Source organism: Planobacterium oryzisoli (genome assembly GCF_015354315.1).
GTDB classification, from domain to species: Bacteria; Bacteroidota; Bacteroidia; order Flavobacteriales; family Weeksellaceae; genus Planobacterium_A; species Planobacterium_A oryzisoli.
The window spans coordinates 288,357-336,850 of record NZ_JADKYY010000001.1 but is presented as its reverse complement, the minus strand read 5'-3'; the positions used below and the strand labels follow the sequence as shown (position 1 = coordinate 336,850).

The following is a 48,494-nucleotide window of genomic DNA, read 5'->3' as shown; positions in this document are numbered from 1 at the left end:
TACATGCTCTAGCACATAATATCAAGAAAAGGACGGCATAAACCGTCCTTCTGCTTGGGCTAAAAACCCAAAATCTACTTTTTTAACCCCAATTGGCTAAAAACAAAAGACTGTCCTCATTTTAGTTATGGGGACAGCCTCTATATACAATTAATTAAAACATTTATCTAGGAATTGTTCCTGCTCCCAAAGAGTGTGAAGTACACTTTCCTTGGCGGCGTAGCCGTGGGACTCTTTAGGAAGCAAAACCATTCGAACGGGCGCTCCCAAATTTTTCAAGGCTTGGAAATACCGCTCCGTCTGCAAGGTAAATGTGCCCGGGTTATTGTCTGCATCCCCATGGATAAGTAGCATAGGCGTTTTCATTTTATGCGCGTTCATAAATGGAGACATAGTATTGTAAATTTCTGGTACATCCCAATAATTCCGTTGTTCACTCTGGAAACCGAACGGGGTAAGGGTGCGGTTATAGGCTCCACTTCTGGCAATGCCACACGCGTAGTCTTTGGTATGGGTAAGAAGGTTGGCCGTCATAAAAGCACCATAGGAGTGCCCTCCTACCGCTACTTTATTTCTATCAATATAACCTAAGGCGTCCAGTGCATCTATCGCCGCCCTACCGTTGGCTACAAGCTGAGGAATAAACGTATCGTTGGGTTCCGTCTTCCCTTCTCCGATTATAGGGAACGCTGCATCGTCCAGCACTGCATACCCCTTATTCACCCAATAGATAAAAGATCCGTAGCTTGGGAATGTAAAGTCGTTGGGATTCTGCGTATTCTGTCCTGCCGTATTTTTATCCTTATATTCTGTTGGATAGGCCCAGATAAGTAAAGGTAGTTTCTCTTTCTTGGCTTTTCTGTCGTAGCTTGCCGGAAGGTATAAAGTCCCCGTAAGTTCTACACCGTCGTTTCTTTTGTACTTTATCACTTCCTTGTGTACTCCGGAAAGACTGGAAAAAGGATTAGAGAATGAGGTTATAGGGGTCGCTTTTGCATTTTTAATATTGCGCTTATAGGTGTTTGGATAATCGGTAGCAGATTGCACACTTACCAGTATGTCCCCTTTCTTTATATCAAGTATGTCGATAATGCTTTCCTTCTGATTTTTCAGATTGGAACTGTAAATCCTTTTCTTACTTAAATCTTTCAGGCTAATTTCATCAATGAAAGGTTTCTGCCCTTCCTTGGAGTACCCCTCTCCGATTAAGTACGATTTTCCATTTTCCACATTTACCACATTTCTTCCAAATGCATTTCTCGTCTCTACAAAGGCACCCGGGTCACTATACACATCCTGATAGTTTCTATCGTCAATAACTCTACTTGCACCGGTTTTTAAATCGAGTAAATAGGACTTGGTGTTTCTAGTGTCGTACCAGCTATCAGATATTATGGCATAATCGGAATTGGTAAACTGGATTCCGGCATAACGTTGATTGGTTTTAAAGAGACTTTCTGGTTGTGAACTAAACGGTGCATCCCATGAAAAGATTTCGTCTCTCTTCTCTGCTTTAACGGACTGATCTCCTCCATCAAGTGCCTCTGCAAACACTAGTGATGCAGGTTTGTCGTCCCTCCATTGCATGCTTCTTTTTCCGGTTCTTGTCGAGGCAAATCCTTTCGGCATAATCTCCGTTAATGGAACCTCATTTACTTTTTTTACTAGGGTACCGCTTCTATCGTATATAGAGGTAGTCTGTGGAAACCGGCTCAATGGAACAATATACGAGTACGGACGCTTAATGGTAGTTAGCATTAAATAATTACCGTCTGGGGAGTAGCTCATCTGAGCATAGATATCCTGATCCATTAGTTTCTTGGAAGTTCCATCCAATCCCACCACATGGAGTTCAGAACGTGTAAGAGTTTCAAAATTGGCTTCGTCCTGAGGATTTTTAAGTAGATCTTGGTAGGTCCGATTTTGAGATACCTTGCCATCGGAAGTGGATACGATAGGCCCAGTGGGAAGGTCTAATGCTCCATCAATTAATTTCGGCCGGTTGGAGGGTATCATCCGTACAAGAAGGTGGGCTGAATCCTTTTGCCAAGTAAAAGGTGTTCCTAAGTTGGCATTAAGATGAGCACCGGTGATCTTTTTAGCGGTTGCAGTCTTAAGGTCTAAAACCCAAAGTTCCACTCCGCTAGTAGTAGTATTTGTAAAGGCCAGTTTTGTTTCATCAGGAGAAAAGGATGTATATCCTATTTTCGCGTTCTGGGGAAGACCATTTACCTGCACCTCATTCTTGTCCTGAAGTTTTCGTACTTTAAGGTTGTTGGTGTAGGTCATCGTACTGGAAATGTTGGTCAATGGATTTATTCTCAGCCCTGCCAAGCGCATCTCCTGCTGATTTAATTCGTCCAGTGTTTTGTACGTGTTCCTATACGAAAAAATCATCCAGTCCCGTTTGGAATCCATCCACACGGAAGGTGCTCGTTCATAGTCTGCCAGTTTTAAAATGGCCTCGGAGGGTTGTTGGTAGGTGATGTTTTCCTGAGCTTGGGCCACCCCCATAAAGGCCAGGATCACAGCCGTCAATTGAATTCTCATATTTATTTCATTTTTGACGAATTTAAGAATAATAAACAAAAAAAAGCAGCATGACTGCTGCTTAGAAATAATTTTGTTGATGTTACCTTACCATGCTGACATTTCCTTTCGCTTGGCAATCATGGCGTCGATGGAGAACTTTCCTGGTCCAAAGGCGAAAAGCATTAAATAATTAGCAAGATAGAGAAGACTCATTTCCTTATCTCCAAAGGGATCGGATCCATGAACCACCAATCCAGCTACAGCCATGGTTATTAGAAGGAAAAACACCGCCCAACGTGTGAAAAGTCCTAATATGATAAATATAGAGCATACGAACTCTGCAAATACGGCCAATCCCAAGGAAACTTCAGGACCAAGGCCAAGGAAATTATAAAAACTAATTGGCTCGTCTCCGGAGAGTTTCATAAGTTTAGGAAACCCGTGGGAAATCATTGCAAATCCTATAAAAATTCGTACTGCCAAAAGAACGAGCTCGTTTACGACCGGATAGGTCTTAATCGAGGTAAAATAACCCATAGAGTATAATTTTAATAACAAAGCTAATAAAAAAAACTTCCAAGTGGCGTTATGCCTAACTTCTTCTATCTATAGCCGAAGCTCTTTAGATCACGGTCGCTTTTTCTCCAGTCTTTCTTTACTTTCACAAAAAGATTAAGATGTATTTTCTTTCCAAAGAATTTCTCTAGGTCCATGCGGGCTTGCGTGCCCACTTTCTTGATCGCATCCCCTTTGTGCCCAATGATAATCCCTTTCTGTGTATCACGTTCCACATAGATGATAGAATCAATAAAAATTATACCTTCTTTTTCTTTGAACTGTTCTGTGACCACTTCCACCGCATAAGGAATCTCTTTTTCGTAGTTCAGAAGAATCTTCTCACGAATGGCTTCATTAACAAAGAAGCGTTCTGATTTATCGGTGAACTGGTCCTTATCGTAGTACGGTGGACTCTCAGGAAGTAAAGATTTAAGTTTAGGTAGAATCAGCTCCGTATTAATTCCCTCCAAAGCAGAAATGGGAAGTATCTCGGCTTTTGGAATTTTTTGATGCCACTGTTCTATGACCTCTTCCATGGCCTGCTGCGAGGATGCATCAATTTTGTTTATCAGTATTAGAACCGGCACAGGAATTTTATTGAGCTTCTCAATTAGAAATTCACTCTGTTCGGTTTTATCGGTGATGTCTACTATAAAAAGGAACACATCTGCATCCTGAAGCGAATCCTTCACAAAATCCATCATCCGCTCCTGGAGTTCGTATTTTGGATCTAGCACCCCAGGGGTGTCGGAGAAAACGATTTGTACATCTTCCTCATTATAGATACCAAAAATACGGTGCCTTGTCGTTTGTGCTTTTTGGGTCACAATAGCCAGTTTTTCCCCCATTAGATTATTAAGCAGGGTGGATTTGCCGGCATTTGGCTTGCCTACTATATTGACAAATCCAGCTTTATGTGCGTTCAAATTAGTAATATTAAATAGTTAGATATCCAAATTTAGCAATTTAAATTAGGATGGGTCCGCATTTACTTTGACAATGCGAATTTTAAAAAATAAAGAATCAGATAGCCTTAAATAGTATTAAAAATCCATTGTGAAAGGTTCTTCTTCACTGCTTGTAATACCCAGCGCCTCATAGATGTAGCGATAAGTAGAAAGAAGCACAGGTTTTCCCTGTATAATACATACATCGTGCTCGAAATGGGCCGATGGTGAGTTGTCTGCTGAAGTTACTGTCCAACCGTCCTTATGGAATACTACTTTTTCAGTACCCATGTTCACCATGGGTTCAATAGCCAGGGCAATACCGTCTTTAAGAACTTTTCCGCTCCCTTTCTTTCCGTAGTTTGGCACTTGGGGGTCCTCATGCATCTTTTTTCCAAGACCATGTCCTACAAGCTCTCTGACAACTCCATACCCGTGGGCTTCGCAGTGGCTTTGAATTGCGTGGGAAATATCTCCTACACGCTTTCCTCTCACGCACTGTTCTATTCCTTTGTATAAAGACTCTTTTGTTACTTCTAAAAGTTTTTTTACTTGTGGATCAACTTCCCCCACCTGAAAAGAATATGCATGATCACCATAGAACCCGTTCATGTACACCCCGCAGTCCACAGAAAGTATATCTCCTTCTTTAAGTGGTTTTTCATTAGGTATGCCATGCACTACTTCAGAATTCGGTGAAATACACAGGTGCTTAGGGAAACCGTACATTTGGTAAAACGCAGGTTCTCCACCATGGTCACGTATAAACTCTGCAGCAAGAGTATCCAAATGCAGGGTAGTGACTCCTGGTTGTATTTCCCGTGCAAGCATCCCTAACGTTTTAGAAACCAGCTGCGCGCTCTCACGCATCAGTCTTAGTTCCTCAATGGTTTTAAGCTGTATCATAGGTTTACCAGAAAAGGCCTTTCTTTTTTTCTTTTTTTAGCTTGGAGTATGCAAGCACTTCACCACCATTTACTCGGAATTCAATCTTTTCGTTGATGATGTTATAAATTTCTCCCCATCCTGGGAAACCTCCCAAATTCCTGTCGTCAATAAAAAGATCCGCATCGATCTTTCGGGATGCATGCTCGGAGTCAAATATTTCCCCCTCAAAACTGGAATTCACCGCATAGAATTCTACGCCGTTCTTCTTGCAAAAGTCCACTGCTTCCTGTAGGGACTGACCATGACGGTACGTCCAGAGGATAAGGCGGTATCCTTCACTCTGAAGCTGCTTAAGGGTTTCAAATGCAAATGTTTTCGCTTTTCCTATGCCTGGATAGGCATCCTCTACGATGGTGCCATCAAAATCGATAGCCAACTTCTTGTTACTCTTTATCATTACTGTCCGTAGCGTTGAATTTTTAAGATTGGCAAAGATACAAAAAACGAGCCGATTCTCTCTAGAAACGGCCCGATCGAAAAATATATTTACTTCTCTCTTAGCTCTTCACCCATTTAAATTGGTATTCATGGTCCGGAGTTGCAATTCGGTCGGTTATTCGTTGTAATCTTGCAGGTAATTTCATCAAATATTCCTGTGCTTTTTGGGCAGATTCATTCAGATTGGAAATATGTTCAATTTTCCAGCCTTCCAGTAGGTCTTTAAGTATGTCAATGTAGTCCTGAGCAGTATAAACCATACAGCGCTGCGCCGCATCAGAAAAATGCCCCCATAACTCTCCTGCCTTCTGACCGCTTTCGCGCATCATATGGGCAGGCATCACAATTTTTTTGCGCATCATGTCCTCGAAGGCAAGCATCATCTCTGAAGGGTCCAGTTCGAAAATACGCGCTACAAAATGTTTGTATGCTTTAGCGTGGCGCGCCTCGTCGGCAGCTATTACTGCGCACATTTTTGCCAGTTTCTTATTTCCACTTTGCTTGGCCAAGGAGCCTACCCTTCGGTGGGATACATTAGTGGCGGTTTCCTGAAAACTGGTATATACGAAATTCCTGTATGGATCCATTGAAGTTCCAATGTCGAATCCGTCCTGTATCAGATATTGGGTGGTGATTTCCACCTCCCTCATATTGACTCTACCACAGAGATAAAGGTATTTATTAAGTAAATCACCGTGGCGATTTTCCTCAGCGGTCCAACTCCGAACCCACTTGCTCCAATCGTTACCGTTTACTTGGTCCACCCCTTCAATCCCCATGATCCAACTTTCATAACTGGGTAAAGCTTCCTCGGTGATGCAGTCGCCAATGAGGGTAACAAACAAATCGTAAGGCATATCATGGGCAAAATGCTGGAGCTCTTGCAGCTCGGTATGAAAATCATCCGCAGTGGTGTCTGGTAGGAAGTCCGAAGGTTGCCAAATTTTCTCTACAGGAGTTAAATATTTTTCTATAAATGAACCGACCTCTTTGCCTAAGGTCTTCATCACTTCTAATTTTACTAATTGGTTATACATCTAAATTTATTATGGTTACGAAGATAAGTAAAATATTATACTTAGCATAAGACTTCTTTATACTAGTCATAACTGTACAATTCGTACTAAAATAAGGCAAAAATTATACATCGGATTAGCATAAAAAAACCGACCCAAAGGTCGGTTAATTATTAAATTAAAGTGGTCTATTTTATTAGCACTTCCCCTGTCATCTCTTCAGGTAGCGGTATTTCCATTGCCTTTAGGATGGAGGGTGCCACATCGCCTAGTTTTCCATCCTTCACACTCCAGATGCGCTCTTTATCCATAACAACTAGTGGTACCAGGTTGGTTGAATGCTGCGTGTTTGGCGATCCGTCCGGGTTAATCATGACATCGCTGTTACCGTGGTCTGCAAGGATAAAGACCGTGTAGCCGTGCTCATAGGCTGCTGTAGCAACCTTTTCGATACATTGATCCACCGTCTCGGCGGCCTTCACCGCGGCCTCAAAGACTCCAGTATGCCCCACCATATCGGCATTAGCAAAATTCAAACAGATGAAATCCGCAGATTCTGCAATAATTTCCGGAACGATGTTTTCGGTGATTTCAAAGGCAGACATTTCTGGTTTAAAATCGTATGTAGGTACATCCTTCGGACTAGGGCAGAGTATTCTTCTCTCATTAAGGAAGACATCCTCTCTTCCTCCCGAAAAGAAAAAAGTAACGTGTGGATATTTTTCGGTTTCTGCTACGCGTATTTGACTTTTTCCGTGGCGTTCTAATATTTCCCCCAAAGTTCCGGTGAGTACCTCCTCATCAAATACTACTTTGACGTTGTTGAAATCCTTATCATAGTTTGTAAGAGTAACATAATAGAGGTCCAACTTGTACATTGCATACTCCTCGAAGCTTCGTTGTGATAGGGCCTCGGTGATTTCTCTTCCTCTGTCGGTCCTGAAGTTAAAGCAGAATACCACATCTTCCTCTTCAATGCGGGCCATTGGAAGATTGTTGTCCTTGCAGTTGATGATTGGCTCTATAAATTCATCAGTTATACCGTTCTTATACGAGTCCTCAATGGTCTTTAAAACGTTGTGGGTTTTGTCACCTACCCCATGCACCATAGCATCGTAGGCCAGTTTTATACGTTCCCAGCGGCGATCTCTATCCATAGCATAGTAGCGGCCAATAACCGAGGCAAGATGTCCGCCTGTTAATTTCATATGGTACAAAAGATCCTCGATAAACCCTTTTCCCGAATGGGGATCACAATCCCTTCCATCGGTAAAGGCATGTACGTAGGTTCGGTCAGAGATTCCGTATTCGTGCGCTGCAGAAAGCAGTCCTTTCAGATGGTTTATGTGGGAATGCACTCCACCGTCCGAAACCAAACCAATAAAATGCACTTTTTTATGATTGAGTTTTGCGTACTCAAAAGCCTGTGTAATCACATTCTCTTTGCCAAGCGTAGCATTTTCTACCGCCATATTGAGTTTCACCAAATTTTGAAACACCACGCGCCCTGCTCCTAAATTCATATGTCCCACTTCAGAATTTCCCATCTGACCTACTGGCAAACCCACCGCAAGGCCACTGGCCTCGAGTTTGGAGTTAGGGAATTCCCGCATGACGCGGTCCATAAACGGTGTGTTAGCCTGCGCAATGGCCGACGCTTTAGGATCCTCTCCCAGCCCCCAACCGTCCAGAATAGCTAATAGTGCTTTTTTTGACATAGTTTTACTGATTTAGAAATACAAATTTACCCATTTTAAACGGAAATAGACTTTTTCCAATACTGATTTATGTTTCCATTCAGAGATAATTAGTACTTTTGAACCATGGATTTGCGCGACCAACTAAGTAAACTTTTTCCCGACCATATTGAGCAGGAATACGAAGTTCCTAAAGAGGAATTCAAGCAGGTGGGTCCTTTGGTTTGCAAGTTTGAGAAGAAAGGTCGCAATGGAAAACCCGTCACATTGATTGAAGGATTCGAAGGTACCGACCAACAACTTAAAACGCTTTCCAAGCAGATCAAAACCAAGCTGGCATTGGGAGGAAGTGAAAAAGACGGAGTAATACTAATACAGGGTGACAACCGTGATAAGGTAATGGAAATCTTAAAATCTATGGGATATTCCACCAAAAGGGTTGGTGGGTAGTATAGGGCTCCCTCTATCAAATGAATCCCTTCACTTTAGAAGGGTTTTTTAATTTATAATAGAATATTTATGAAAACGCATCTCGCTGCATCTGAGCTGGTACTTAACCCAGATGGAAGTGTATACCATTTAAATCTCCATCCCGAGGATATCGCCCATAAGATCATTTTAGTAGGTGATCCAGACCGTGTGGAAAAAGTATCGGCTTTCTTTGATAAGATAGAAGTCAGAAAAAACAAAAGGGAATTCTACACCCATACTGGTATACTACGTGGTGAGCGTATAACTGTAATGTCCTCTGGTATCGGCACCGAGAATATTGACATTGTTATGAATGAGCTGGATGCTCTGGTAAATATTGATTTAAGGAATAAAGTTATTAAAGACCAGCATACTTCTTTAGAGCTATTTAGAATCGGGACCTGTGGATCAGTGAATCCAGAGATTGAAGTAGATAATATGCTCGTGAGTGAAAATGTGGTAGGACTGGACGGTCTGATGCATTTTTACTCGGACTACCAGTTTGAGAATGCGTTCTCACGTTCTTTTTTGGAAGGATTTCCTTATGAGAAAATCCGCAGCATGCTCTATTTCGCGCAAGGCGATTCTTCGATGAAGGCCTATTACTCGGACGCTACGTATCATGGAAATACTGCGACCTTTCCGGGTTTTTATGCTCCTCAGGGAAGAGAGCTAAGACTTCGCTCGGTGGACGATCGTTTCCTAGAGACGCTAAATAGCCTCGGGGTATCCAATTTTGAAATGGAGACATCTGCTATCTATGCCCTCTCCCATCTTTTAGGGCATAAGGCAATCACTGTAAACAACGTTATTGCAAACCGCAGACGTGGTGAATTCTCCAGTGACCACCACGCTTCGGAGAAAAAGATGATTTCCTGGGTATTGGAGCGTATAATTAAATAGCCGACTAGTTATACTTCTATACTTGCTGAACAGTGGCAATCCACAAGGTGGTCCCAAACCATGCCTGTAGCTTGCATATGGGCATACACCACTGTGGAGCCCATAAACTTAAATCCCTTTTTCTTCAAATCGGCTGCTAGGAGATCGGAGAGCTCTGTAGTGGCTGGTATTTCACTTAAAGTTTTAGGAGCGTTTACAATGGGCTGCCCCCCTACAAAATTCCAAATATAATCGCAGAACGTCCCATACTGCTCTCGCACTTCTAAGAAGCGCTGCGCGTTGGTTACGGCGGCACGGATTTTTAGCTGGTTTCGAATTATACCTGCATTTAGCATTAATTTCTGGATCTTATCTTCTTGGTAATGAGCTATGCGTTCGTAACTGAAATCGTCAAAAGCTTCTCTAAAGTTCTCCCTTTTCTTTAGTATGGTATGCCAGCTCAATCCTGCTTGGAAGCTCTCCAAAATCAGAAACTCGAAAAGCACCATGTCGTCGTAGACTGGTCTACCCCATTCGTTGTCGTGGTAATCCCTGTACAACTGGTCCTTTTCACTCCAGGGACATCTTTTTATAGCATCTTGCATAATTAGGTTTTTATTCTTTCAATATTACCATCTTAACAACCCTTTAACGGGCATAGGGTACAGGCTTTGTACCTCTCATAGCACATCAAAAATATTAATTTTAAAAAATTTACATTATGGACAATCGTGATTACAACAGAGCAGAAAATGCAGTTAATGAAGCAAAATGGACTGTTAATGAATACGCCGATAGGGCGAAGGATTATATTCGTGAATCCCGTAGAAACAACCAGGAACCAACTATGGAAGGCTGGTACGAGCGTGCAAAAGCTAATGTTTCTGAAGCATGGGAAGATACAAAAGATGCAGTTTCCAATGCATGGGAAAATACTAAAGATTTTGCAGATGATGCTTGGGACAACACTAAGGATGCAGCACACGATGCTTCTAATGCAACCAGAGATGCAGCAGAAGATGTTAAAACAGAGTGGAAAAAATCAACAAACTAATTTCCATACATATTCTTCTCTAAAGACCGGTTTAACCGGTCTTTTTTTATCTGGTTACCTCGGGGATCACCGCAATACTGCTGTTACCATGCGAGTCTACACTTTGCACCGCAAAAAAATAATTATCTTTCGAATAGGGAAGAGTCAGTTGAAGCTCGCTTGTATAATAGCTTTTTTGCCAGTTGGATTGATCCGTCTCGCGCATTAGTACTCTATATCCTGCGGCTTTTCCCGATTGGGGCGCGGACCAACGAAGGGTGGTAGTGTTGGTTAGTTCACTTACCGGCATCTGCACATTCTCTGGACGTGCGGGGGCTTTGGCCATACTGGCTAAAGCCGCGATATTAAGTTGAGTGTTTTTTCTGTAGTAAAGAAAATCCATAAACTCAATTTTGTCTCCGTATTCAATGCCATTGGATGTGCGAAGGTCCTGGTGTTGGTGGTTATAATTTTCATTGAATTCCGTAATACGAACTCCTGGGTAACCAGCCATAACAAATGCGGTATGATCCCCTCCACGGAGAAAACGGTCGTTCCTATAATTTAGCTTTACTTCCAAATGGTCTACATAAACTTCAGCCTGCTTAATTCTTCGTGCTAGCTGCCTGGATATACCATCGTTTTCCAATCCCAAACTACGTATTCGTGAAGCTTTTTTGTCAAGTTCATAGTACGGTAATCCTTCACTAAAGATACGCACTTGATGGGCGTTGTACTCATTGGTTTCACTTGCCACGGCATTTCCAATCATATCGTTATTCAAGACGCCTTCAATATGCCAATTATTCTTTTTTGCATATTCCACGAGCGAATGTGCTCCTAAAAGTCCCTGTTCCTCACCAGAAAAAGCTACAAAGACGATGGTTGCTGGAAAACGCGCTGAGGAAAGTACTCTTGCGGCTTCCAAAACAGCTCCTACCCCACTTCCGTCGTCGTTGGCTCCTGGCGCATCGGAATGAGCATCCATAACATCGGACACTCGGGAGTCCAAATGCCCTCCAATGATAAACACTCGTTTGTCTAAAGGGTCTGTACCTTTAAGGACTGCTACTGCATTACCCAGATCGGTGGTTCGGTTTATACGTTTACCGTCTGAGACTAGCTGTTTGCTCTGCAAAAACACTTCCATACGTCCGCTAGAATTCTTTGCATAGTTATGGAACTTGGAAAGCACCCATTGCCTTGCAGCGCCAATTCCTCTTTGGGTGTCAGTAGTGGAACTAAGTGTGTGGCGGGTACCAAACGACACTAGTTTTTCAATATGTGCTTTTAAGGAATCCTGATGCACTTTGTCCACATAGGACTGAATTGCAGGGTCCTTGGGAAATGTGCTCTGCCCAGAGAGGACCGAGGCTAAAAACAATGCGCCCGGCAGTAAAAAATTCAGGTGTTTCATTTATAGAGTATGTATTTTTTCAATTAATTCGTCTACTACCAAGACCGGTGTTGCCCAAGAGGTAATGAGTCGTATGGCGTAGTGGTTTTCATCGATTTTTTGCCAGCGGTAGAAATCGTAATGCTTCTCCAGTAGCTCTATTTGGCTGCAGCTTAAAATAGGAAAGATCTGATTGGTACGTGTGACTACCAGCATACGAAAGCCTTTTTTCACGAACGCATCTCCAATACGCTGCGCCATTGCATTGGCATATTGCGCCAATTCAAAATAGAGGTTGTCACCGAGCAATTCCTCAAACTGTATTCCCAAAATACGTCCTTTGGCTAGGAGTCCTCCCCGTTGTTTCATGTAGAAGGCAAACCCTTCAGCAAGCTCAATAGAAGAAAAAACTACCGCTTCTCCCAGCAATGCACCGTTTTTTGTGCCTCCCAGGTAGAAGACGTCGGTATATTGGTATATATCCTTTAATGTAAGGGTGCCCGCGGTAGCCATTAAACCGTGGCCTAGGCGTGCACCGTCCATAAACAAGATAAGGCCCTTTGCTTTACAGAAAGTATAAAGATTGTAGAGTTCCTCTTTACTGTAATGGGTTCCCAACTCTGTAGAATTGGATATATACACTAGTTTGGGTTGGATTTGATGCGGTATGTTGGTGTGGGTATCTAGCACGGGTCCAATGTCTTCGGGGCGAAGTTTGCCCTCAGGAGTCTTTATGCCGTGAATTTTAAATCCAGTAGCTTCTATTGCTCCCGTCTCGTTAGTGCATATATGTCCCGTGTCCGCCGAAATCACACTTTGGTAGCCTTTCAACAGGGACGAAATTACGGTGAGGTTGACCTGCGTTCCACCCGATAGAAAATACACCTCTGCACTCTGGTCCCCGACCCGCTCTCGGATTAAATTCCTGGCATTGGTACTGTGCTTGTCCAATCCGTATCCCGGTTCTTGTAAGGTATTGGAACGAAGCAGCGCTTCTAATATCCGAGGGTGTGCGCCCTCACTGTAGTCGTTTTTAAAGGAGTATTTTGCTGATTGAGTAGTATGCATGGGATTCTAATTGCTATAGTAGCCAGGTAAATTTAGTAAATAGTTTAGACTCCAACGAAACATTATTGTTGCTATATTTGCCGTAAACGACCATCAAATATAGCTATGAGAGAACTTTCCCAAAAAATTCAAGAAATGAGTTTTTCGCAAACCTTTGTAATGTCAAACAAAGTACGTGAATTAAAAGCCCAAGGAATTGATGTGGTGAGTTTAACATTGGGAGAGCCGGATTTTGACGTCCCTGATCATATAAAGAAAGCTGCCCATGAGGCCATCGATAATAATTTCAGTCATTATTCGCCGGTACCTGGATTCATAGAACTTCGAAAAGCCATAGCACATAAATTAAAGCGGGACAATGGTCTTGAATATGCTCCGCAGCAAATCTGTGTTACTAATGGTGCCAAGCAAGCAATTTCCAATCTCCTTACTGCACTAATAAATCCCGGAGACGAGGTTATTTTACCGGCGCCTTATTGGGTGAGCTATAACGAAATGGTGAAAATGGCCGGAGGAACCTCTGTGGTGATACAAACCCGTCTGGAGGATGACTTTAAGATGACGGCAGAGCAGTTGCAACTTGCAATCACTCCTAGAACTAAGGTGCTTTTATACAGTTCTCCTTGCAATCCTTCCGGAAGTTACTATACCCGTGAAGAACTACGTGCTTTGGCAGAGGTCGTGGCTAAGTTTCCACATCTCACCGTTATATCCGATGAGATTTATGAATATATCAACTACGAAACTTCCCATAAGTCTATAGCGTCCTTCCCAGAGGTGTATGAGCAGGTAGCGGTTGTGAATGGAATGTCCAAGGGGTTTGCGATGACCGGATGGAGGATTGGATACAGCGCTGCACCTTTGTGGCTGGCTAATGCTTGCGAGAAAGTCCAGGGCCAGGTCACCAGCGGAGCCAATACCGTTGCACAGCAGGCTGCTATTGCTGCTCTTGAAAAGGATGCTTCGCACTACCGGTATATGGTAGAAGAGTTTAGAAAAAGACGCGACTTAGTATTCTCACTTATGAGCGAGTTACCTGGTTTTAAAGTGCTACTTCCAAAATCTGCATTTTATTTCTATCCCGATATTTCTTATTACTTAGGGAAAACTATTAACGGAAGAGCTATAAATACTTCGGACGATTTCGCTATGCTTCTGCTGGAGGAAGCGCACGTGGGCTGTGTGGGAGGATTGTCCTTTGGTTCACCAGAGTGTATCCGGTTTTCCTACGCCGCAAGTGAAACAGATCTGCGCACTGCCATGGGACGTATTTCTGCTTTCCTTTCTACGGCCTTAATCCAGTAATGTGATAGATAAGGGGGGATTAAAGCCGATCAGCTCCATAGATACTATAAATTGCTATAGGTTTTTTAATAGACAAAAAGTGTGTACTTTTGTACCTGAAAATATTAAACAACGTATAGCTATGTCATTAGTAGGAAAAAAATTCCCAAACATCACTGTAGACGCCATGTCAGAAATGGGTGATGATTTAAGAATCAATGTGTTAGAAGAGGCAACCTCCAATCATCAAAAAGTACTTTTGTTCTGGTATCCAAAGGATTTTACCTTTGTATGTCCTACCGAACTTCATGCCTTTCAGGAAGCACTTGGAGAATTTGAGAAAAGAAATACTAAAGTGATCGGGGCATCATGCGACACCAATGAAGTGCATTTCGCATGGCTGAATACACCGAAGGACAACGGAGGAATCGAAGGAGTTACCTACCCTATCCTTGCAGATACCCACCGTCAACTTGCCAACACACTTGGAATAGTAGATCAAGATTTTGAGTACGATGAAGAAGGAAATGAAACGTTCTCTGGATCGAATGTTACCTACCGTGCTACCTATCTTATTGATGAAACAGGAAAGATCTTCCATGAAGCAGTAAACGATATGCCACTAGGAAGAAATGTAGCCGAGTTCTTGAGACTTATTGATGCCTATACCCATGTGCAGAAGCACGGCGAGGTTTGCCCTGCAAACTGGGAAGAAGGTAAAGAGGCAATGAGCGCCGATAGAAAAGGTGTTGCCGATTATTTGTCCACTCACTAAGAATTATTTTTGGGGTGGGTATTTTCTCACCCCTTTTTTTTAATCAATAAATCAGAATGATATGTATACCGAACTAAATGAAGATACACTGGCGAATCTAGTCAAAGAATCCGATAAAGTAGTTGTGCAATACGGAGCAACATGGTGTGGAAACTGCCGTATTATGAAGCCTAAGTTTAAAAAGCTTGCGTCGGAAAATAGCGATGTGGAATTTTATTATGTAGATGCAGAGAAACTCCCGGAAAGCCGTAAACTAGCCAAGGTAGATAACCTACCCACGTTTGCTATATTCAAGAATGGCGAGCTGGTGGACCAGGTACAAACCAACAAGGCAGAGAGCCTTAATGAATTGTTTTCAAAATTAGCATAACTAAATAAATTACTCCATGAAACTACCCGTAATTAGACAATTTTATCAAAATCAGTCGGTGGAAAACCTAGAAAAGGCACTGGAAGTACTGGAAAGTTTTACCGAGTTCCGAGGCGCCTCGGAGACGGACCTGGACGTTGCAGGTGAGCTGATCACCAATATTTGCGGAGCTTTGGAAGTACACCAAAGCGTAGCTTCAGGGCAAAGTGAAAAAGATGCCCTTAATGGTTTTGCGCAAAAGGTAATGGGCTCGATAGACAAATAAGGTTAGGCACAAACTAAAAATAAAAATTCCGGATGTATCATCCGGAATTTTTCGTTATTAATCGTCCCAACGGTCGTCATTCTTTCTTTTGTCGTATCCTTTACCTTTTTTTCCTTTTTTTCCTTTGTACTGGTCTTGGTAGCGACGGTCCTTGCTATAGTATCCGTTCTGTCTTTTCTTTTGTTGACCATGCGCGTAGTCTCTGGCATGTCCGCCGTAAATCTTTTTAGCTTGTCCAGGAGGAATCTTTCCTGATTGACCGTAGGTTCCGCCACGTGAAAGGATGCCTGGTCGGTTTAAAACACCTGTTCTCTCAAGGATTCTTCCGTTTCGGTACACATCGCCTCTACGGTCCCTGTAGACATCGCCTTGGCGGTATACTTGTCCGTCTGGTGTTCTATACACAGTTCCTCCCGAAGGATATCCTGTATTAGGATAGCGGTTTCCATAGTATGGGTCGGCAGAGCCACAGGAAGCCATTGTAAGTGCTAATCCTCCAGCTAAGAATAATTTCAATACATTTTTCATTTTGATATAATTTAATTACTAATGAAATAGTATTTCCAATGTTTATGCCAAGTATGATAAAATCTTATAATATTTTACTAAAAGATTATATCACTTCTTTTTTCCAGCAGTACAATATCGCGCCATTTCCCCTCCATCTTACCTACCTTGGAGCGGGTGCCTACTACACGGAATCCACATTTTTCATGCAGAGCCAGGGATGCTTTATTTTCTGGAAATATTCCCGACTGTAGCGTCCAAATTCCGTTGGATTCACTTTCCAATATTAATTTCTTAAGGAGAATTTTCCCAATTCCCCTACCCAGATAATTAGTATCCAGATAAATACTCACTTCCGCCACACCGGAAAAACACGCTCTGTTACTGGTAGGTTTTATGGCGGCCCAGCCTAGCACAGTATCGCTAACGTTCAGAAGCACCACTCTGCCAAACCTATGGTGGGTTGTATCCCACTGCTCCCAGCTGGGAACCTCAGAATCAAAAGTTGCCTGTTTGGTCTTTATTCCTTGTGCAAAGATTTCCAGTATCCTCGGACCGTCTTCATCTCTCATAGGTCGTATTTCGTAAAATTCTTCAGTCATATAGCTAAATATTGTACAAAAATAAAGAAACCACGTCTTTTGGACGTGGTTTTAGATCGTAAGATTTTTCTACTTTACCTATTGGAAATCAAAAGTGTAATCGGCATGGAATAGACTGTTTCTTTCTGGTGGTTCTTTATGGAGGCCGGGTCCAGAGTAAAATTTACTTCTTTTAGTATAGAAAGTAGCTCCCTACGTACCTCTGGACATTCGCTCTTGCCTTCTACTAAGTCTAAAGCTCCGGAAGGAAGTACTTCAAAGGACAGTTCGCTCTGAATTTTACCTTCCCTGTATTCAGCGGCGGTAAAGTCAAATCGATCATACAGTGTTGTACGAAGAGACTGAAAACCGTCGTTAGGGCTGACTTCCACGGTTTGAATCTGATTGGATGGTGTTTGGGTCTGAGCTTTCACGAGAGTAGTCACACTAGCTAAGGCAATCCCAATGGTAGTAAATACTATTTTTAAGGTGGTGTTTTTCATATCAATGGTATTCTGTTAATATTCCGTTCACATTTGCGTAATACAAATGTAACAAATAATCAATAATTCCAATGTTAAATTTTCAGTATATGGTGTAGATAGATCCCATTTAAAATGCAAAAGTCCGGATATTCTGTCCGGACTTTTAAATGCATTATATATGAACATAATGTTACATCTCCTTTTTAAGAAACTTGGCCGTTAGGGATTTTCTACTCTTAATTAGCTGTTCCGGTGTTCCTGTGGCAATGATTTCACCACCGTGTTTTCCTCCCTCGGGTCCCACATCAATGATATGGTCCGCTAGTTTTATTACATCCATATTGTGCTCAATAATAATAAAGGAGTTGCCCAGATCCACCAGTTTTGCTATGGCGTCCATCAGAATTTTTACGTCCTCAAAATGAAGTCCAGTAGTGGGTTCGTCCAGAATGTAGAGGGTGTTGCCAGTTTGTCTTTTGGAGAGTTCGGTGGCTAATTTTATTCGCTGCGCTTCGCCTCCTGATAAAGTGGTGGACTGCTGGCCTAACGTGATGTATCCTAGTCCTACATCATACAGAGTCTTGACCTTCGAGAATATTTTTGGAATGGGCTGGAAAAAACCTACTGCCTCCTCAATGGTCATCTCGAGTATATCCGAAATGGACTTTCCTTTGTAACGAACTTCCAAAGTCTCCCTATTAAAGCGTTTCCCGTTGCAGGTCTCGCAGTGTACATACACGTCGGGAAGGAAATTCATCTCTATTACTTTCAGGCCCGCACCTTGGCAAGTCTCGCAGCGCCCTCCTTTAACATTAAAGGAAAAACGCCCAGGCTTATAACCCCTGATTTTACTTTCAGGGAGTTCGGCAAATAGATTTCGGATATCGGCGAACATCCCCGTGTAGGTTGCTGGGTTAGAGCGCGGCGTACGGCCAATAGGTGCCTGGTCGACATCTACTATCTTATCAATATGTTCAATTCCCTCGATACTCTTATAGGGTAAAGGTTCCTGTACACTGCGGTAGAAATGACGGTTAAGGATCGGGTATAACGTTCCGTTGATAAGGGAGGACTTTCCGCTCCCAGAAATACCACTAACCACCACTAATTTTCCCAGAGGTATCTCTATTGTCACATTTTTTAGGTTGTTACCTGTAGCTCCCTTCAAGACAATCTTCTTTCCATTGCCTTCTCTGCGCTCCTTAGGAATTTCTATTTTTTTAGTACCATTGAGATATGCTGCCGTGATGGTATCTGCGTTAAGTAGCTCTTTGGGCGTGCCCTGCCATAGAATTTCTCCGCCAAATTTTCCTGCTCGTGGTCCAATGTCGAGTACATGGTCGGCCTCAAGTATCATATCTTTATCGTGTTCCACTACCAAGACGGAATTCCCTAGGTCTCTTAGATGCTTTAGAGAGTTTATCAAACGTTCGTTATCCCGTTGGTGCAGACCAATACTTGGCTCATCCAGAATGTAGAGTACATTTACGAGTTGGGATCCAATTTGGGTCGCCAGACGGATACGCTGGCTTTCTCCACCGGATAGGGTTCGCGAGCTTCTGGAGAGACTTAAGTATTCCAGCCCAACATCTAGAAGAAACTCCAGGCGGGTTTGAATCTCTTTTAGAATCTCATGCGCAACTACTTTGTTTTTCTCACTAAATGTAGATTCTACCACGGCCAGCCAGGCTTTAAGATCGCCCAGAGAAAGAGCTGCGATTTCGGCTATGTTCTTGCCGTCTATCTTAAAACTAAGACTTTCGCTCTGCAGTCGGGTTCCCTGGCAGGAAGGACACGTTTCCTCTGTGGTAAAGTGTCTCTCGAGTAATGTAGCATCGTAGCTCTCCTTATCGTCTATAATGGTCTCGATATACGATACCAGTCCCTCAAAATTGACCTTGATCTTTTTGGTAATCCCTGCATATTTTAAATCTTTGCTAACTTCCTTGGTAAGACCGAAATAAATATGCTGGATAGCTTCCTTGGATAAATCCTTGAATGGAGTTGAAAGCTCATGGCCATGAAGTTCTAGAATATTTTTGATCTGGCTTACGATCCATTTATTGCTTTTAATGTCTTCCAAAGGTAGTAGTGCTCCGGCAGAGATAGAGAGTTTGGGATTTTCAACAAAATAATCCGTGTTAATCTTCTTGACGCTCCCCAGGCCCTTGCATGTAGGACATGATCCTTTCGGGGAATTGAATGAAAATGTGTTGGGTTCTGGAAGCTGCAGAGACGCGCCCGTATCGTCGTCCATTAGGTTCTTAGAAAAATAGTGCACCTGCGATTCACCCAGGATCTGTATTCCAATGATTCCCTCTCCCATCTCCATTGCAGTTCGCAAGGAACTCTCCATTCGAAGCTCTGTTGCCTTTTCTCCCACGATCCATCGGTCGATAACTATATCTATGTCGTGCGTTTTATAGCGGTCGAGTTTTAAATCGTATTCGATATCGCGTAGCTCTCCATCGATCCTGGCCTGTGCATATCCTTTCTTTGCCAGCTGCATAAAAAGTTCGTGGTAGTGTCCTTTTCGGCTTCGTACAACTGGAGCCAGAAGCATGAGTTTTTGCCCTTGGTAATTCTCTACGATCGTATCTAGTATCTGCTGCTCGGAGTAGCTTACCAATTTCTTTCCTGTGGAAAGCGAATACGCATCGGATACCCGAGCATACAGAAGCCGTAGGAAATCGTACAGCTCTGTAACGGTTCCCACGGTGGACCGAGGATTTTTGTTAGTGGTCTTCTGTTCAATGGCAATTACGGGGGACAGGCCTTCGATCTTATCGACATCGGGACGCTCCAAACCTCCAAGGAATTGCCTTGCGTAGGCAGAAAAGGTCTCAATGTAACGACGCTGACCTTCTGCAAATATGGTATCGAAAGCCAATGAACTTTTACCACTGCCTGACAAACCAGTAATTACTACCAGCTCATTACGTGGAATCTTCACGTCGATGTTTTTAAGGTTGTGCTCCCGGGCACCGTAAATCTCAATATATTCTTTAGAATCACTCATGGGCAACACTGGATGTGAAGGGTGTTTTTTCAAGTACGCAAAATTACGTAAAAATAACGGAGTAAGCTTCTTAAAGGCTGCTTGCCCGATAGCATTGATTTGTAGTAAAAATACTATGCGGTGGAATTTTAACACAAAAAGCAAAAAAGATGTAACCTTTTCGCAACTTCCAACGTATAATTAATTAGAGCCTGTGCATTTTTGCAGGCCGAGAGAAATAAAATGAGACAGCTAAAAATAACAAAACAGGTTACCAATAGAGAAACGGCCTCTTTGGATAAATACCTACAAGAGATTGGAAAAGTGGAACTTATCACCGCAGACGAAGAGGTGGAATTGGCCCAGAGGATTAGAGCCGGAGACCGGGCGGCATTGGAGAAGCTTATCAAAGCGAATCTACGGTTTGTGGTATCGGTTTCCAAGCAATATCAGAACCAGGGACTGTCCCTTCCCGATTTAATTAATGAGGGGAATTTAGGTCTTATGAAGGCGGCTAAAAGGTATGACGAGACCCGCGGATTCAAGTTTATATCCTACGCGGTGTGGTGGATTCGTCAAAGTATTCTCCAGGCACTGGCAGAACAGTCCCGTATCGTTCGTCTGCCTTTAAACAAGATTGGCTCCATCAATAAAATTAATAAGGCCTACGCCCACCTTGAACAGGAAAACGAAAGACCACCTTCTCCTGAAGAACTTGCAGAAGTGCTCGATATGAGTGAAGAAGACATCAAGGAATCTATGAAAAACAGTGGTAGACATCTCTCTATGGATGCTCCCCTTGTGGAAGGTGAAGACAGTAACCTTTACGATGTACTTCGTTCGGGAGAATCCCCAAGTCCCGATAAGGATCTAATGCTGGAGTCCCTACAGATAGAGATCGAGAGAGCACTGCAGACCCTTACTCCGCGGGAAGCCGATCTAGTTAGACTTTATTTTGGTCTGAACGGGAAACACCCTATGACATTGGAAGAAATAGGAGAAACTTTTGACCTTACACGCGAGCGTGTTCGCCAGATCAAGGAAAAAGCCATTAAAAGGCTCAAGCACAATACCAGAAGCAAAATTCTGAAATCCTATTTAGGAAAATAACACAAAGGCAGATTCCACTGAATCTGCCTTTTTTTATGACTTTTTGTTTACTATCTCCTTTCGAACTCTACTTAAACTCTCTGGGGTTATTCCCAAGTAGGAAGCCACCATCCACTGGGGTACGCGCTGCATTATGTTAGGATACATTTTAATAAAGTTCAAATACCGTTCCTGGGCTGTTTCTGCGAGAAGGGAATTAATCCGGTTCTGCAGTCCGCGTATATGCTTTTGAAGCAGCAGATCGTTGCTTGTAATCGTTCCCGGAAACTGGACCTTTAAGTTAGAGAAAAAATCGGGGCTGAGTGCCAGGACTTGAGAATCCTCTGTGGCATCAATATAATAATTGGATTTTTCATTGAAATACAAGGAACTTCGGTCCGAGATAAGCCAAGTTTCGGGAGCAAATTGAATGATATGCTCTTTTCCTGCCCGGTCTATCGAGTACATTCTAAGTAGGCCGGCCTCTACAAAATAGGTATGCTTACAAATTTCTCCCGCTTGAAGAAGCATTTCTCCCTTGGCCACGTGTTTTAAAGTATACATACTTCCGCACTGAGAAACTGCCTCAGAGGGTATTTCCAGCACTTTGGAAAGGTATTTTGCAATGTTTGTTTCCATGGAGTTAGTTCTCCACCAAAGATAAGGAAATGTCCTGATGTGACGCATGACGCGCAACCTTCCCTTGCTTTAGTACCAATAACTGCGGACTTTGATGGGTAACCGCAAATTTACTTGCAATAAGATTGGAAAGATCCCTGCATGCAAGCAAATCCAGATAGTAAAAGCGTGCATCACTCTGACTATTTTTTACCTGGTTTTCAAATTGACGCAGCACGGTTTTGCTAATAAAGCACCGGGTGGAATGTTTAAATATAACAACCGTTTGGCTATGAGAAGCCTCTACGGCCTCCTGTAGGTCCTGGGTCGAACACATTTTATTCCAAAACGTTCCTGAATCGTCATTTGGTTCCTGCTTCGAGGATGAAAAAATATTAGAAAAGAAACTCATACTCCGAATTGTTTTAGATGGTGATTTAGATGTTTATAGTGCATATAGCCCCAGCGTTTAGAACTCATCCTTCCAAACAGCGCATGCTCGTAGAGCAGTTGCTTGCAGCGTGCTTTCTCCACGCAACGGTCCAAGGCTTCTATCAATTCAACTTTGGACTTTTCAAAATTACACCGTTCAGTTACCACGACCTCCTTGAATGTCGGCATCGAACGGGGTATTCCATTTCCAAAGATATACATTTCGTACTTGGTTATAATTCCAATCACCTTTAGTAATGGATGGATTTTAGGTAGTATAATATCCCCACAGGAAATATCGATGATTTTTCTACAGTGCCTAAGCATCTGGCTACTGTTCATCTTTCCCCACTTTTTCGCACTTTCTGGCGTTAGAGTGTGGATCCGTTTTTTTAACTCCATTAAATCATTGTTACTGAGAATAGACTTTCTCTTCACCATCCTTTCTCAATACAAAGATTTTGGATATGGGCTAGATGGTGGTGGCAGTGCCAAGCACAATAGCTTAGACCGTGCCTAAGCGGTATATCCCGATTTTGCTCCACATCATGGAAGGTCATCTCCAGCTCCCTGTTAGTAAGTGATTTTAATTCGTACACCCACCGTTTGTGCAGCCCTTTGATAATCTGTAGGGCCGGTTTAATATCAATGGAGAAACTATCCTGAAGTTCTGCCCAAGAGCTTTGACAGAAACTACGGATTTGAGGATTTTCCTCCGTCAGGGCCATCTTGAAATTAAGGTATTTTGCCATGTGGCAATCGGCAAGGTGATTTACCAGCTGGCGCACCGTCCAACCCCCTTCTCTATAAGGAGTGTCCAATTGGAAGTCGTCGAGTTCACTCACCAGAGCTTTTAGCCGCGGATAAAATTCCTTGATGGTGTTGATATGGTGGTCGGTATCGATGTCACTTATTTCTTTCGGCTCCACGTAGGGGCCTATAGGATAGCGTTTGTCTGGTATAGGAGTCATATTTGTTTCTCGTTATAAAATTTTCTTGACATGTTGGCCTGAATTTGGCTACTGGCGCCTTATTTGTAAATTTACTTTATCCTAAGTAAGCCTCCTTACAGTTTGCACGGGATTAATTATATTTTAAAAATTTCATCAACCTTAATAGAGCATGCGCGCATGAAAAAAGCACTGATAATTGTCGACGTACAGAATGATTTCTGTCAAGGTGGATCCTTAGAGGTTCCTCAGGCCAATCAGATCATTCCTTATATCAATTTACTTATGCAGGAGAACAGCTACGATCAGATAATCCTCACGCAGGATTTCCATCCAGCGGGACATAAAAGCTTTGCTTCCTCAAATAGAGCCCAAATAGGTGATACGATTGACCTGGAGGGGAATGCTCAGTTCATGTGGCCAGACCATTGCGTACAAGGCAGCATTGGAGCAGAATTCCACGAAGATCTAAACCTAGAGAAAGTCCACCACATCGTTCAGAAAGGTACCCAAATGAATGTGGATAGCTACAGTGGATTTTGGGATAACAATAAAAGGCACAAAACCGATCTGGACGATTACCTTCGGTTTCATGAAATAGAACTTGTAGAGATTTGTGGTCTGGCTTTAGACTACTGCGTGAAGTTTACTGCTTTGGACGCTCAGGATCTTGGGTATATCACCTGCGTGCATTTTCAAGGTACCAGAGCGGTAAATGTGCAGCCCCACAATGGAAGGGATGCCATTTATCAGATGCTTGAAAAAGGCGTCACCTTTTTGGGTTAGTACGGACTCTGTATGCATAAAAAAACCGAACGCGTGGTTCGGTTTTTTTGCTGCCGTTAAAGCATCTTAAGATTGTTGACCTCCAATTCTGTGAGTATTCTCCAGTGGCCTCTTTTGACATTTTTCTTGGTAAGACCAGCAAACATTACTCTATCGAGAGTCTCCACCTCATAACCAAGCTTTTGAAATATCCTACGCACCACACGGTTCCATCCAATATGAAGTTCGATACCTATCTCGTTCTTTGGTTTCCCCTCAATGTAGGAAATACTATCTACCTCCGCGATACCTTCGTCCAGGCGAATGCCTTCAGAAATCGTTTTTAGATCATCCGGAGAAAGTTTACGGTCCAGAGTTACGTGGTATATTTTACGCACACCAAAGGAAGGATGCGTCAGCTTTTTTGTCAGGTGACCATCATTGGTAAGAAGTATTACTCCTGTGGTGGTGCGGTCGAGTCTTCCCACTGGAAACAAGCGGTACGGAGAGGCATTGGCTACAAGATCCATCACGGTCTTGCGTGCCTTCTCGTCTTTAGTGGTAGAGATATAGCCCTTAGGTTTGTTTAGGATTACATAGACCGGTTTTTCCGGCGTGATGTTCTGTCCATCAAAAATCACACGGTCGGTTTTTTGTACTTGGTACCCCATCTCGGTTACCACTTTACCATTAACCTGAACCAGGCCTTGTGTGATTAGCTCATCGGCTTCACGACGGCTGCAAATACCGGAATTAGCAATGTACTTGTTTAGTCGAATTGTATCTTTTTGAATATCTTTCTCGATCTTTTTCAGTCGACGCTGCTGCACGAAATTGCGGTTGCGGTCTTCTCTTTCAGAATCTCGACCGAACGGTTTTTTCTTGTATTTGAGATCTCCTTTTTCGTATTTCTCCCGGCTGTCAAAACTACTGTAGGTTTTTTTTGCCCCCGGTTTTTTAAACTTCTTCTCAAATGCCTTGGCTTCGCCAGGGGAAAGAAGACGAGGCTCTCTGACTTTTTCCGGCTTTGAGACGCGAGAAGCGGAGTCTTTTTTAGCTGGCGCTTTAAAAGCATCCTTACCAGGTTTACTGTATTTCTTTGGGTCTCGGCTCATTGTACTTTAATTTTTGCAAAGATAGTCAAATAAATTCCACAAATGCTTAGAGCTACAAATGCGCCATTATAAACCCATGCTTTAGTTACCTCGGTAGGTCGAATAACCGAACGGAGAAAGCGTTATTGGAACATGGTAATGGGTCTGGTCTGAAATTTCAAAAACTACTTCAATGAAAGGATAGAAGCTTTTTTGGTTTTTAGAGGCAAAGTACGGCGCTGTCCAATAAACAAGTTTGTAAATTCCGTCATTGTTTTTTTGCTTGGGCAGAAAATCCTTTATTCTTCCGTTGGAATCCGTCCTTTTTTTATCAAGGGTCTCCCAGGATTTTGATGCGCTGTGAAACTTTTCCAACTGGATTTCTACTCCCGCAGCCCCTGTACCGGTGCTTATGTCCAAAATGTGGCTAGAGAGTTGGTAGGTATTCTGCCCGTAATGCAGCGAGGTGGCAAAAGCCAATAGTAAGATAAAAAATACTTTTTTCATAAGTTTTGGTATTGATGATTTATAGATTTGTTAGAAATGTATTTGCCTGCTCTGCTAGTGCCTGGTCCAATTCCGGACCAGCGCCCGAGATTCCAATGGCGCCCACCAGTGCACCCTCATAGTACAATGGCTGACCTCCGGCAAGAAGTAGCAATGACTCGATGGTATTTAGATTCATCGTGTCACTATGCTGCTGTGCTCTTCTAAGAAGGGTAAGCGTCGCAGTTTTGGTTGATAAAGGGGTAAGGTTTTCTTCTCTGAGGCCTGCGTATTATGCGGTCCTACTCCATCGCCCTTAATTACCACAATTACAGTACCTGAGGCATCCACTACAACCACAGTGATAGTTTTACCTTGTAATGCAGCATTTTGTATGGTATGTTCTGCTACTTGCAAAGCACCCTTAGAGGTTAGATTAGATATTGTGCGCACAGAGGAATTCTCCGAACCCTTTTGAGCAAAGCTCCACGTACTGATAAGAAATAGAAAAGTTGGTAAGTATACTTTAATTATATTCATTACGATACTTTGTACAAAAGTACACCAAAAACCAGAAGCAGAAATTGATCTAAATCAATCCCAGTCTTTTTTTAATCGGCTAAGAGTGGAGGGAGAAATACCAAGATAGGAAGCGAGCATTTTTCCTGTAATTCGTTCTAGAAGTTCCGCTCGGTTTTTCTTTAACCATAGAAGTTTCTCCTTCGTGTCTTCGCCTTGGAAGCTGTAAATCCGGCGCTGTGGATTTGTGAAACCTTCTTCCAATTTCTCCCTGTACAGCTTTGGAAAGAACGGATCGTTCTTCACAAGGTCGTGAAAATCATTGCGCTTAATTTGTAGCAAACTGCTTTCTTCGATAGCTTCCAAATACTCCTCAGCTTACCGGTTTTCAATAAAGGCAGGCAAGGCGGTAATGAACATGTTCTCAAAGGCAAAATAACGGCATATTTCTTCTCCCGAATGGCTTAAGTTAAAAATGCGGAGGACGCCTTGCTCAATGAAATAATAATGCTGGCATTTTTCAAATGGAGTCACTAGTTGTGTACCCTTCTGAACGTTAAGGAGCGTGAATAATGGAGCAATACACTCGTTAAAATGCGGGACGGGCATTCCCCGCGAACAAAAAAACTGCTCTAGAGAGAAAAGGGCATCCATAGTTGTATCTCAATAAAAGAGTGGCTGGAATAAGATAAAAAAAATCCGGCAGAGATCATCTATGCCGGAAAATAATTATAGCGGGTAAATTCGATTAGCCTTTTAAAGCCTTTATCTTTTCCGTTAATTTTGGAACAATTTCCAAAGCATCTCCAACCACGCCGTAGTCTGCAGACTTGAAAAAAGGTGCTTCTGGATCATTGTTAATAACTACAATGGTTTTTGAAGAATTCACACCAGCTAAGTGCTGGATTGCTCCAGAAATTCCCACTGCAATATAAAGATTTGGAGCTATGGCTTTTCCGGTTTGCCCCACATGCTCACTATGTGGTCTCCATCCGATATCCGACACCGGTTTGGAACATGCAGTAGCAGCCCCTAATACTTCAGCAAGTTCTTCAATCATACCCCAGTTCTCCGGTCCTTTCATACCTCTACCAGCTGAGACAACAATTTCGGCTTCCTTCAAGTCGAGTTTGCCAGAAGACTGTTCGTGCGAGAGCACTTTAGTATCTTCATTCGCGATGCTCATAGCACGGGTTTCTTCGGATCCATCCACTCGATTCTCTTTGGTTCCAAAAGCATTTTGTGAGACGGTCAAGACTACTTTGTCACCTTCTGCCTGCGCATTCATAAAACCTTTTCCCGAGAAAGCTTTTCTTTTCACCGTAACGGGCGCTGTGGAAGATGGAGCTTCTAGTACATTTGTGATAAGAGCGTACCCATTTTCTACTGCAAACATTGGAGCAATTGAGGAGGCATCGGTAGTATGCGGGAATACTACAATATTTCCATCGGCAATTTCCCCTAGCGCCTTAGCGTAGGCTCGGGCACTGAAAGACTTGAGGTGTTCATCCTGGATGTTCACCACTTTAGTTGCACCATACCCGTAGAGCTTATCTGCTGGGTCGGTCGGATTCACCGCTAGTGCAGTCACTGTGTCTTGTAGTTGGTCTGCAATTTCCTTAGCGTAAGATACAGCCTCAAAAGCCGCTTTCTTATACGATCCGTTTATGTTTTCTGCGTATACAAATACTGCCATAACTTTTTCTGCTTAGTAATTAAAATTAAATGACTTTAGCCTCCTGGTTTAAAAGTCTAACTAACTCGTCTAGATTCTGTGCATCTACCATCTTCACCTGAGCACGTGGTGGCACACTCTCAAAAGATACGGCCGACACCTTTGCCTCAGCTTCTGAAGGTTCCACTACGTTTAGTGGCTTGGAGCGCGCGGTCATAATCCCACGGATATTAGGGATAATTACATCTTTTTCATCCACCAATCCTTTCTGCCCTGCTATTACGGCAGGAAGTTGCACGGAGATCGTTTCCTTTCCTCCCTCAATTTCTCTTACCGCTGTAGCCGATCCTTCGGTGATGTCAAGACCAACCGCGGCATTGACAAAAGGTACTCCTAGTAATTGAGCAACCATTCCCGGAACGGCTCCTCCATTATAATCTATGGATTCCTTACCACAAAGCACAAGGTCAAACCCATGCTCCTTTGCCACTGCAGCAATCTGCTTTGCAGTTGAGAAACTATCCTTTGGGTCCAAATTAACGCGTACGGCATCGTTGGCACCCGTCGCAAGAGCTTTTCTTATAACCGGCTCCGAGTCGGTTCCTACATTGATCACCGTAACAGTTGCTCCCTGCGAAGCCTGAAGTTGGATTGCTTTTGATAAAGCGAATTCGTCCAGTGGATTAATCACCCACTGAATCCCGCTTTTGTCCAACGCCGCTTTGTCCGATGTAAAGTTGATTTTAGAGGTAGTATCAGGAACACTACTTATACAAACTAATATTTTCATGTGTACGGTATGTTTTTACGTTCTGGCTAAAATAATAAAAAATATATTATGCATGCATAATATTATAAGCAATTATTATTCAATGCATTATGTTAGAAAAGTCCTATTTCTGATCCGGTCTGCTTGGACGTATTTCGATCTTACTTGGTAAAACGCGCACGTTCATTTTTAAAATATCTGCAATGAGCTCTCCCAGATCCTCCGGTTGCAGCTTCCACAAGTCCTTCTCAGAAGGATCGTTGCCATTGAAGTGGCTGGAAACCGAGCCTGGCATGATGGTCAGTGCCCGAATACCAAATTTTCGAAGGTCTAGCATAGCGGCTTGTGTAAAACCTACGACTCCAAACTTCGAAGCATTGTACCCTGTTCCATTCTCGAAGAAGTTCGTTCCCGCAAGGCTTGATATGGTTATATAGAGTCCCTGTGACTTCTTCAACAAATCCACCGAGGCTTTTAGTGTATGAAATACTCCGGTAAGATTGGTTTCAATCATACTGTTCCATTCCTCGAGCGAAAGTTCATCTACGGGTTTGAATACCCCCATGCCTGCATTGGCAATTACTACGTCGAGGCGACCGAAACGCTCCGAAATTTTATCAATGGCTTCTTTCTCGCTGTTGAAATTCCTAACATCGCTGGTAAAAGCCAGCACATCCGGGGAGAGACGTGAGAGTTCCACCTCGGCACGTTGCACGTCCTCTGCCTTACGGGAGCTAACAGCCACGCGGTATCCGTTCTTTAAAAGAGTTTCGGCGATACCAAGCCCTATACCCTTGGTACCTCCTGTGATATAAATTACTTTATTTTCCATTCCTTAAAAATACGAAAAAACGCCTCCTTAGGGGAGGCGCTGAATTAAAATTATGATTTTTTAACCTTTGGTATAATTCTCAAAGAAAAGAGGAATACTCTCTATGCCTTTATAGAAGTTATAGAGTCCAAAGTGTTCGTTGGGCGAGTGAATAGCATCGGAATCCAGTCCAAATCCCATAAGCACTGATTTGGCCTCAAGCACCTGCTCGAACATGGCGGTAATAGGGATACTTCCTCCGCTGCGGTACGGTAGCACTTCCTTTCCAAAAGCCGTTTCCATGGCCTTTTTTGCTGCCAGGAATTCCTTTGTATCGCTAGGAAGTACATAAGGCATTCCTCCATGGTGTGGTTTTACTTTCACTTTTACATTTTTCGGAGCAATCTTTTCAAAGAACCTGGTGAATTTCTCTGTGATTTCCTCTGGAGTCTGGTAGGGAACAAGACGCATGGATATTTTCGCAAAGGCTTTGGAAGGAATCACAGTCTTGGCGCCTTCACCGGTATAACCTCCCCAAATCCCATTGCAATCCAGGGTTGGTCGGATGGAGGTTCTCTCCAGGGTGGTATACCCTTCTTCGCCTTCTACGCCGCTAAGCCCGATGGAACTTTTAAATTCCTCAGGGTTGTCCTTGAGTCGGTTCATCTCTTTACGTTCCTCCATGGAGACTTCCAGTACGTTATCGTAGAATCCGTCGATCTGAATTCGGCCTTTGGAATCAATGAGCTCAGCTACCATGCGCGAGAGCACGTGGATAGGATTGGGCACCGCACCTCCGTAGAGACCCGAATGAAGATCCCGATTGGGTCCCTCCACTTCTACCTCTACATAGCTAAGACCTCTTAGACCCGTCGTTACGGTTGGTTGCTCAAGACTATAGATATGGGTGTCGGAAATCAGAATGCAGTCGCAGGAAAGCTTGTCCTTGTACTGCTTGACAAATCCTTCCAGGCTTTTGGAACCAACTTCCTCCTCTCCTTCAATCAAAAACTTTACATTACAAGGGAGGGTCTGGGTTTTCATCATGGCTTCGAACGCCTTAATATGCATGAAAAACTGACCCTTGTCGTCGGCAGAGCCTCGTGCAAAAATCGCTCCCTGTGGGTGCGCCGCGGTGGGTTCGATATATGGCTCAAAGGGTGGTTTTTTCCATAGATCAAGTGGATCCGGTGGCTGTACGTCGTAGTGCCCATACACCAGTACCGTTGGAAGGGATGCGTCCAAGATTTTTTCACCGTAGACAATAGGATAACCTTCCGTTTCACATACCTCCACTTGGTCTGCCCCGGCGTTTTTAAGGTGCTCTGCTACTTTGTCGGCGCAGTCCAGTACGTCCTGGTTGTAGGCTGGATCTGCACTTATGGAGGCAATTCGTAACAGTTCAAAGAGTTCCTGAACATACCTTTCCTTATTCTGCTCAATGTAGTTGAGGGTATTTTGCATTTCTGTTTGTTTTGTATTCTGGTAAAAATAAAAAAAATGCCCTGCGGGTACAAGACATTTGGTATTTATTTCTGCTAAGGCAGTGCGCTTTGCACCCAAATACAGAAAGAAAAAAAAGTACTACTCTGCAGTTAGAGTATCAGAAACAGCGGCCTGTGGTGCCTCTGTAGCGGTGCTGTCCATGGCGACTGCAGATGGGTAAGGCTGCGCTGCACGCACCTCATGGTCGTCGTAACGTTCCACACCTTCTTCCACCTTTATAACACCTTTGTTACCTCCTTGAGGAACATCTTTGCAAGCAGAAAGAATAAAGGCCATCGCTGCACATCCGATCAATACTTTTTTCATAGGGATTTTTCTAGTTTATTTTTGTTTGGTAATTAGGAATTCACAGGTCCTTGCCGCAAAATTAATAAAAGTTCCTACGCCAGCAAAACAATCAGAGGGATTTTAAAACGATTTTTCCTGAGACATCCTGCGTGAAAATAAGGTACGAGTGCCCTCCGTCCCCGACTTTGTATTTCTTCTTTATCTGCTCAGGACTTAACGGATGGTTCCTAGATATTATCTGATACCGTTCCCCTTTTTTTAATGTTTTTGCTGGCACTTGCTCCACCTGCAGTCTTCGGCCAGGGAAACCCTCAATGGGCTCATCGCTCGTGTAAAGATGGGTATTGGGATGAAGTTTATAAAGTCCAAATTTTAGTGCAATCCCATGAAATGCTCCGGTTTTCAATACCGCATTGTTAGGAATATAGAGATAGTTTCGCACCGGGGAATACACTGCGCTGCCCACTGAAAGATCCTTCAAGTCAAAGGTGAAATCAGGCTCCGTACTTTCCAGATTCACTGCAGTGACAGGTACGGTTTCCTTCTCTTCTTCCTTGGAAAGATGCACTAGAATTTCCTTTACCTCATTTCGGACAGCGACAACCTCTATGGACCGGACATAATGTAATGTTGCAACCAAATACTTAAGATCTATCATTGGAGAGAGCTTAACGAGTATCCGGTGCGCTTTATCTACAAGTTGCTGCTCCAGAAGAAGCAGATTGGGTGAGAGATCCTCCAGAAGAAACACTTTACGCTTATTCTGGTCCCTGCGTGCAGGATCCAGATAGATAAAATCTAAAGGTTTTTTTACGGTGGATAAGAACGAGTTAAGATCGCCCTTTACTACTTCTACCTCTCTTTCTAGCACCTTGAAGTTGTGTCTTAGAATTGCACAGAGCTCCGCATTTTGCTCCACTAAGAAGATGCGCTGGAAATTTAAGGAGAGGAAGTATGCGTCTATACCCATACCCGCAGTTAAATCTGCGAAGGTCTCTCCAAAGAGATTTCTTGCCTTGTATCGCGCAGTAGCCTCAGAAGAACTTTGTTCTAAGCTTAAGGAAGATGGAAAAAGATACTGGGGATAATCTCTAAGAAAGGGGTACTTGCGCGCACTGATTTTGCGTCCTTTTATTTGCTCTACGATAAAAGGCATTGAATAACCTTCCACCGGCGATTTCTGTAAAAGGAGTTTGTTTAAATCTGAATCGAGATGATCGGATATAAATTGTTGAATTTTAGTAGATAACAATTAATTACTTTAAGTACTTATTCGTATATTTCCGATAGTCGCACGGGACGTATTTCCTTTGGGTTGTACGGGGTATTGAGTTCCTTGGTCAGCTCTTTCGAAGGATAAAGATTTACACCAACAAGGGTTATCTTGCCCTCCTTCAGCCATTGCTGCTCCCGCAAAGCGTGCTCGTACACATCCCTTTGAAGCTGGCCTCCTATCATCTGCGCAGTGAATCCACCCTTCTCTTCTATCTCTAAAAAAGCACTCCAGGTCTTTTCTGCCACCTGTTGTGTCAATGGACCCATATAAAAGCTTCCTGCCATAGGATCGTCAAAAACATTTAGAAGACTCTCGTGGGAAAGCACTAGCTGCTGCTTGAAGGAGACTTCCAAAGAAAATTCGGTGCGCTCGGTGGGCTGGAAACTGCCAAGATAAATAGCATCGGCTCCGCCGAGCATTGCCGCTGCACATTCGTAGGTGGAGCGGATCAAATTGTTTTCACTCTCATCCACTGTTTTGTTACGCATGCTGGGCTCGGCAAAGATGAAGCAGTCGTGCGGCTCTGCACCATACTCACGGCAAAGTTCTGCAAAAACCAGTCGCAGGGCCCTAAGCTTGGCTAGCTCAAAAAAATAGTTTCTCCCTACTGCCACCTTGAAGATGATTTCCTTCAATACGTCGCTAGAGAATGCCTCTACAAGCTCCCTTGCTTTGGAAAGTGCTACGGCAAGCTGCTGCACAATGGATGCTCCAGCATTCTGAAAAGCAGAAATATCTACGCACAAACTTCGCGCAAAGCCCTTGGCTTGAAGTTCCAAGGCTAGCTGCTGGTCCAGTTTGCCTTCCTTAGTAAAGACATCTACCAAGGAAAAAACCCGGTTCTCCTCTGAGAGAATATGTTCTGCAAGAAGGCGGTTGTCGACAAAAAGGTTCTTCTCTGCTAACCCTTCGACATTGTGGGATAGTAGCAGCGATTCGTTTTCACTTTGTTCTTGGTACGGGCTAACAAGGTGAAGATACTCCTCTGCTCTTGCCACCATAGGGTATTCTTTAGAGGAGGTGAAATATACTGGATCGATCTCAAGTCCCTCTAAATTCTCTTCCTTAAGAATACTGTAGATGTCCGGAGATTTTAGTTGCCCCGAGACCAGTGCCTCCCATTGTCTACGTGACTCGTCTTCCATAGCTTTAGTCGTTTAGTGGTTTACCCGTCTCTTTTGCCTGTACCAAGGAGCTGTCCACAACCAATATGAAGATCTCTTCGTTGGGTTTTTTCATGAAATAATTCTCCCGCGCGTACTTTTCCTTTTCGTCCTTGTTTTTCATCAGCTTATTGTAAAATGCGGTACTTTTTTCGTATTCGCCCTTAAAATGCGCCAATTGCTGCTCGTATTTCTTTATTTCTTGATTGAGTTCATTGATGACTAAGAACGAGGTGCTGTCAAAGAACACCATCCATACCAAGAATGCCACTATAGTAGTGAAATACTTGTTAAGTACCCAGCGCTTCACTCTCCGTTTCAGGGGGCTGGCAGGTGTGATGTCTTTAATCAGGTGCTCAGGCATCGGAATGTTTTTTTAATGAATTGTTTATCACTGTGGTCAAAAAATCAATGGCCACATTATTATGACGCATATTGGGAACAATCAGGTCCGCCTCGTTTTTGGAAGGCTCAATAAATTCCATATGCATTGGTTTTAAAGTAGTCTGGTAGCGGTGCAGTACTTCACTTAAATCCCTACCCCTTTCTTGGGTATCGCGACGGATCCTTCGAATAAGCCGTTCGTCCGAATCAGCATGTACAAAGACCTTGAGATCAAATTCCTTGAGTAGCTCGGCGTTGGTAAGAACTAGGATTCCTTCCACAATCAGCACGTTTCTCGGTTCTACTGTAATCACATCGCTTGTCCGCGAGTGCGTCACGAAACTGTAAAGCGGCTGTTCAATACTTTGTCCGGACTTAAGCATGCGTACGTGCTTTTTTAACAGATCAAAATCTATGGATTTGGGATGGTCGTAATTCAAGACTTCGCGTTCCTGAAGTGAGAGATGGTGGTTGTCGTGGTAGTAGTTGTCCTGCGAGAGCACGTTTACGCCCTCGGCATTAAGCTGCTGAAGAATTTTATTCACTACCGTGGTCTTGCCACTCCCGGTCCCCCCGGCGATTCCAATTACAAGCATGATTCGTTAAATCTTTCGGCAAAGATAGTATTTTGATAAAAAAACCGACTTTTAAATTACGTATTTTCCATTATTCAATTCCAAAGAGATAATGCAGTACCGCCTGTACACGCGCTAAAAATTCCCGGGACTGATTGCGGTAGTAGCTCTCGGGATGTGTGATATCCTGAGCATCAAAACCCAGTGCATTCATCTCTCTGCTCCGCGCAAGAAACAGCGCACGAAGATTATGGAATCCTTGGGAGACTATAATCACGCTGCGCTGCTGGTAGAGCTCATCGCAACGTTTTATGCTCGCTTTTGTGGAAAAACCTTTGGAATCCTTAGTGATTATATGTTCGGGTACTCCCTCCTGATAGATCAGAAAATTTTTCATGGCAGTGGGTTCGTCGTACCCTCTGCTTTTCTCACCACTAACTATGATGCGGTTGATCTTACCGTGGTGGTACAGTAGGGCCGCTGCATCCATTCGTGCAATGAAATAGGGATTGGCATTACCCGACATGGTCTTGGGGGAAGTTCCTAGGACCAGGGCCGTTTCGCGAGGCGGAATTTTTGAAATTTTGGTATAGGTACGACCGTTTGTGAGGGCAAACACCCACACATTTGCCAGTAGCATGAAAAGCACTAGTATTTCCACTACTGCAAAAAAGAATCGTATGGTGTCCAAAACTTTTTTCACACGTTATCAAAGTTCAGTTTAATTGATTTTGAAAGCGCGAAGGCCATGCAAGGCAGGATCTTCCCACTCTGTTCTTCCCCTGGGGTAAGATATTCATTTTCGAGAAGTTCCACCTCACCTTTTTCCAAATGGCAGATGCAGCTCCCACATATACCCGACTTACAAGAGAACGGAACGGGAAGATGCAGTGAGGAGAGACTTTGAAGAAGTTTATGTCGGTTGTCTTCTAATTGAACCAAAGTACTTTTGCCCTGGTAGATATACTCCACTTCTATATCTTCCACCAAAGGAAAGGCCACTTCGACAGGAAAGATATCTTCATTAAAGGCTTCAAAGAGCTCAAAATGGATGTTTTTCTTTGGAATTCCGTTTTCATAACATGCGTTGGCTACTTCGCGGATCATTTCCCCGGGTCCACAAATAAGGACCTCGTCCACACTGTCCCACAGAGTGGATTCCTCATCGGTATCATCCAGCATCATAACTTGATTTATGATCAGTTCTACCCTACTGCGGTTAAGTCTACTGTGGTACAAAGGATTTCCCGGGTTCTCTCTGGAATAGAACAGATGCAGCTGAAATCGCGAAGGATACGTGCTTTCTAGTTGCTTGAGCTCCTTAAGATAGGGAGTGGAATCCTTGTGGGAATTGGAATAGAAAAGGAAAAGTCGCGTGCGGCTTTCGGTATGAAGAAGCGTTTTGAAATGGCTGAGCAGAGGTGTGATCCCTATGCCCGCAGCAAAACCCACAATGGTCCTAAACTCATGGGGCTTGCTTTCCAGGGTGAAACGGCCCATTGGCTCACTGACACTTAATAAGTCCCCCTCGTGGTAGTCTGAAAACAGACTCTGCGTACTGCTACCCTTCTCATGTATACGAATGCCCAGGGTGAAAAAGGGCTCGTAGGGTGCCGAGGTCATAGAAAAATCCCGTTCCACTGGCTCTCCTTTATGAAGGAAGCGAAGCCGGACATACTGGCCTGCATTATAGGAATATACGGAACGAAGATGCTGTGGAATATCCAATTCCAGTGAAAAAGCGTTTTTGGTCAGTAGTTCTTTTTTAGCTATTTTTAGCCCATGAAATGGGACTTGTCTTGGAGTTAAGGCTGCTTCCATATATACAAACAAAAATAGAAAAAAAAGATGGTTAAGGAAATTACACCCTTTATTATAGCCCTAGTGCTGGTATCCTGCTCCAAAAATACAAACGAGCAGTCCGTTACCGATTCTATTGATTCCACGCAGGTATCTTCCACCTCCACAGACTCTGTAGCAACTACCTCTCTTGCCACAACTAAAGAATACACCGTGGAGCAGGTCTCAGAACTAGTAGGAACGAAAAACGATACCCTATACGTGACCAATTTCTTTGCTACTTGGTGCGGTCCATGCATCCGCGAGCTTCCTCACTTTGTAGAACAGCAAGAAAAACGAAAAGCAGAGAAAATTAAATTTACCTACATCAGTCTAGACCAAAAACAGGACTGGGGAAAAGTGCTTCCTTTCGCAACGGAACATAAGCTGTCCGGGGAAATTGTCCTTTTGGATGGAATGAATCTTACGCCGGATTTCTTTACCCAAAACTTCAGTCAGTGGAACGGTGAATCCATTCCATACACCTTTATGCGCAAGGGTGAGAAGACCGACGAGACAATAGGAATGATGAGTAAAGAGGAGCTCGAGAGAAAAATCCAATCTTTAAACTAAAACCGCAGTGTCCTTAAGGCTAGCTCCACAAGTACACACACAAAGGGGATTCTTTGTCCTTTGCCTACTACTAGGATTGGGGATACTTTCCTTAGCCGCACTCAACCTATCCACAGGGTACTCCGAAATTTCCCTCCATGAGATCCTTTTTTCGGATGCCATAAGTACCATTGCTAACCTGAGGATAAGCCGCGTAGCAGTGATGGCGCTTTGTGGACTGGCAATTCCTACCTCGGGATTCTTGCTCCAGGAATACTTTCAAAATCCGTTAGCGGGTCCCTCGGTGCTGGGTATAACCTCTGTGGCAAGCCTGAGTGTGGCACTGTTTATATTCTTATCTGCAGAATGGAACATTCCCATTTTCCTGCATAACAGTTTGCTTTCTACTTTTGCCATAGTGGGCAGCATTCTATTGATGCTATTGCTTCTGGTGGTATCTTCCCGCTTCAAGGACCGCTCCACTCTAGTCATATTTGGCTTTCTTATCTCGGCTCTCTGTGGTGCAGTGGTCTCGCTACTTCAGTTTTACGGCCAATCGGAAAGTCTGAAGAATTACATTCTTTGGAGTTTTGGCTCCACAGCCCAGGTCACTTCTGGGCAGATACGGATCCTAGCTGTACTGGTGCTTGTAGGTTTATTGCTAGCTGCATTTGCAGTACGTCCCTTAATCGGAGGATTGCTTGGTGTACAGTATGCCTCCAGTATTGGCGTGAATCTCTCAAGTTTAAAAATCTTTGTCATTGTCTCTTCTTCCCTTCTGGCGGCCTCTATTACAGCCTATCTTGGTCCAATACTTTTTATAGGAATTATTGTGCCTCATTTTTCCCGTATGGTCTGGAATCCTGCCATGCTATGGCATCAGTGGATTCTTAATATGCTTCTGGGCATTTTGATTATGCAGCTTTTCTCTGTTATCTCGGAAAGCTCTCAACTGCCTCTAAATGTCATTACCTCACTGTTTGGAATTCCGGTAATATTCACCATGTTTCTTAAGAAAAACCAAAGGATTTAAAATGAAGGGAAGTGCAGATGTACATCTGGAATTAAAAAATGCAGGTTTTGGTTACCAGTCCCTTCTGGTACAGGGCGCTAGTGCGCAACTACGTTTGGGTGAACTATGCCTTATAGTTGGGTCCAACGGTGTTGGAAAGACCACAATCTTAAAAACGCTGCTGGGACAAATCCCCTTAATGGAGGGGGCCATTGACCTACTTGGAACGCCGCTCCACCAATACTCGGTAAAGGAACTTGCGAGGCATATTTCTGTGGTGTTTTCTTCTTCACCGCGAGAGTCAAGCCTTACGGTACGGGATCTGATTGCCCTTGGTCGCTTCATACACTATCCCTTTTACTTTTCACTCACCAGTAAAGACCAGCTCTATGTCCAGGAGATTATTACGCAGCTCCACCTAGAACCCTATGCACACCTAACCCTGGAAAAGCTTTCCGATGGAAATCTTCAAAAGGCCTACATCGGTAGGGCTCTGGCGCAAAACACCCAGCTGATCCTACTGGACGAACCTACCACCCATTTGGATGAGGCAAACAAAATTATGATCCTTAATCTGCTACGTAAATTAAGCCGCGAGGAGAATAAATTGGTGCTTTTTTCTTCCCATGATTGGAGGCTGGCCAAGGAATTTTCCGACACCATGATGCTGGTGGACCAAGGCGCACTTCTGTACGGACTTACCGAGGATGTGCTTTACGCGCGTACGCAGCTGCTAGAACCTATTCTCTTTGATGTATCCAGTAGTTTTGTTGCCCCACGTATTTTGGCACCTGCAATATTTAAAGAATTGCTCTATTCTACCCTCCAAAAACATGTGGAAAAAGACCTTTCAACTATTCAATTTACGTGGAACGAGCCTTTTTGGGAGGTAGAAGGTGTATCTATGCACCGAAAATTCACTTCTTTTGAAGAAATCGTTGCTTTTCTAAATAATTCGCTCTAAATCCGCAGTACCAGGGAGTTGAAATAATATTATGCATGCATAGTATTATGCAATTCATATTTTTTAACTCACTCATTTTCACTATTTAACGAAACATTAACACATGCCATATACTATGCATGCATAATATTATTTATATTTGGATAAACCCCGGTTTTACACTAATAAGCTATGAATAACAAAGGTAAAGTAGAGAATATTGATCTTATTGTAAAGTCCACTTGGCTCGCGGTAAGCAAGATGTATTCGGAGATGGCCTCCGAGTACGACAGTACTGCCGTACAGGCACTCACCTTACTTAAAATTGACCCCAAAGAAGGTACACGCAGTACAAATCTAGGCCCTAAAATGGCCATTGAACCCACTTCCCTTACCCGTATCATTAAACTCCTGGAAGACAACGGTTTCATCTATAAGGAAAAAACTACGCAGGACAAACGGGAAGTAATCATAAAATTGACCGATAAAGGACTCAGACACCGTGATATCTCTAAGGATGTGGTGGTCAACTTCAATAAGATTGTCTGTGAGAAAGTAAGTACCGAACATCTGGAAATATTCAAGAACGTGATGGAGGTAATCTTAAAAACCGCCCACGAGTTAAACAAAAGAAAATAAATACTATATGAAACGCAGAATTAAACACGTCACCGTCCTGGGATCAGGAATCATGGGTTCGGGTATCGCTGCGCACTTCGCCAATATTGGCGTGCAGGTGCTGCTTTTGGATATTGTTCCCTTTGAGCTTTCAGAGGTAGAGAAAAAACGGGGTCTTACCCTAGAGGACGGCAAAGTCCGAAACCGTATAGCCACAGAGAACCTGGAAAAGCTTAAGAAAGCGAGCCCGGCTCTTCTCTATTCACCAAAATTTGCCCAGCGCATTGAGGTAGGTAACTTTCAGGACGATATGCACCGAATAAAATCTACCGACTGGATCATTGAGGTGGTGGTAGAGCGCCTTGATATCAAGAAATCCGTTTATGAACAGATTGAGAAATTCCGTAAAGAGGGAACGCTGGTTTCTTCCAACACTTCAGGAATTCCAATCAACATGCTTGTGGAAGGCAGGTCCGAGGATTTTGCATCCCATTTTGCCGGAACTCATTTTTTTAATCCGGTGCGCTATTTGCCGCTTCTTGAAATAATACCCACAGAGAAGACCGATCCAAAAATCACGCAGTTCTATATGGAGTACGGCTCTAGGTTCCTTGGAAAAACCACCGTACTTGCTAAAGATACACCGGCCTTTATTGCCAACAGGATTGGCGTGTTCTCCATGATGAACCTTCTGCACTCTGTAGAGTCTCTGGGGCTCAATGTAACCGATATCGATAAATTAACCGGGCCTATTATTGGCCGTCCGAAATCCGCCACTTTTAGAACGGCGGACGTTGTAGGACTAGATACTTTAGTCCATGTGGCCAAAGGTGTGCACCAAAGTGGACTGGAAAGCAACAACTTTAATGATGTTTTCAAGCTGCCCCAGTATATTGAGAAAATGATGGAGAACAACTGGCTAGGATCGAAAACCCAGCAGGGATTCTATAAGAAGGTGAAGAATGCGGAAGGTAAAAGTGAAATCCATGGACTGAATCTAAAGACCATGGAATACGAACTACAAGGGAAATCCAATTTTCCTGTGCTGGAGCTAACCAAGAACATCGAAAGGCCTATCGAGCGTTTTAAGGTGCTCATAGGTGGAAAAGACCAGGCCTCGGAACTTTACCGCAAGAGCCTTGGAGCACTCTTTGGATATGTTTCACATAAAGTGCCAGAAATCTCTGACGAACTCTACAAAATAGACGATGCCATGCGCGCCGGTTTTGGCTGGGAAAATGGTCCTTTCGAGATTTGGGATGCGGTAGGTGTGGAAAAAGGTGTCGAGCTGGCAAAGGATGCAGGCTACGAAGTAAGTGACTGGGTCCTTGGCGTGAAAAATTTCTATTCCCTTACACCGGAGGGCAAGAAACAGTATTTTGACATCAAGTCCACTACACCTCTGGCCATTCCAGGTCAGGATGCCTTTATTATACTGGACCAGATCCGTAAGGAAAAGACTTTATGGAGTAACTCAGGCGCAGCCATTCAGTACCTTGGAGACGGAGTACTGAACTTTGAGATTCGCTCGAAAATGAATTCACTTGGAGGTGAGGTATTGGACGGCTTGAACCGAGCGATTGACCTTGCTGAAAAGGATTACGATGCATTGGTGGTAGGAAACCAGGGGCAGAATTTCTCGGTGGGTGCCAACCTTGCGATGATTCTCATGATGGCCATTGATCAGGATTGGGACGATTTGAATATGGCAATAGCCTATTTCCAAAAATCCATGATGCGGGTACGCTACTCCTCTATTCCGGTGGTAGTGGCACCTTTTGGAATGACTCTAGGAGGCGGTTGTGAAATGACCATGCATGCAGACCGGGTGGTGGCTGCGGCAGAAACCTATATTGGACTGGTGGAAACCGGCGTAGGAGTGATTCCTGGTGGCGGTGGGACCAAAGAGCTCACCCTTAGAACGTCCCGTGAATTTATAAAGGACGATGTTAAGAACAACAGAATGCGTGATGCATTCATGAACATAGCCATGGGTAAGGTCGCCACATCGGCATACGAGGCATACGACATGGGTATTTTGGAATCACACAAAGATATTGTGGTAGTGGATAAGAACCGGCAGATTGCTGAGGCCAAGAAAGTGGCACTGCTCCTTGCAGAGCAAGGCTATACCCAGCCGATAGAGCAGAAAGTTACTGTACTAGGAAAAGATGCCTTGGGAATGTTCTACGTTGGAACCGACCAGATGCTGGCGGGGAATTATATTTCTGAGCACGACAAGAAAATTGCCGACAAACTGGGGTACGTGATGGTAGGAGGAAACCTCTCTGAACCTACGCTGGTAAGTGAACAGTATCTTCTAAACCTCGAACGTGAGACATTCCTACAGCTTCTTGGAGAAAGAAAAACGCTGGAGCGGATTCAGTACATGCTTCAAAATGGGAAACCACTTCGCAACTAACCGAAATAAAATCAAAGACAAATGGCAAAAACAGCATATATAATAAAAGGCTTTAGAACAGCCGTAGGAAAAGCGCCAAAAGGAAGCCTTCGCTTCACTAGACCCGACGTGATGGCCGCTACGGTCATTGAGAAACTAATGGAGGCGGTTCCACAACTTGACAAAGACCGGATTGACGACCTTATCGTGGGCAACGCCATGCCGGAAGCAGAACAGGGACTCAACGTAGCGCGTCTGATATCACTAATGGGACTAAACACAGAGAAGGTGCCTGGAGTTACTGTTAACCGGTACTGTGCCTCTGGTTCTGAAGCTATCGCCATTGCGTCGGCTAAGATTCAGGCCGGTATGGCGGACTGCATCATTGCCGGGGGGACCGAAAGTATGAGCTACATTCCGATGGGAGGGTATAAGCCGGTACCGGAAACCGAGATAGCAAAAAGTAACCCAGACTACTACTGGGGAATGGGGTATACTGCAGAGGCCGTAGCAAAACAATACCAGATAAGCCGCGAGGCCCAGGATGAATTTGCATTCCATTCCCATCAGAAGGCCCTTAAAGCACTCGAAGAGGGAAAGTTCACCGAGCAGATCGTACCCATTCCAGTAGAATATAATTATCTGGACGAGCAGCAGAAGCTTCAGACCAAAAAATTTGATTTCTCTGTGGACGAAGGCCCCCGCAAGGACACTTCTCTGGAAGGACTCTCTAAACTTCGGCCCGTGTTTGCACAGGGAGGCAGTGTGACGGCAGGAAACTCTTCGCAGATGTCCGATGGTGCCGCCTTTGTAATTGTCATGTCGGAAGAAATGGTAAATGAACTGGGACTGAAGCCCGAGGCCCGACTTGTGGCTTACGCTGCGGCAGGTCTGGAGCCCCGCATTATGGGTATGGGCCCAATCTACGCCATCCCAAAAGCCCTTAAGCAGGCAGGAATGACGCTGGAGCAAATCGAACTCATTGAACTAAATGAGGCGTTTGCCTCCCAATCGGTAGCCATTCAACGGGAACTAGGACTAAATGAAGAAATACTAAACGTCAATGGAGGCGCCATTGCCCTGGGACATCCACTGGGATGTACAGGAACCAAGCTTACCGTCCAGCTACTGGATGAAATGCGCCGAAGAGGAAATAAATACGGAATGGTTACCATGTGTGTGGGAACCGGACAGGGAGCAGCCTCTATTTTTGAACTACTTTAAAAAACAAACTATCATGAGCAATACAGCACAAAACACAGTGAAAGGTGGAGAATTCCTAATCAAGGATATTGAGGCCTCAGAAATATTCAGTTTAGAAGAACTTAGTGAAGAGCAGCAGATGCTGCGCTCTTCTTTGGAAGATTTTATGGCGCGCGAGGTGGATCCCCACCGTGAGCGTTTCGAGCAGAAAGACTACCAACTAACCGAAGACACCATGCGCAAATTAGGCGAAATGGGTACTTTGGGTATTGCCGTACCGGAAAGTTACGGAGGGCTGGGAATGGGCTTTGTCTCCACCATGCTTGCCTGCGATATAGTTTCGGGAGCGAACGGCTCATTGGCTACCGCCTACGGAGCCCACACCGGCATCGGTACCCTACCTATCCTACTGTATGGAACGGAAGAGCAAAAGCAAAAATACCTTCCCGCACTTGCCACAGGAGAGAAATTTGGTGCCTACTGTTTGACCGAGCCGGATGCAGGGTCGGATGCCAACAGTGGAAAAACCAAGGCTAAACTTTCCGAAGATGGAAAATACTATATCGTCACAGGACAGAAAATGTGGATTTCCAATGCGGGATTTGCCGACACCTTCACTTTCTTTGCTAAAATTGACGACGATAAGAATATTACAGGATTTGTAATCAACCGTTCGGAGTTGGAAAACCCTGAATCGATGACTTTTGGTGAGGAAGAACACAAACTGGGAATCCGTTCCTCTTCTACCCGTCAGGTGTATTTCAACGAAATGAAGGTGCCGGTAGAGAACCTACTTGGAGAGCGTAACAACGGCTTTAAAATCGCTTTGAATGCGCTAAATGCAGGACGTATTAAACTGGCCGCAGCCAACCTAGACGGTCAGAGAAGAATCACCAGTCTTTCAATTGGGTACGCCAACGAAAGGAAACAATTCGGCGTGAGTATTTCCACCTTTGGGGCGATACGTAAAAAAATCGCAGAAATGGCTACGGGGATCTTTGTTTCTGAGGCCGGTTCGTACCGCGCTGCCAAAGATGTAGAAAACAAGATTGAAACGCTTATCGCCGAGGGAATGGACCACCAGAAAGCCGAGATGAAGGCTCTGGAAGACTTTGCTGTAGAGTGCTCCATACTTAAAGTCTATGTTTCAGACCTAACTCAGAAAATTGCAGACGAGGGTATCCAAATATACGGAGGAATGGGCTTCTCCGAAGACGCCCCGATGGAGGCAGCGTGGAGGGATGCCCGTATAGGTAGAATTTACGAAGGAACCAATGAGATAAACCGCTTGCTTGCGGTAGGAATGCTGATCAAGAAAGCAATGAAAGGGGAGCTGGATCTTCTAAAACCTGCTATGGCTATTGGAAAGGAACTGATGGGACTACCGTCCTTTGAGGTGCCTGACTACAGCGCGTACATGTCGGAAGAAAAAGCCCTGATCCACAACCTTAAGAAAGTATTTTTGATGGTCTCTGGTGCGGCCCTTCAAAAATACATGATGGACATTGAAAAACAGCAGCACCTTCTGCTTAATGCATCGGAGATACTTAACCAGATCTATATGGCAGAATCGGCGGTACTTCGCGCCGAAAAACACTACAGCGCAGAGAGTGTGGAAGCTGCCATGGCGCAACTAAATCTGTATAAAGCAGTGGAAGCCATTACGGTGGCTGCCAAGGAGGGTATTGTCTCTTTCGCGGAGGGCGACGAGCAGCGTATGATGCTTTCCGGCCTTAGAAGATTCACCAAATACCAGAACATACCAAATGTGGTGGCCCTTACCGAGAAAGTGGCAGCCCACTTTGTGGAAAAAGGCAAGTACTAGAACGTACGCCTTGAAGTACGGCAGCGCTGGGATTTTCCCGGCGCTCTTTTTTTAGTAGCAAATTTTACTGCGTTGCGAGAAATTTTTATTTTTGTTCTATGACCAAGGAAGAGCTTTTATACAAAGCCATTAAGATTGCAGATAAGGCCCACCAGGGTCAGTTAGATAAGTACGGAGCCCCTTACATCGCCCACGTCTTAAGGGTTAGCCAGGCGGGCAAAACCCTGGATGAAAAAATTGTAGGCGCCCTGCACGATGTGGTGGAAGATTGTCCTGAATTCTCCATCCCCTACTTAAGGAGAAGAGGATTCCCTGAGTACATCCTTTTTGCGGTGGAATGCCTTTCCAAGACCAATCCCCAGGAAGACTACGAAGCCTTCGTGCGACGTACGGAGAAATCCCCACTAGCCGTTTCGGTAAAACTCCACGATCTTAGGGACAATATGGATCTGACTCGGGTTGGCCGCCCACTCTCGGACAAAGATTTAAAGCGACTGAACAAGTATCTAAAGGCCTACCGATACCTAAGTGAAAAATACTAAAAAAGACCGCAAAAGCGGTCTTTATATATACTGTCTTAATTAATAGGAAGCTTAGTCCGCTCCAGGAAATTCATATACTTTCTCCTCCGCATCATCAATGGTGATATTAAGGGCAAGATAAACAAAGTTGATGTTCTTATTTCCTTTACTGGCAAATTCACGCTGCCAAAGGTATCCGCTTGCCACTCCGAAGGTTTCATCGATCTGGTATCCTAATCCCCCATAGAGACGGTTGCGCGAAAATACGGGCTCCGTATCGGAAGGCGTGAAAAACACCTCATCATAAACATTAGCGAATAAAGTTCCCGGCTCTACTTTCTTGCTGTTTAGAGGTACGGAAACATTGAGTCGGTAGCGGAAACGGTAGCGCGAGGTATTCTCGCCGTTTTGTACATTGTGGAACCAACTGCGCTCTGCACGTACCCTATTCTCCAGTTTTACTACCCCCTTCTTCACGTCCAAAACATCCTGAAGCCATACGCGGAATTCCTCGCGTTCAAAGTCCCGGTCTGTATAGTACCCGTATCTACCTATACCTATAAACGGTTTATGGTTAGGCGTAAGATTGTATCCGAGTCCTCCTTTGATCTCGTAGTAATCCGGCGTGCTGAATTCTTTAATTCCCCGCAGCTGTCCCTCTGCATAGAGGAAGAATTTAGGATGAAATTTGTAGGTGAGGGTCAGAGAATTAAAGCTAGAGAGCTCCTGAGCCCAAGCTTGTACTGAGATAAAGAGCAGTAGTAAGATTCCAAATTTCTTCATGGCCGTAAAATTACATTTTTTTATATTATGTTATAATCCAAGAGAAAACTCCGCTCCTACATGCAACCAACGTCCTGGCATGGGTACTCCAAAGGTTTCGGTGTACTGCGTGGCTGTCAGGTTGGTGAGAAGTGCAAAGAGCGTAAAATTTCTTTTTCCATACTGGAGTTTAAGATCTACCAGGCTATAGGGATCTTCACTAGCCCTTTGCTGCAGTCGGTACACGGATTCCAGAGACACAGAACGCGTAATATCCACGCCCGCCTTGGCTATAAACTGATGCTTTAACTGGTCCAGACTGTACCTTGAGAGCAGGGCAGTCTTTTCAAGTTTAGAGTCGAGAAACGTATAAGAGAGCTCGTAGTACTCTAAAAATCCTCCTATGCGGTGTCTAAAGTCCAGCTCTACCCCCTGAGTGGTTATGTTAGCTATATTCTCTGCGCGCCATTTCTCCTGGGAGCTGTCTTTCACCCAATCAATACCGTTAGTAGTCTTTCTTAGAAAAACGCTGGTTCTAAGTTGCATACCGTTATCAAGACGCCTATATCCTAGCTCATAAGACGTGGCTTTCTCGGGCTCGAGCGCGGCGTTACCGGTCTCGGTCATAGATGTGTAGTATAAATCGGTAAAAGTGGGTACCCGGTGCACCCTACCTACGTTGGCATACAGACGGTCCTTGGAAGAGAGTCTTAGCCCAAGGTCTATTCCTGGATAAAAGAAACTGCCTTGATCTTTAAAATGTGCCCAGGAAATTCCAGGACTCAGTGTCAGATTTTTTAGGATCTGCATTTCGTGCTCTACAAAGACCTGCGCCACGGAGCGGGACCTCTCGCCTAAATTATTACTTTGAAGGGTTTCCCGCCTGAGTTCTACCCCAACGCCGCTTCGTCCATACAACGAGGTAAAAGAGGCGTTGAATTCCCCACCCAGATTGTGTCCTATGTGCAAATTACGGTAGATCTCGGGCCTATTTCGGTTGTACAGGTACATGTCCTGACCCCTCCTCCAGAAACCGGTTGCAGAAAGCTGGACATTCCCGATATTCTTCTCCATTCCCAGCGATACTACCGAGGCCTGGACCTCTTCGTACTGCTCGGTAGCAGACGGAGTGGCATAAAAGCCGTTGGCTCCGAATTTCTTCTCTGAAAATCCCGCTTGTAGATTCATTTTTACACTGGATAAGTCTACGGCAGTACGGTAGAACGCACTGCTTATCTCGTAGTCTGTGTTGTACCGGTATCCTTCAGAGCCCGCGCGCTGAAGATGCATCTGATGGCTGGCACTTTCACCGGACAGAGAAGCCGATGCACCAAGCTGCCAGGTAGAATAGTCTCCGGCCTGTGCACTTATCTTTGCGCGGTCCGAGCGGTCTTGGGTTGTTATGATATTGATTACTCCACTGTAGGCATTGTTTCCAAAACGTCTTGCAGCGGGTCCTTTAATGACTTCAATGCGCTCCACCATATCCATGGAAACGGGAAGATTCATGGAATTGTGTCCGGTTTGTGCATCGTTGAGCCGCACTCCGTTGAGAAGAATCAGGGTTTGTTCGAAAGTCCCTCCTCTTAAGGACACATCACTCTGTACCCCATGCGCACCCCGCCGGCGTATGTCGAGTCCTGCAAACTGTTGCAATAACTCTTCGATACTTACCGCCGGAGCACTTTTAATCTGCTGCCTGGTAATAACGGTGGTGGATTCATTGATTCCCGAATAGGGTGTGGAGAAAAACTTACCTTTCAGATGGATGTCTTCAATCTTTTGGGTTTTGTCTTGGGCGGTAGCAGAGATACCGGTAGATAGTGCAACCAAAAGGACAATTCGTTTTTTCATATGTTCTAAAAATTAAGGTATTAGATGCATTATCTGCAAAAATAATTGAAGCAATATAGGCGAAATTCACTAGTAACTAAGCCAAAAAACGCGGACAAATATAATTAACAAATTCTAATTAATTGGCAAGTTTTTTGCGTTTTATATAAAGAGCTCTAACATTTCTTCCCAACCCATATCTTCCAAGACAATCGCACGAGGTAGGACGTCCCGTTGATTTTTTACGTAATTTTGTACGTTTTAATTTCCACTATGAATCCTTCGACTCCAATAGATATTAAGAAAGAGCTTTTTATTAAAAATGCCCACCTCA

General features: G+C 44.0%; 55 protein-coding genes (1 of these 55 only partly in view). 18 read left to right on the top strand and 37 right to left on the bottom strand.

Annotated elements, in window-relative coordinates:
* Positions 1 to 150: 150 nt before the first annotated feature.
* From IC612_RS01580 to gpmI, 7 genes are all read right to left on the bottom strand, one after another.
* Positions 151 to 2,550, bottom strand: a complete 2,400-nt coding sequence (locus IC612_RS01580) for an alpha/beta hydrolase family protein (RefSeq protein WP_194738407.1) — start codon at positions 2,548 to 2,550, stop codon at positions 151 to 153.
* A gap of 87 nt (positions 2,551 to 2,637) precedes the next feature.
* Entirely contained in the window at positions 2,638 to 3,069 is a 432-nt protein-coding gene (locus IC612_RS01575; RefSeq protein ID WP_194738406.1) for a DoxX family protein, read from the bottom strand.
* 65 nt (positions 3,070 to 3,134) lie between these two features.
* Positions 3,135 to 4,016: a GTPase Era gene (era, locus tag IC612_RS01570; protein ID WP_194738405.1), complete on the bottom strand. Its 882-nt coding sequence runs from the start codon at positions 4,014 to 4,016 to the stop codon at positions 3,135 to 3,137.
* A gap of 117 nt (positions 4,017 to 4,133) precedes the next feature.
* On the bottom strand, positions 4,134 to 4,943 hold the full coding sequence (gene map, locus IC612_RS01565) for a type I methionyl aminopeptidase (RefSeq protein ID WP_194738404.1): 810 nt from the start codon (positions 4,941 to 4,943) through the stop codon (positions 4,134 to 4,136).
* 4 nt (positions 4,944 to 4,947) lie between these two features.
* Positions 4,948 to 5,379 carry a BT0820 family HAD-type phosphatase gene (locus tag IC612_RS01560; RefSeq protein WP_194738422.1) on the bottom strand — a complete coding sequence of 144 codons (432 nt, stop codon included), beginning with the start codon at positions 5,377 to 5,379 and terminating at the stop codon, positions 4,948 to 4,950.
* Between the two features lie 103 nt (positions 5,380 to 5,482).
* Positions 5,483 to 6,460, bottom strand: a complete 978-nt coding sequence (locus IC612_RS01555; RefSeq protein ID WP_194738403.1) for an acyl-ACP desaturase — start codon at positions 6,458 to 6,460, stop codon at positions 5,483 to 5,485.
* A gap of 167 nt (positions 6,461 to 6,627) precedes the next feature.
* The gene (gpmI, locus tag IC612_RS01550; RefSeq protein ID WP_194738402.1) at positions 6,628 to 8,157 is read right to left on the bottom strand and encodes a 2,3-bisphosphoglycerate-independent phosphoglycerate mutase; all 1,530 of its coding nucleotides are present in this window, start codon (positions 8,155 to 8,157) and stop codon (positions 6,628 to 6,630) included.
* A gap of 105 nt (positions 8,158 to 8,262) precedes the next feature.
* On the opposite strand from gpmI, the gene IC612_RS01545 reads away from it, so the two are divergent.
* Together IC612_RS01545 and IC612_RS01540 are read left to right on the top strand one after the other, a co-directional pair.
* Positions 8,263 to 8,586, top strand: a complete 324-nt coding sequence (locus IC612_RS01545; RefSeq protein WP_194738401.1) for a translation initiation factor — start codon at positions 8,263 to 8,265, stop codon at positions 8,584 to 8,586.
* 69 nt (positions 8,587 to 8,655) lie between these two features.
* On the top strand, positions 8,656 to 9,510 hold the full coding sequence (locus IC612_RS01540; RefSeq protein WP_194738400.1) for a nucleoside phosphorylase: 855 nt from the start codon (positions 8,656 to 8,658) through the stop codon (positions 9,508 to 9,510).
* 8 nt (positions 9,511 to 9,518) lie between these two features.
* Here IC612_RS01540 and IC612_RS01535 read toward each other — a convergent pair whose 3' ends face one another.
* Entirely contained in the window at positions 9,519 to 10,094 is a 576-nt protein-coding gene (locus IC612_RS01535) for a DNA-3-methyladenine glycosylase I (RefSeq protein ID WP_194738399.1), read from the bottom strand.
* 116 nt (positions 10,095 to 10,210) lie between these two features.
* Here IC612_RS01535 and IC612_RS01530 point away from each other — a divergent pair, with 116 nt between their 5' ends.
* Positions 10,211 to 10,543, top strand: a complete 333-nt coding sequence (locus IC612_RS01530) for a hypothetical protein (protein WP_194738398.1) — start codon at positions 10,211 to 10,213, stop codon at positions 10,541 to 10,543.
* A gap of 46 nt (positions 10,544 to 10,589) precedes the next feature.
* On the opposite strand, the gene IC612_RS01525 is transcribed toward IC612_RS01530, so the two are convergent.
* Both IC612_RS01525 and IC612_RS01520 read right to left on the bottom strand, forming a co-directional pair.
* A complete protein-coding gene (locus IC612_RS01525; protein ID WP_194738397.1) occupies positions 10,590 to 11,939 on the bottom strand; it encodes a M28 family metallopeptidase in 1,350 nt (449 codons plus the stop codon).
* Complete coding sequence (locus IC612_RS01520; protein WP_194738396.1) at positions 11,940 to 12,986, bottom strand: threonine aldolase family protein; 1,047 nt, start codon at positions 12,984 to 12,986, stop codon at positions 11,940 to 11,942. It abuts the gene before it with no gap.
* Between the two features lie 105 nt (positions 12,987 to 13,091).
* Here IC612_RS01520 and IC612_RS01515 point away from each other — a divergent pair, with 105 nt between their 5' ends.
* The 4 genes from IC612_RS01515 to IC612_RS01500 all read left to right on the top strand — a co-directional run bounded on the left by IC612_RS01515 (position 13,092) and on the right by IC612_RS01500 (position 15,680).
* Positions 13,092 to 14,291 carry a pyridoxal phosphate-dependent aminotransferase gene (locus IC612_RS01515; protein ID WP_194738395.1) on the top strand — a complete coding sequence of 400 codons (1,200 nt, stop codon included), beginning with the start codon at positions 13,092 to 13,094 and terminating at the stop codon, positions 14,289 to 14,291.
* Between the two features lie 121 nt (positions 14,292 to 14,412).
* Positions 14,413 to 15,045: a peroxiredoxin gene (locus IC612_RS01510; protein ID WP_194738394.1), complete on the top strand. Its 633-nt coding sequence runs from the start codon at positions 14,413 to 14,415 to the stop codon at positions 15,043 to 15,045.
* A 61-nt stretch (positions 15,046 to 15,106) separates the two neighbouring features.
* Positions 15,107 to 15,415, top strand: a complete 309-nt coding sequence (locus IC612_RS01505; RefSeq protein WP_194738393.1) for a thioredoxin family protein — start codon at positions 15,107 to 15,109, stop codon at positions 15,413 to 15,415.
* Between the two features lie 16 nt (positions 15,416 to 15,431).
* Positions 15,432 to 15,680: a DUF6952 family protein gene (locus tag IC612_RS01500; RefSeq protein WP_194738392.1), complete on the top strand. Its 249-nt coding sequence runs from the start codon at positions 15,432 to 15,434 to the stop codon at positions 15,678 to 15,680.
* 57 nt (positions 15,681 to 15,737) lie between these two features.
* On the opposite strand, the gene IC612_RS01495 is transcribed toward IC612_RS01500, so the two are convergent.
* From IC612_RS01495 to uvrA (IC612_RS01480), 4 genes are all read right to left on the bottom strand, one after another.
* Positions 15,738 to 16,208, bottom strand: a complete 471-nt coding sequence (locus IC612_RS01495; RefSeq protein WP_194738423.1) for a hypothetical protein — start codon at positions 16,206 to 16,208, stop codon at positions 15,738 to 15,740.
* A gap of 77 nt (positions 16,209 to 16,285) precedes the next feature.
* Positions 16,286 to 16,789 carry a GNAT family N-acetyltransferase gene (locus tag IC612_RS01490; RefSeq protein ID WP_194738391.1) on the bottom strand — a complete coding sequence of 168 codons (504 nt, stop codon included), beginning with the start codon at positions 16,787 to 16,789 and terminating at the stop codon, positions 16,286 to 16,288.
* 74 nt (positions 16,790 to 16,863) lie between these two features.
* Positions 16,864 to 17,271: a hypothetical protein gene (locus IC612_RS01485; protein WP_194738390.1), complete on the bottom strand. Its 408-nt coding sequence runs from the start codon at positions 17,269 to 17,271 to the stop codon at positions 16,864 to 16,866.
* 172 nt (positions 17,272 to 17,443) lie between these two features.
* Positions 17,444 to 20,272: an excinuclease ABC subunit UvrA gene (uvrA, locus tag IC612_RS01480; protein WP_194738389.1), complete on the bottom strand. Its 2,829-nt coding sequence runs from the start codon at positions 20,270 to 20,272 to the stop codon at positions 17,444 to 17,446.
* A gap of 222 nt (positions 20,273 to 20,494) precedes the next feature.
* On the opposite strand from uvrA (IC612_RS01480), the gene IC612_RS01475 reads away from it, so the two are divergent.
* Positions 20,495 to 21,361, top strand: a complete 867-nt coding sequence (locus IC612_RS01475) for a sigma-70 family RNA polymerase sigma factor (RefSeq protein WP_194738388.1) — start codon at positions 20,495 to 20,497, stop codon at positions 21,359 to 21,361.
* Positions 21,362 to 21,394: 33 nt separating this feature from the next.
* Here the strand turns inward: IC612_RS01475 and IC612_RS01470 are convergent, their stop codons facing one another.
* From IC612_RS01470 to IC612_RS01455, 4 genes are read right to left on the bottom strand one after another with little or no spacing between them, the layout of a single operon-like run.
* Positions 21,395 to 21,979 carry a Crp/Fnr family transcriptional regulator gene (locus IC612_RS01470; RefSeq protein ID WP_194738387.1) on the bottom strand — a complete coding sequence of 195 codons (585 nt, stop codon included), beginning with the start codon at positions 21,977 to 21,979 and terminating at the stop codon, positions 21,395 to 21,397.
* 4 nt (positions 21,980 to 21,983) lie between these two features.
* A complete protein-coding gene (gene ytxJ / locus IC612_RS01465; RefSeq protein ID WP_194738386.1) occupies positions 21,984 to 22,370 on the bottom strand; it encodes a bacillithiol system redox-active protein YtxJ in 387 nt (128 codons plus the stop codon).
* Positions 22,367 to 22,831 carry a DUF1569 domain-containing protein gene (locus IC612_RS01460; RefSeq protein WP_228512820.1) on the bottom strand — a complete coding sequence of 155 codons (465 nt, stop codon included), beginning with the start codon at positions 22,829 to 22,831 and terminating at the stop codon, positions 22,367 to 22,369. Before IC612_RS01460 ends, ytxJ begins: the two co-directional genes overlap by 4 nt.
* A complete protein-coding gene (locus IC612_RS01455; protein WP_194738384.1) occupies positions 22,825 to 23,361 on the bottom strand; it encodes a YfiT family bacillithiol transferase in 537 nt (178 codons plus the stop codon). Before IC612_RS01455 ends, IC612_RS01460 begins: the two co-directional genes overlap by 7 nt.
* Before the next feature lie 159 nt (positions 23,362 to 23,520).
* Here IC612_RS01455 and pncA point away from each other — a divergent pair, with 159 nt between their 5' ends.
* Positions 23,521 to 24,126, top strand: a complete 606-nt coding sequence (pncA, locus tag IC612_RS01450; protein WP_194738383.1) for a bifunctional nicotinamidase/pyrazinamidase — start codon at positions 23,521 to 23,523, stop codon at positions 24,124 to 24,126.
* A 56-nt stretch (positions 24,127 to 24,182) separates the two neighbouring features.
* Here the strand turns inward: pncA and IC612_RS01445 are convergent, their stop codons facing one another.
* The 17 genes from IC612_RS01445 to IC612_RS01365 form a co-directional block, all read right to left on the bottom strand.
* Positions 24,183 to 25,220, bottom strand: a complete 1,038-nt coding sequence (locus IC612_RS01445) for a pseudouridine synthase (RefSeq protein WP_194738382.1) — start codon at positions 25,218 to 25,220, stop codon at positions 24,183 to 24,185.
* 81 nt (positions 25,221 to 25,301) lie between these two features.
* Entirely contained in the window at positions 25,302 to 25,706 is a 405-nt protein-coding gene (gene uraH, locus IC612_RS01440; RefSeq protein ID WP_194738381.1) for a hydroxyisourate hydrolase, read from the bottom strand.
* A 19-nt stretch (positions 25,707 to 25,725) separates the two neighbouring features.
* Positions 25,726 to 25,884 carry a heme-binding protein gene (locus tag IC612_RS10045; RefSeq protein ID WP_262892244.1) on the bottom strand — a complete coding sequence of 53 codons (159 nt, stop codon included), beginning with the start codon at positions 25,882 to 25,884 and terminating at the stop codon, positions 25,726 to 25,728.
* A complete protein-coding gene (locus IC612_RS01430) occupies positions 25,881 to 26,225 on the bottom strand; it encodes a heme-binding protein (RefSeq protein WP_194738380.1) in 345 nt (114 codons plus the stop codon). The genes IC612_RS10045 and IC612_RS01430 overlap by 4 nt, the downstream gene beginning before the upstream one ends.
* Positions 26,226 to 26,279: 54 nt before the next feature.
* Complete coding sequence (locus IC612_RS01425; RefSeq protein WP_194738379.1) at positions 26,280 to 26,570, bottom strand: Crp/Fnr family transcriptional regulator; 291 nt, start codon at positions 26,568 to 26,570, stop codon at positions 26,280 to 26,282.
* A gap of 12 nt (positions 26,571 to 26,582) precedes the next feature.
* Positions 26,583 to 26,858 carry a cyclic nucleotide-binding domain-containing protein gene (locus IC612_RS01420; RefSeq protein WP_194738378.1) on the bottom strand — a complete coding sequence of 92 codons (276 nt, stop codon included), beginning with the start codon at positions 26,856 to 26,858 and terminating at the stop codon, positions 26,583 to 26,585.
* Positions 26,859 to 26,952: 94 nt separating this feature from the next.
* Positions 26,953 to 27,900, bottom strand: a complete 948-nt coding sequence (locus tag IC612_RS01415) for an electron transfer flavoprotein subunit alpha/FixB family protein (RefSeq protein WP_194738377.1) — start codon at positions 27,898 to 27,900, stop codon at positions 26,953 to 26,955.
* Between the two features lie 25 nt (positions 27,901 to 27,925).
* Positions 27,926 to 28,669 (bottom strand): electron transfer flavoprotein subunit beta/FixA family protein, encoded by a 744-nt coding sequence (locus IC612_RS01410; protein ID WP_194738376.1) that lies wholly within the window; start codon positions 28,667 to 28,669, stop codon positions 27,926 to 27,928.
* Between the two features lie 103 nt (positions 28,670 to 28,772).
* A complete protein-coding gene (locus IC612_RS01405) occupies positions 28,773 to 29,480 on the bottom strand; it encodes an SDR family oxidoreductase (RefSeq protein WP_194738375.1) in 708 nt (235 codons plus the stop codon).
* Between the two features lie 60 nt (positions 29,481 to 29,540).
* On the bottom strand, positions 29,541 to 30,923 hold the full coding sequence (locus IC612_RS01400; protein WP_194738374.1) for a dipeptidase: 1,383 nt from the start codon (positions 30,921 to 30,923) through the stop codon (positions 29,541 to 29,543).
* Between the two features lie 120 nt (positions 30,924 to 31,043).
* Positions 31,044 to 31,271 (bottom strand): hypothetical protein, encoded by a 228-nt coding sequence (locus tag IC612_RS01395; protein ID WP_194738373.1) that lies wholly within the window; start codon positions 31,269 to 31,271, stop codon positions 31,044 to 31,046.
* A gap of 91 nt (positions 31,272 to 31,362) precedes the next feature.
* Positions 31,363 to 32,505: a class I SAM-dependent methyltransferase gene (locus IC612_RS01390; protein WP_228512819.1), complete on the bottom strand. Its 1,143-nt coding sequence runs from the start codon at positions 32,503 to 32,505 to the stop codon at positions 31,363 to 31,365.
* Positions 32,506 to 32,522: 17 nt separating this feature from the next.
* Positions 32,523 to 33,674 (bottom strand): methylmalonyl-CoA mutase family protein, encoded by a 1,152-nt coding sequence (locus IC612_RS01385; RefSeq protein ID WP_194738372.1) that lies wholly within the window; start codon positions 33,672 to 33,674, stop codon positions 32,523 to 32,525.
* A 4-nt stretch (positions 33,675 to 33,678) separates the two neighbouring features.
* Positions 33,679 to 34,056: an FtsB family cell division protein gene (locus tag IC612_RS01380; protein WP_194738371.1), complete on the bottom strand. Its 378-nt coding sequence runs from the start codon at positions 34,054 to 34,056 to the stop codon at positions 33,679 to 33,681.
* Positions 34,049 to 34,672: a uridine kinase gene (udk, locus tag IC612_RS01375; RefSeq protein WP_194738370.1), complete on the bottom strand. Its 624-nt coding sequence runs from the start codon at positions 34,670 to 34,672 to the stop codon at positions 34,049 to 34,051. Before udk ends, IC612_RS01380 begins: the two co-directional genes overlap by 8 nt.
* Before the next feature lie 70 nt (positions 34,673 to 34,742).
* Positions 34,743 to 35,291 (bottom strand): SanA/YdcF family protein, encoded by a 549-nt coding sequence (locus IC612_RS01370; RefSeq protein ID WP_194738420.1) that lies wholly within the window; start codon positions 35,289 to 35,291, stop codon positions 34,743 to 34,745.
* A 59-nt stretch (positions 35,292 to 35,350) separates the two neighbouring features.
* Complete coding sequence (locus tag IC612_RS01365) at positions 35,351 to 36,472, bottom strand: ferredoxin--NADP reductase (protein ID WP_194738369.1); 1,122 nt, start codon at positions 36,470 to 36,472, stop codon at positions 35,351 to 35,353.
* Positions 36,473 to 36,499: 27 nt separating this feature from the next.
* Between IC612_RS01365 and IC612_RS01360 the strand changes: the two genes are divergently transcribed.
* The 8 genes from IC612_RS01360 (at position 36,500) to IC612_RS01325 (ending at position 45,586) form a co-directional block, all read left to right on the top strand.
* Positions 36,500 to 37,063, top strand: a complete 564-nt coding sequence (locus tag IC612_RS01360; protein ID WP_194738368.1) for a TlpA family protein disulfide reductase — start codon at positions 36,500 to 36,502, stop codon at positions 37,061 to 37,063.
* A gap of 7 nt (positions 37,064 to 37,070) precedes the next feature.
* Positions 37,071 to 38,075, top strand: coding sequence for a FecCD family ABC transporter permease (locus tag IC612_RS01355; RefSeq protein WP_194738367.1), 1,005 nt, complete (start codon positions 37,071 to 37,073; stop codon positions 38,073 to 38,075).
* A gap of 1 nt (position 38,076) precedes the next feature.
* Positions 38,077 to 39,018 (top strand): ABC transporter ATP-binding protein, encoded by a 942-nt coding sequence (locus tag IC612_RS01350; protein ID WP_194738366.1) that lies wholly within the window; start codon positions 38,077 to 38,079, stop codon positions 39,016 to 39,018.
* Positions 39,019 to 39,189: 171 nt separating this feature from the next.
* Positions 39,190 to 39,636: a MarR family winged helix-turn-helix transcriptional regulator gene (locus IC612_RS01345; protein WP_194738365.1), complete on the top strand. Its 447-nt coding sequence runs from the start codon at positions 39,190 to 39,192 to the stop codon at positions 39,634 to 39,636.
* Between the two features lie 7 nt (positions 39,637 to 39,643).
* Complete coding sequence (locus IC612_RS01340) at positions 39,644 to 42,037, top strand: 3-hydroxyacyl-CoA dehydrogenase/enoyl-CoA hydratase family protein (protein ID WP_194738364.1); 2,394 nt, start codon at positions 39,644 to 39,646, stop codon at positions 42,035 to 42,037.
* Positions 42,038 to 42,058: 21 nt separating this feature from the next.
* Positions 42,059 to 43,240, top strand: coding sequence for a thiolase family protein (locus IC612_RS01335; RefSeq protein ID WP_194738363.1), 1,182 nt, complete (start codon positions 42,059 to 42,061; stop codon positions 43,238 to 43,240).
* A 13-nt stretch (positions 43,241 to 43,253) separates the two neighbouring features.
* On the top strand, positions 43,254 to 45,044 hold the full coding sequence (locus tag IC612_RS01330; protein ID WP_194738362.1) for an acyl-CoA dehydrogenase family protein: 1,791 nt from the start codon (positions 43,254 to 43,256) through the stop codon (positions 45,042 to 45,044).
* Positions 45,045 to 45,142: 98 nt separating this feature from the next.
* Positions 45,143 to 45,586, top strand: coding sequence for a phosphohydrolase (locus tag IC612_RS01325; RefSeq protein ID WP_194738361.1), 444 nt, complete (start codon positions 45,143 to 45,145; stop codon positions 45,584 to 45,586).
* 51 nt (positions 45,587 to 45,637) lie between these two features.
* Here IC612_RS01325 and IC612_RS01320 read toward each other — a convergent pair whose 3' ends face one another.
* Complete coding sequence (locus IC612_RS01320) at positions 45,638 to 46,348, bottom strand: DUF2490 domain-containing protein (RefSeq protein ID WP_194738360.1); 711 nt, start codon at positions 46,346 to 46,348, stop codon at positions 45,638 to 45,640.
* Positions 46,349 to 46,378: 30 nt separating this feature from the next.
* Positions 46,379 to 48,181: a TonB-dependent receptor plug domain-containing protein gene (locus IC612_RS01315; protein WP_194738359.1), complete on the bottom strand. Its 1,803-nt coding sequence runs from the start codon at positions 48,179 to 48,181 to the stop codon at positions 46,379 to 46,381.
* Positions 48,182 to 48,433: 252 nt separating this feature from the next.
* On the opposite strand from IC612_RS01315, the gene uvrA (IC612_RS01310) reads away from it, so the two are divergent.
* Positions 48,434 to 48,494 carry the start of an excinuclease ABC subunit UvrA gene (uvrA, locus tag IC612_RS01310; RefSeq protein WP_194738358.1) on the top strand. 2,726 nt of this gene lie beyond the right edge of the window, so the window shows 61 of its 2,787 coding nt (coding positions 1-61); it begins with the start codon at positions 48,434 to 48,436; its stop codon lies off the right edge, out of view.

What these genes read in the sequence shown, in the direction of transcription:
- IC612_RS01580 (WP_194738407.1), bottom strand. Translation starts at nt 2,550, where the DNA reads ATGAGAATTCAATTGACGGCTGTGATCCTGGCCTTTATGGGGGTGGCC.
- IC612_RS01575 (WP_194738406.1), bottom strand. Translation starts at nt 3,069, where the DNA reads ATGGGTTATTTTACCTCGATTAAGACCTATCCGGTCGTAAACGAGCTC.
- map (WP_194738404.1), bottom strand. Translation starts at nt 4,943, where the DNA reads ATGATACAGCTTAAAACCATTGAGGAACTAAGACTGATGCGTGAGAGC.
- IC612_RS01555 (WP_194738403.1), bottom strand. Translation starts at nt 6,460, where the DNA reads ATGTATAACCAATTAGTAAAATTAGAAGTGATGAAGACCTTAGGCAAA.
- gpmI (WP_194738402.1), bottom strand. Translation starts at nt 8,157, where the DNA reads ATGTCAAAAAAAGCACTATTAGCTATTCTGGACGGTTGGGGGCTGGGA.
- IC612_RS01545 (WP_194738401.1), top strand. Translation starts at nt 8,263, where the DNA reads ATGGATTTGCGCGACCAACTAAGTAAACTTTTTCCCGACCATATTGAG.
- IC612_RS01540 (WP_194738400.1), top strand. Translation starts at nt 8,656, where the DNA reads ATGAAAACGCATCTCGCTGCATCTGAGCTGGTACTTAACCCAGATGGA.
- IC612_RS01535 (WP_194738399.1), bottom strand. Translation starts at nt 10,094, where the DNA reads ATGCAAGATGCTATAAAAAGATGTCCCTGGAGTGAAAAGGACCAGTTG.
- IC612_RS01530 (WP_194738398.1), top strand. Translation starts at nt 10,211, where the DNA reads ATGGACAATCGTGATTACAACAGAGCAGAAAATGCAGTTAATGAAGCA.
- IC612_RS01525 (WP_194738397.1), bottom strand. Translation starts at nt 11,939, where the DNA reads ATGAAACACCTGAATTTTTTACTGCCGGGCGCATTGTTTTTAGCCTCG.
- IC612_RS01520 (WP_194738396.1), bottom strand. Translation starts at nt 12,986, where the DNA reads ATGCATACTACTCAATCAGCAAAATACTCCTTTAAAAACGACTACAGT.
- IC612_RS01515 (WP_194738395.1), top strand. Translation starts at nt 13,092, where the DNA reads ATGAGAGAACTTTCCCAAAAAATTCAAGAAATGAGTTTTTCGCAAACC.
- IC612_RS01510 (WP_194738394.1), top strand. Translation starts at nt 14,413, where the DNA reads ATGTCATTAGTAGGAAAAAAATTCCCAAACATCACTGTAGACGCCATG.
- IC612_RS01505 (WP_194738393.1), top strand. Translation starts at nt 15,107, where the DNA reads ATGTATACCGAACTAAATGAAGATACACTGGCGAATCTAGTCAAAGAA.
- IC612_RS01500 (WP_194738392.1), top strand. Translation starts at nt 15,432, where the DNA reads ATGAAACTACCCGTAATTAGACAATTTTATCAAAATCAGTCGGTGGAA.
- IC612_RS01495 (WP_194738423.1), bottom strand. Translation starts at nt 16,208, where the DNA reads ATGAAAAATGTATTGAAATTATTCTTAGCTGGAGGATTAGCACTTACA.
- IC612_RS01490 (WP_194738391.1), bottom strand. Translation starts at nt 16,789, where the DNA reads ATGACTGAAGAATTTTACGAAATACGACCTATGAGAGATGAAGACGGT.
- IC612_RS01485 (WP_194738390.1), bottom strand. Translation starts at nt 17,271, where the DNA reads ATGAAAAACACCACCTTAAAAATAGTATTTACTACCATTGGGATTGCC.
- uvrA (WP_194738389.1), bottom strand. Translation starts at nt 20,272, where the DNA reads ATGAGTGATTCTAAAGAATATATTGAGATTTACGGTGCCCGGGAGCAC.
- IC612_RS01475 (WP_194738388.1), top strand. Translation starts at nt 20,495, where the DNA reads ATGAGACAGCTAAAAATAACAAAACAGGTTACCAATAGAGAAACGGCC.
- IC612_RS01470 (WP_194738387.1), bottom strand. Translation starts at nt 21,979, where the DNA reads ATGGAAACAAACATTGCAAAATACCTTTCCAAAGTGCTGGAAATACCC.
- ytxJ (WP_194738386.1), bottom strand. Translation starts at nt 22,370, where the DNA reads ATGAGTTTCTTTTCTAATATTTTTTCATCCTCGAAGCAGGAACCAAAT.
- IC612_RS01460 (WP_228512820.1), bottom strand. Translation starts at nt 22,831, where the DNA reads ATGGTGAAGAGAAAGTCTATTCTCAGTAACAATGATTTAATGGAGTTA.
- IC612_RS01455 (WP_194738384.1), bottom strand. Translation starts at nt 23,361, where the DNA reads ATGACTCCTATACCAGACAAACGCTATCCTATAGGCCCCTACGTGGAG.
- pncA (WP_194738383.1), top strand. Translation starts at nt 23,521, where the DNA reads ATGAAAAAAGCACTGATAATTGTCGACGTACAGAATGATTTCTGTCAA.
- IC612_RS01445 (WP_194738382.1), bottom strand. Translation starts at nt 25,220, where the DNA reads ATGAGCCGAGACCCAAAGAAATACAGTAAACCTGGTAAGGATGCTTTT.
- uraH (WP_194738381.1), bottom strand. Translation starts at nt 25,706, where the DNA reads ATGAAAAAAGTATTTTTTATCTTACTATTGGCTTTTGCCACCTCGCTG.
- IC612_RS10045 (WP_262892244.1), bottom strand. Translation starts at nt 25,884, where the DNA reads ATGAATCTAAATACCATCGAGTCATTGCTACTTCTTGCCGGAGGTCAG.
- IC612_RS01430 (WP_194738380.1), bottom strand. Translation starts at nt 26,225, where the DNA reads ATGAATATAATTAAAGTATACTTACCAACTTTTCTATTTCTTATCAGT.
- IC612_RS01420 (WP_194738378.1), bottom strand. Translation starts at nt 26,858, where the DNA reads ATGGATGCCCTTTTCTCTCTAGAGCAGTTTTTTTGTTCGCGGGGAATG.
- IC612_RS01415 (WP_194738377.1), bottom strand. Translation starts at nt 27,900, where the DNA reads ATGGCAGTATTTGTATACGCAGAAAACATAAACGGATCGTATAAGAAA.
- IC612_RS01410 (WP_194738376.1), bottom strand. Translation starts at nt 28,669, where the DNA reads ATGAAAATATTAGTTTGTATAAGTAGTGTTCCTGATACTACCTCTAAA.
- IC612_RS01405 (WP_194738375.1), bottom strand. Translation starts at nt 29,480, where the DNA reads ATGGAAAATAAAGTAATTTATATCACAGGAGGTACCAAGGGTATAGGG.
- IC612_RS01400 (WP_194738374.1), bottom strand. Translation starts at nt 30,923, where the DNA reads ATGCAAAATACCCTCAACTACATTGAGCAGAATAAGGAAAGGTATGTT.
- IC612_RS01395 (WP_194738373.1), bottom strand. Translation starts at nt 31,271, where the DNA reads ATGAAAAAAGTATTGATCGGATGTGCAGCGATGGCCTTTATTCTTTCT.
- IC612_RS01385 (WP_194738372.1), bottom strand. Translation starts at nt 33,674, where the DNA reads ATGGAAGACGAGTCACGTAGACAATGGGAGGCACTGGTCTCGGGGCAA.
- IC612_RS01380 (WP_194738371.1), bottom strand. Translation starts at nt 34,056, where the DNA reads ATGCCTGAGCACCTGATTAAAGACATCACACCTGCCAGCCCCCTGAAA.
- udk (WP_194738370.1), bottom strand. Translation starts at nt 34,672, where the DNA reads ATGCTTGTAATTGGAATCGCCGGGGGGACCGGGAGTGGCAAGACCACG.
- IC612_RS01370 (WP_194738420.1), bottom strand. Translation starts at nt 35,291, where the DNA reads ATGCTACTGGCAAATGTGTGGGTGTTTGCCCTCACAAACGGTCGTACC.
- IC612_RS01365 (WP_194738369.1), bottom strand. Translation starts at nt 36,472, where the DNA reads ATGGAAGCAGCCTTAACTCCAAGACAAGTCCCATTTCATGGGCTAAAA.
- IC612_RS01360 (WP_194738368.1), top strand. Translation starts at nt 36,500, where the DNA reads ATGGTTAAGGAAATTACACCCTTTATTATAGCCCTAGTGCTGGTATCC.
- IC612_RS01350 (WP_194738366.1), top strand. Translation starts at nt 38,077, where the DNA reads ATGAAGGGAAGTGCAGATGTACATCTGGAATTAAAAAATGCAGGTTTT.
- IC612_RS01345 (WP_194738365.1), top strand. Translation starts at nt 39,190, where the DNA reads ATGAATAACAAAGGTAAAGTAGAGAATATTGATCTTATTGTAAAGTCC.
- IC612_RS01340 (WP_194738364.1), top strand. Translation starts at nt 39,644, where the DNA reads ATGAAACGCAGAATTAAACACGTCACCGTCCTGGGATCAGGAATCATG.
- IC612_RS01335 (WP_194738363.1), top strand. Translation starts at nt 42,059, where the DNA reads ATGGCAAAAACAGCATATATAATAAAAGGCTTTAGAACAGCCGTAGGA.
- IC612_RS01330 (WP_194738362.1), top strand. Translation starts at nt 43,254, where the DNA reads ATGAGCAATACAGCACAAAACACAGTGAAAGGTGGAGAATTCCTAATC.
- IC612_RS01325 (WP_194738361.1), top strand. Translation starts at nt 45,143, where the DNA reads ATGACCAAGGAAGAGCTTTTATACAAAGCCATTAAGATTGCAGATAAG.
- IC612_RS01320 (WP_194738360.1), bottom strand. Translation starts at nt 46,348, where the DNA reads ATGAAGAAATTTGGAATCTTACTACTGCTCTTTATCTCAGTACAAGCT.
- IC612_RS01315 (WP_194738359.1), bottom strand. Translation starts at nt 48,181, where the DNA reads ATGAAAAAACGAATTGTCCTTTTGGTTGCACTATCTACCGGTATCTCT.